Raw genomic sequence first — 56,450 nt, forward strand, 5'->3', positions numbered from 1 at the left:
ATCAGACATGTTTACCGCTCGTTTTTCGAGCCGTGGATCATGCCGCCAACCGGAAATCAATGGGTCCTGAGCCTAACGGAGGCATTGCCGCTCCCGGCGACTGCGCTCTTGCCGCTGGCAGTCGCGCCAATCTCCGGAATCGCCGCGCTCGAGGATACCGCCCGCGCTTACAGCGATCCCCTTGTCATTCTTTTTCTGGGTGGTTTTTTAATCGCCAAGGCTATCGAGAAAACGAACTTGCATTGGCGATTGGCGAACGTGCTGCTCGGGCTTGCCGGAACAAATCCGCGCCGGGTTCTCGCGGCCATCATGATTGCCACGGCGTTTCTCAGCCTGTGGATCAGCAATACAGCCTCTGCCATGGTGATGGCGCCGATAGCGGCGGCGATCGCGAGTACGCAAGGCGGCCAGTCCAATTTCGGCACTCCCCTGATGCTCGGCGTCGCCTTTTCCGCCACGATCGGGGGCATGGGGTCCCTGATCGGAACGCCGCCCAATGCGATATTCGCCTCTTATGTCAGCACGACCTACGGGGTGGAGGTCGGGTTTGCCCAATGGGCGGCGGTTGGTATTCCGGTGGCGCTGGTCTTGTTGCTGCTCACCTGGCTCGTGCTCGTCTGGGTATCTCCGCGGCTCGGGAACGGCGTGCTGGCGCTGCATTATGAGCACCGACAAACCGGGATGCAGACCGCGGAACGCCGCGTCGCAATCGTCGCGGGGGTCACGGCACTGGCCTGGCTCTCAAGCCCTTTGGTTGAATGGCTCATTCCCGCGATCACGCTCACGGACGCGGGAATTGCCATGACAGCCGCACTGGCGCTTTTCGTGCTTTCCGATGGGAAAGGCCAGCGTCTGCTCGATTGGGAAACCGCCGCGAGTCTGCGATGGGACGTGCTGATCCTTTTCGGCGGAGGGTTGGCTCTTGCCAGCATTCTTCAGCAGTCCGGTTTGACGGATTGGATCGGCGGTATCGTTCAATTCGTCGCCCATTGGCCCAGCTTCGCCATTCTTCTCATTCTTGCAGCACTGATCGTTTATGTTGGAGAGTTGGCGAGCAACACGGCGATGGCGGCAATCTTCCTGCCGATTGACGGGGCCGTGGCGACCGGGCTTGATACCGATCCGGTGACATTCATCCTTCCGATCGCGATGGCTGCCTCCATCGGCTTCATGCTTCCGGTCGCCACGCCCCCCAACGCGATCGTATTCGCAAACCCTGCGGTGACCCGTTCCGATATGTTGCGTGCGGGCGCGCTCCTGGACATCGGCGGACTATTCGCGACGGTTTGGGTGGCCGCGTCCCTGGGAAAAGTGATCTTTGGATAAGTCTTGAAAAGGACAATACGCCGCTCTGCCTGCGAACTGACTTTCACAAGAGGCCCACACTTGCCATTCATGCGCCAGACTTGGGATACCCGGCTCCAGACCCTTCGAGAGTGAGGCGGAGCCTTAACTGGCCCCGACGTGAGGGGGAGGAATGGTTGACTGGCACTGGCTCCGTCTCATGACTTGACCGAAACAGGTAGCGCCTGTTGCAAAGCGCTCTCAAGGCACCGCTTGAGTTGGCGCGCAATGTCGCTGAAGTTGTCGGCTGATATTGTTTTTGTCGAGCGGGAATGGTCTGTTCCTTACCAGGCTGAAAAGTGGGTATCAGCCGAAAGGAGAATGGCTCATGGGGACGCCTCGTCTTAGTTTTCACGGTGCTGCTGGTGCTGTCACTGGGTCTTGTTTTCGACTACTCACGCCAGACGGTAATTTTCTGATCGACTGCGGCATGTTCCAAGGCCCGAAATCGGAAAAGGAGTTGAACTACCGCCCTTTCCCGTTCGAACCCGCCGATATCACAGCCGTGATCCTCACCCACGCCCATATCGATCATTCGGGGTTGCTACCGAAACTGGTGCGAGAAGGTTTCAAGGGCCCAATATACGTCACTCCGGCAACCCATGATCTATGCGCGGTGATGCTGCCGGACAGCGCTCATATACAAGAGTTCGAAGTCGAACAGTACAACCGGCGCGCAGGCCAGCGCGGACGGAAACGCGTCAATGCGATCTATGATGCGACGGACGTCAAGAAGACGTTGAAAGCGATGCAAAACCAGGACTACGGAGATTGGTTTGCCTTCGGGAAAGGGGCGCGTGCCCGCTTCTGGAACGCGGGGCACATGCTTGGATCGGCTACAGTCGAGATCGAAATCGTTCAGCCAGAACGCAAGCCGCTTCGCCTCTGTTTCTCCGGCGACATCGGGCCAGACCACAAGCTGCTCCATCCCGACCCGGAAGCACCGAAAGGGATCGACTACCTTGTGTGCGAGTCGACCTATGGCGATACCGACCGAATGGACAAAAGCTCTGAGGAGCGGCGACGACAGCTGTGCGATGAAATACTCGAGGCAATACGACCGAATGGGGCGCTAATCATCCCGTCTTTCGCCGTTGAACGCGCCCAGGAACTGATTTCGGACCTCGGCCAATTGATCACCGAAGGAAAATTACCGCGAATTCCTGTCTACCTGGATAGCCCCCTGGCCATTCGGGCCACCGAGGTTTTCGCCCGCAACAAGGCTGATCTCGAGGGCGGCGCCACATTGGCCCAGAGCCTGCATTCGCCATGGCTGAACTTTTGTCAGACCGCCGAGCAAAGCAAGTCACTCGACCAGAAGCGCGAATTCCATATCGTCATTGCCGCCAGCGGAATGTGCGAGGCCGGCCGCGTGCGTCACCGGCTGAGAAACTGGCTCTGGCGCGAAGAAGCCACCGTGTTGTTGGTCGGCTATCAAGCGACAGGTACGCTGGGGCAACTGTTGCTGAGCGGCCAGCAAACAGTGCGGATCCAAGGCGACGAGATCAAAGTACGGGCGCGTATTCGATCGCTTGATCTATATTCAGGCCATGCCGACGGTCCGGAGCTTGCCCAATGGATTGCAGAGCGTGAACCCGTGTCTGCCGGGGTATTCCTGGTGCATGGGGAGCCGCCAGCCCTTCAGGGGCTGGCTGATCGGATCACTGCGACTGTGCCGCACGAACGCATGGTCATTCCCTCACTGGACGCGACCTTCGAACTGACAGCCCAGGGTCCGGTCCCTGTCGGCGGCGAGACGGTGCCTCGCCTTGATCCGAAACGGATCGCTCGACTGGACTGGCACAATGATGTGTCCCGCCTGCTCCTCGACCTGAGCGACGCTCTTTACGCCATGACGTCCGACAAGGAGCGCGCCATTATGATCCGCAGATTGAGACGTGCACTCAAAGACGGTACGCGGAGCGACGAAAGCTGAACGACGGGGGATCAGACGGAAATGAGCGTGCAACGCGCAACGATCAAGGCGGCAAGACGCTCTCCTCCCGGGTCGGATCCCGGCAAACTTGAGGTTTCGCCATCGGCCGCCAAGCCGGATATCCGGATTATTGCCTTTGGCCCTGACGCATTTGTCGAGCGGCAGGTTGCCGAGGTGGCGGATATCGTCGAGATGCGACATGCCTTTCAAACGATTTGGGTCGATATCGTTCAATTCGGAGATGCAAACATCATTTCCGCGATTGGCGACATATTCGGCCTTCACAAGCTGGCTCTGGAGGATTCGATCAACACGCATCAGCGCCCAAAGGTCGAGGAGTACGACGATCATCTGTTCATCGTTGCGCTCATGTTGGGCGAAAATGGGTCACTTGAGACCGAGCAGGTCGCATTCTTTATGGGCTCGGACTATCTCATCACATTTCAGGAAAAACCCGGGGACTGTTTTCAAAGCGTACGGGATCGCATTCGCAAGGCGAGCGGACGCATTCGAAGCGCAGGCGCGGACTATACCTGCTATGCGCTTCTGGATGCGATCGTTGACAGCTACTTTCCCGCATTGGAACAGGTCGGTGACAGGCTTGAGGCTCTCGAGGATCTGGTCACCAGGTCGCCTGAGATCGGCAACATAGCCGATTTGCACGACATGAAGCGCAAGTTGCTGCTTCTGCGCCGTGCGATTTGGCCCCACCGCGAAGTGTTCAATGCGCTACTTCGGGATGAGCATCCTCTCATTGCTCATGAAACCCGGCCATTTCTCCGCGATTGCTACGATCACACCGCACAACTGATGGATATCGTGGAGACATATCGCGAAATGGCTTCTGGTCTTGTGGATTTACATGTCTCCAGCGTCAGCATGAAGCTGAACGAAGTCATGAAAGTCCTGACCATCGTGGCGACCATTTTCATTCCACTGAGCTTTATCGCAAGCGTGTACGGAATGAACTTTGACCGCGAAAGATCGCCTTGGAACATGCCCGAGCTGGGTTGGTATCTCGGATATCCATTCGCGTTGATGCTAATGTGCGCCTCGGCCGCTGGACTCGTTTGGTACATATGGAAAAAAGGCTGGTTACGTTAGTGGCTGCCGAGCAGCCTTTGTAACGTGATACGGTCATTCCTCCATGCGAAATGAACTCTATCTTCTATCGAGTCGTCCTTGTTTGGAGCATCTCGCTCCCAAGCATGCTCCAAGACGGTCATGGTGGGTTTCGACAGTAAAGTGGAGGGCACGCACGCCTCGTGTGGTCGTTCGCTCCGGGCAGGGAGGCGCCGGTCACTCTGCATCAGGCGCGACCGGCTGCACGTGCGGATTCGCACTCGCGCGGCGCCAACAGCGCCGGTCGCGCAGGCTATGCAAAGCCCGCTAAATGCGCCCGGCGATGGTTCGTGAAGCACGCAGCGAATGACCGCTTCGTTGCTTTCGCCAAGTTCCATTGCCCAAACAACCGAAAGCTTTACAGCTCGATCCCGCTTTACTTCGGGGTCGTGATGTCAGAGATCGCCCTGATCAGCTTCGCGATATCGTTCGGTCCCAGCCGTGCAACGTTCACCCGCCCGCCTTTGACGACGTGGATACCGTGGTCGCGGGTCAGCGCGTCTTCTTGCACTTCGGTCAGAGGGAGCAGTGAAAACATGCCGGATTGCTCTGCAATATAGGCGAGTTTGTCCGTACCCAACAGCGTGCGCTCGGTATTGGCGATCTGTTGACGTACGCCAAAAACGCGCGCCCTCATCTGCTCCAGCTCGTCAAGCCAGAGCCTTTTCAAACCCGCGTCTTGCAGGATTGTTCGCACCACCGATGCCCCGTGATCTGGCGCATGTGAGGCGCCAGAACGAACAATGGCCGAAACCGCGCGATGTACCCTGTCACGTTCCCTTGCTCCGGTTTTCACAAACAGCGCCCCGGCGCGGTCCCGGTAGATGCCAAACGTCTTGGACAGGGTAATGCAAAGAATGCAGACGGGAAAGCGGGCGGCGATCTTGCGGGCCATGGCACAATCCGCGTCCCAGCTTTGGGCGAAACCAAGATAGGCGAGGTCGATCCAGGGGATTATGCCGCGCGCCTCCAGCACATCCAGCACCGCGTCGAACTGCTGGGGTGTCATATCGGCACCCGTGGGGTTGTGGCAGACCCCCTGCATCAAAAAGGCATCGCCCGAATTGGCGGCCTTGAGCCCGTCCAGCATTTGATCGAACGTGATCTCGCGCCGCAGCGGATCGTAATAGGGCAGATGAGCGAACTGTGCCCGCGCAGCCATCAGGATCGGAACGTAGTTGCCATAGGTCGGGGTTTGGAGCCATACCGTGGGCGGCTTGGGCATTTGGGCCAGAAGATCCGACATCACACGCAGGGCCACGGCCCCGCCCGCCGTCTGTGCCGAGACCCAGCTGTCGTCAAAAGCGTCTCCCATGATTTCGTGCCCAAGCACGCGACAATAGTCCGCGTCGCCGGTCAGAGCGAGGTAGGATTTGCTGGTCTGGGTGTCGACCAGCCTTTGCTCGGCCTGTTTCACGGCCTTGAGCACCGGCGTCTGACCGCCTTCGTCCTGATAGACGCCCACGGTCAGGTTGAGCTTGTCTGTGCGGGGATCCTGCGCGAAATACTCTGCTCCGATCATGATGGGATCGACGGGGTAGTCCTCGACCTGTTCGAACATGGCTTTTCCCTTTCCCGCTTGCATGGCGTCGCCGCCGATGAAGGCAGTCTTCCGCATGGCTTAGAACTTGGTGATGACAGTTGCGCCGACGGACTGGAACTTGTCCATGTTCATCAGGGCCTCTGGCGCGGCGTCGAGGCTGATCTTGTCACCGACCAGCCGTGCCGGATCCAGCTTGCCGCTTTCGACCATCTCCAGCATTGCCCCATAGCGATGCGCCTGCATCCCGTGAGAACCCAGCAGCTCAATCTCCTGCCCGACGATCTTGGGCATGGGAACGGCGGGGGCGGCATGATCGCCCAGCATCAATCCCACCTGAACATGCTTGCCGCGCGGACGCAGACCGAGAATCGAATTGGTCATCGTCGTCGGATGCCCCAATGCGTCCAGCGACACATGCGCGCCGCCTTTGGTGATCTCCTGGATAGCGGCGACCACATCGCCCGTGCCCTCAATCGTGACGACCGCGCCCAGATCCTTTGCCAGCGCAAGCTTGACCGGATCGAGATCGACACCGATCACATTGGCCCCTGCGGCGGTGGCAATCATCACTGCAGACAGGCCTACGCCGCCGCACCCATGCACGACAACCCACTGGCCCGCGCTGACCTTGCCCTGGTCGATCACCGCACGGAATGAGGTGGCAAACCGGCACCCAAGGCTGGCTGCCGTTGCGAATTCCATGGTCTCTGGCAAGGCCACCAAATTCAGGTCCGCCTGATGGATCGGCACATATTCGGCAAAGCTTCCCCAGTGGGTGAAGCCGGGCTGCTCTTGATGCAGGCACACCTGTTGATGACCTGCATGGCATTCGCGGCATGCGCCACAGCCGCAGATGAATGGCACCGTGACCCGATCACCCGCTTTCCAGTTGGTGACATCCTTGCCGACCGCCGCGACAACGCCTGCCAGTTCGTGCCCAGGGATATGCGGCAGCTCGATATCGCTGTCATGCCCCATCCATCCGTGCCAATCGCTACGGCAAACACCGGTGGCCTCGACCTTCAGGACGACGCCATGTGGCTCCGGCATGGGGTCTTCAACAGTGACAAGTTTGGGGGCCTCTTGGAACTTTTCGAACAGGACAGCTTTCATGCAGGGATCTTTCGGTGTTGTCCGGAAATTTGCGCGAATATACCACGGCGCGGCGAAACTCCTTTGCTAATCCGCCTTGAATTGGCAATCAATTAGGCGGAAATCTTCCATATTGAAGCGGTTTTGAGGGCATTCCACTCATGACAGATATCGACACCATCAACGCTCAGATTCTCGAACTGCTGCAGGACGATGGGCGCATGACCAATACCAGACTGGCCGAGCACCTGGGCATGAGCGAGACCCCATGCTGGCGGCGGCTCAAGAAACTGGAAGAAAGCGGGATCATCGACGGTTATCAGGCCAATCTGAACCGGCGCAAACTGGGGCTGGGCGTGATGGCCTTTGTGCAGATCAGTTGCTCTGAGCACGGTCAGGCCGCGACCGCAGAGTTTCAGCGGATCATCGAAGTGACTCCAAACATCCTGGCCTGCCACAACACGACCGGTGAAGATGACTTTCTGCTGATCGTCGTCGCCCGCGATCTGGATGACTACAGCGCCTTCGTGGACAGCACTCTGCGGCGTCTGCCTGGGGTAAGCAGCATTCGCTCGAACCTGTCGTTGAAGGAGATGAAGGCGTCGAGCAAATTGCCCATTCGCGTGTCGGGGTGATAAACCGTTGGGTGATCCATGAAGCGGGTGTCAGGGGTTATGATGTGAACTGCCACATTAGGTACGCATAAGAGACTTTGGTCGTGTGCGCAGCGAATGTCAGCTTCCCGCCCATTCCTCAGGAGGCAGCGATCAATACCTGTCACGGAGACCCGGTCCGTCCAATGGCGGAGCACGGCAATTGCAACCCTGCACCCCATGCTTGCGGCTAACTACACCCGAAACAGGTTTCAGTGTGCCTTTCCTACATATTTTCACCACGTCACTGGCACTACACCGTTTGCCAAGCATACGATGGAGGAAAGTCATGCGCAGACTGAGGAAAACGATCATCACCTGTGCCGTGACAGGATCTGTCCATACACCGTCCATGTCACCCGCGTTGCCAGTCACACCCGCACAGATCACCGAGCAGGCTCTGGCCGCTGCGGAAGCCGGTGCGGCGGTTCTGCACATGCACGCCCGAGACCCGCAGGACGGGCGGCCTTCGCCTGACCCGGCCATCTTCGAGCAATTCATTCCGCAGATCGCTGCCCGGACTGACGCCATCATCAACATCACCACCGGCGGCAGCACCCGAATGACGCTGGACGAGAGACTTGCCTACCCATTGCAGGCCCAACCGGAGCTTTGCTCCCTCAACATGGGCTCGATGAACTTTTCCTTTCACAAGGCCGCACAGGGCGTCACCGACTGGCAGCACGACTGGGAAAAGCCTTACGTCGAGGGCAGCGAGGACCTGATCTTTCGCAACACCTTTCGGGACATGAAATCGGTCATCGCACAGTTGGGCAAGGCCCATGGCACGCGTTTCGAATTCGAATGCTACGACGTGGGCCACCTGTACAACCTCGCCTATTTGCGCGACGAAGGCCTGATCGAGGGGCCACTGTTCCTGCAATGCGTGCTGGGCATCCTCGGAGGGCTGAACGCCGACCCCGAGAACCTGTTCCTGATGCGCAGCACCGCCGACCGTTTGTTCGGGCGTGATGGCTATGCCTTTTCCGTGCTCGGCGCGGGGCGCCACCAGATGGGCCTGGTGACCATGGGCGCAATCATGGGGGGGCATGTGCGTGTCGGGCTGGAAGACAGTCTCTATATCGCGCGTGGCAAGCTGGCGCAGTCCTGCGCCGAGCAAGTCACCAAGGTCCGAACTCTGTTGGAGGCCCTGTCACTGGAAATCGCAACGCCGGATGAGGCCCGCAGGATCCTTGCCACCAAGGGCCCTGAAAGGACGGCGCTGGTGGGCTGAGCGACCTGGTGCCTAAACCTCTCCCGGCACGGGAGCCAGCCGGTCCAATCGCAGGGCAATATGCAATTCCAGCGCGGCAATCGGGTCTTCCCAGCCGCCGGTGACATGGCGCAGCGTATCCAGCCGCTGTCGCACGGTGTTGACGTGGACCGACAGGCTGTCGGCCGTACGCGCAATGTTGTGCTGGCAGTCAAAATAGCACAGCAGCGTCGTGGCCAGATGCGCCCGTCCCTTGGGGTCGCGGCTGCGGATCGCTGCCAGCCGCCGCGTCACCAGGTCGCGGATGCGTTCGGGGTCCGCCTGTTCGAACAAGCGGCCAAACAGGCCAATTTCGGCATGGTCGATGAACCTGCTCAGCGGTGCGATGCGCCGTATCGTCCGCAGCGCGCCCGCCATTTCGCGCCAGATGGTCGGGCAATTTTCCAGCGCGGTAATCGGCTGCGACAGCAGCCCGCCCGCCGTCACGGTACGGCGGCGCTGCAGCCGTTCCACCAATTGCGTGATCTCGGACGCGGGGCCCACCGCCAGATAGGCATCGTCGACCAGATCCACCAAGAGGTTAAGTCGCCCTGCCGCCGCGCGGATATGATCGGTCTGCCCCTCGCGGTCCGTTCCCGAAAGGGTGACGAGCAGCATCCGCACCTCCTCCTGCGCCCCGGTGCCCAACCGGTCGCGCACGGAGCCGAGTGTCGAGGCATCGGGCGGGGAGACCAGCACCAGGTGTCGCAACAGGGTTGCGGCGGCGATCAATTGATCGGCCTGGCGCTTTTCGGCCCAGAGCTTGGCAATCGACAACGCAACCGCGCTGCGTTCGAGGTTGCGCAACGGGATGCGACCGATGTCGCCCGTGTGGCAGATCACCAGGCTGTCGCCACGCTGCGCCCCGCCGTGCAGCGACAACACCAGCGCCCGCTCGCCGTCGCGTTCCGCCAGCAGTTCCGACCGGCCGCTGCGACGTGACCGTGCGATCGTGGACAGAAGTGCCGCGTGGTCCAGGCGCCCCTCTCGCATGTCATGCCCCAGTGTGCCTTCGTAACGGCTGTCGGCCACCTCGTCGCGCAGCTGGAACCCAGGATCGAGGTAGAAGATCGCCCCCGACACCTCACTTGCCATCCGCTGCATGAAACTTTGCAGGTCGGCACCGCGCGCCAGCAGGGACATCATCTCGTCATGGCTGCGCGCCGAGGTCTCGACCTCCGCGATATGGCTTTCCAGCGAGGTCCGCACTTGTTCTGCCGTATCCAGCGCCTCGGACAGGCGGGCAAAGCTGCGCGCGTTGTTCATCGCCACCCCGGCATGCTGTGCAAAGGATCCGATGACAGAAATCTCGCGCCCGGAGTACTTGCGGCCGTAGCGGTCGGCCACGAACAGCAGCCCCATGACGCGACCATCGGACAGGATCGGGAAACCCGCCAGCGATGTGATGTTTTCACGCCGGAACTGTTCATCCAGCGCCGGGGAATGGCGGAAACCCTTGTCGTTGAGGTAATCCGAGGTGGTGAAGAAACTCTTGGTCTCCATGATCTGCCCGACCACACCGTGACGGATGTCGGCCTTCATCTCGGCGGTGCCGGGGGTCAGGTTGCCCTCGGTGGCATAGTTGCGGAACAGGCCTTCATCCTCGTCCAGCATGGTCAGCCAGGCGACATGTGATCCGACCAGGTTACGCGCGCGGGTCACGATCTTGCCGAGCAGTTCCTTCAGCGACAGGGTGCTCGACAGGTCATGCGCAGTTTCGATCAGCAGAGTGAGGCCCCGTTCAGTCAGCGCGGTTTCGCCCGGTTGCTGCACCAGCCGGACCAGATTGTCGGCCAGGTCTGCAGCGCCCTGCGCCCGAAGACCGTCAAGCATGGGCTGGATCTCTGCACGATCCTGCCCATCGGCCAAACCGGCAACGATGCGCGAGGCAAGTGTGATGCTGTCGGGGATCATGGGGGCTCCTCGGAATGTGATCGAGACCGCAGGAAGCGGTACTGAACAGGAAATTGGAATGTGCTTTTCGCACACAAAAAACCAACCGGACTGACGTTTAACTACATACCCTGCCGTGGCGCTCCGTGAAAAGTCTTGTGGCGATGAAGATCGAGCGGCCACCAACGCCGCCGTTTCCGGGGAGGAAAGCCATGGCAAAGGTTTACGCGGACGCCGCTTCGGCGCTGGAGGGGCTGCTGAGGGACGACATGCTTATCGCTGTTGGCGGCTTTGGGCTTTGCGGCATTCCGGAACTGCTGATCGCCGCCGTGCAAACCAACGGTGTGCGCGGCTTGGCGGTGGCGTCGAATAACGCCGGGGTCGATGATTTCGGCCTTGGCCCGCTGATGCAGACCCGCCAGATCGCGAAGATGATCTCTTCCTACGTCGGCGAGAACGCCGAGTTCATGCGCCAGTACCTGGCAGGTGAACTGGAGGTCGAATTCACCCCTCAAGGCACGCTGGCGGAACGCATGCGCGCCGGAGGCGCCGGCATCCCCGCCTTCTACACTCGCACGGGTGTCGGAACGCAGGTGGCAGAGGGCAAGCCCCATGCCGAGTTCGACGGGGTGACCTACATCCAGGAACGCGCTTGTGGCCGACCTCGCGATCGTCAAGGCGTGGAAGGCGGACCCGACCGGAAACCTGGTGTTCCGCAAAACCGCGCGCAACTTCAACGTGCCCGCCGCCACCTGCGGCAAGGTCTGTGTCGCCGAGGTCGAGGAGATCGTGCCGGCTGGCAGTCTCGACCCGGACATGATTCACCTGCCTGGTGTCTACGTGCACCGCCTGATCGCGGGCCACCACGAGAAACGTATCGAACAGCGCACCACGCGCGAACGCCGCGTCGCCTGACGCGAGCCAGGGAGGATAGACATGGCCTGGACACGGGACCAGATGGCGGCGCGCGCCGCTCAGGAATTGCAGGACGGCACCTATGTCAACCTCGGCATCGGCATCCCGACGCTGGTGTCGAACCACATCCCCGAGGGGATGACGGTGACGCTGCAGTCGGAAAACGGCATGCTGGGCATGGGGCCCTTCCCGCTGGATGCTGACGTTGACCCCGACCTGATCAACGCCGGGAAACAGACCATCACGGAACTGGCCCACACCGCTTATTTCGACAGCGCCACCAGCTTTGGCATGATCCGGGGTGGCAAGATCGTCCTGGCAATCCTCGGGGCGATGGAGGTCAGCGAGACCGGCGATATCGCCAACTGGATGATCCCCGGCAAGCTGGTGAAGGGCATGGGCGGCGCCATGGACCTGGTGGCGGGCGTCGGCCGCGTGGTGGTGGTGATGGACCACCGCAGCAAGTCAGGCGCGTCGAAACTGCTGCCCGAATGCAGCTTGCCGCTGACTGGCAAGGGCGTGGTGGACCGTATCATCACCGATCTTGGCGTGTTCGACGTGATACCGGGAGGGCTACGCATCGTCGAATGTGCCCCCGGTGTCACTGAGGACGACCTGCGCGAGGCGACCCTGGCAACCATCGTCTGACGCATCCCGAAATCTTTTCCGAACCTGCCCCGTGGCGGCAGGCCCCGGCCGCCTCCGCGCGGGCGGACAGAATAGCCACGTTTTTGGAGGAGGACCCTATGAACAAGACCCTGACCAAGACCCTGACCACGACTGCCCTGGCGGGCTTCGCGGCACTCGGCATGCAGACCGCCGCGACGGCAGAGCCGCTGAAGATCGGCATCATCGAAAGCCTGTCCGGCGCGCAAACCTCGACCGGGCGGCTGTTCGCCTCTGGCGTGCGTTACGGGATCGACCAGATCAACGCCGCGGGCGGCTTCAACGGGGCGCCCATCGAGGTGGTCGAATACGACAACGCGGGCGGCGCCAGCGAAGCCGCAGACAAGTTCCGCCACGCCGCAGCCGACGGCGTTCATATCGTCGTGCAGGGTGCATCGTCCGCCATTGCGGGTCAGATCACCGAAGACGTGCGCAAACACAACCTGCGCAACAAAGGCAACGAGATCGTTTACATGAACGTCGGCGCCGAAGCGATGGAGCTGACCGGCAACATGTGCCACTTCTACCACTTCCGCTTTACCACCACCGCGCCGATGCGGGTGAACGCGCTGACCCGCGCCATGGCCGAGGCAGGCGATCTGGGCACCAAGGTCTATGCCATGAACCAGAACTATTCCTGGGGCCAGGATATGCAGGCCGCCGTCGAAGGCGCCGCCGGCGCGGGCGGCTACGAGGTGGTCGACACCGTGCTGCACGACGTCAACAAGATCCAAGACTTCGCGCCCTTCGTCGCGCGGATCAAGGCCGCCGCGCCCGATACCGTCATCACCGGCAACTGGTCCAACGACCTGCTGTTGCTGATGAAGGCTGCGGGCGACGCCGGGCTCGACGTGCGCTTTGGCACCGCCTTCCTGGATCAGCCGGGCAATATCGCCAATGCGGGCAAAACCGCGCTGGGGCATTACATCGCCAACAACTACGTGAACTCGGCCGGGGATACCGCCTTTGCCGAGGGCTTCAAGGAGGCCACCGGTCATTACCCGACCTTTGTCGAGCCGCAGGCCGCCTTTGCAATGGGAGCCCTGGCCAACGCGCTGGAAACGCTGGATTTCGGTGGCGGTGATATCGTGGTGCAGGACGTGGCACTGGCGCTGGAATCCAGCACCTATGACAGCCCGCTCGGCCCGATCACGGTGCGCGCCGAGGATCACCAGACCATCCGCCCCGTCGTGGTGGCCAAGGTTGTCGAGGGCGCGCAGTACCCCTCTGACGAGACGGCAATGGGCTTTGAGGCGGTCAAGGTCGTTCCGGCCGAAGAGGTCATCTACCCGGTGCAGTCCAGCTGCGACATGAAGCGCCCGGGCTGATCTCCCCCACGCGCTAACCACAGGCCGGGTGCGTGAGCGCCCGGCCTGCATTCCCCGCATCTCCGGATACGCGAGACCCCTATGGAATTCCTGATAATCTCGACGCTCAACGGCGTCATCTACGGGCTGCTGCTCTTCATGGTGTCGGCAGGCCTGACACTGATCTTCGGCATGATGGGCGTGCTGAACTTTGCCCATGCCTCTTTCTACATGCTGGGGGCCTATTTCGCCTACGCGCTGTCGCCGATCATCGGCTTCTGGGGCGGGCTGTTGCTGGCGCCGGTGCTGGTGGGACTGATCGGCATGTGGGTCGAACGGGTGTTGCTGCGCCGCGTGCACGCCCATGGTCACGCGCATGAACTGCTGCTGACCTTCGGTATCGCGTTGATCGTGGTGGAGGCGGTCAAACTGATCTTCGGCGACTTCCCCGTCGCATACCAGGTCCCAACCGAGCTGCGCTTTGCCGCCTTTACCGTCTTTGGCACCGATTACCCGTTCTACCGCATGTTCATCGGCAGCACCGCCGTTGCGATGTTCCTGGCGCTCTGGTTGCTGCTGACGCGTACCCGCGTGGGCATCGTCGTGCGCGCTGCAGAACGTCTGCCGCAGATGGCAGATGCCCTGGGCCACAACATCCCCGTCGTCTTCATGTCGGTCTTCGGTGTGGGGGCCGCGCTGGCCGGGCTGGCCGGAGCCGTGGCAGGAGCCTTTTACCCGACCAATCCGAACATGGCCGCCGAACTGGGCGTGATCGTCTTTGTCGTGGTGGTCGTGGGCGGGCTGGGCTCGCTCAAGGGATCGCTCCTGGCCTCGCTCCTGATCGGGATGTTCTCGTCCTTTGCGGTTGGGCTCGACTGGTCTCTGGCCGGGCTGCTGGGCCTCGTCGGCCTCGGCGACTGGGCCCGGGAAACCGGCGGGCTGCTGACAACGCAGGTGTCCTCGATCTCGGGCACCATTCCCTTTGCCCTCATGTTGCTCGTCCTGCTGGTCCGTCCGGCGGGCCTGATGGGAGACCGTTCCTGATGACCAATTCGATGAAATTGATGCTTGGAGCCTTGCTGCTCGCGGCAGCACTGGGTCTGCCGCCGTTCTTGGGCGCGGCCTGGCAGAACGCGCTGAACACCATGTTGATCGCCAGCCTCTATGCCCTGGCGTTCAACCTGCTGGCAGGGCAAGCGGGACTGTTGTCCTTTGGCCATGCCGCATATTTCGGAGTGGGCTCGTTCGCGGTGCTGCACCTGATGCTGGCGACCGAGGATGGCCTGGCCTTTCCGACGCCGCTTTTGCCCCTGGCAGGTGCAGCGGCGGGGCTGGTTGCGGGCCTGGTGGCTGGCTGGTTCTCGACCATGCGGTCGGGAGTCTATTTCGCGCTGGTGACACTGGCCATCGCCGAGCTGTTCCACAGCTTTGCCCCCCACCTGAAAGAGCTGTTCGGCGGGGAATCCGGTATCTCGGGGATGCGGATGCCCTGGGGCGACGTGATGTTCGGCACGGTGCTCGAAGTCTATTATCTGACGCTGGCCTGGGTTTTGGTCTGCGGGTTGCTGCTGTGGGGCTATACCCGCACGCCTTTTGGGCGGCTGACGCTCGCGATCCGCGACAACGAGCAGCGCGTCCGCTTCATGGGGTATGACGCGCATCTGGCCAAGACGGTGATCTTTGCGGTGTCGGCCATGTTCACCGGTGTCGCCGGTGCGCTGCAGGCCGTGTCGAACGAGACGGCGAACTACGCCGTCTTCGGCGCGCATGTCTCCAGCCAGGTGGTGCTTTTCACCTATGTCGGTGGTGCCACGCTGTTCTTGGGCCCGGTTTTTGGCGCGGTGGCCTTTTCCCTCTTCGCGTTCCTGGTCTCTGATCTCACCCGGTCCTGGCTGTTTTACCAGGGTCTGATCTTCGTGCTGGTGATGCTCTATGCGCCGACCGGCATCGGTGGCGCGGTGACCCAATGGCTGCACCAGCCACGCGCGCGGATCCGCGCTCAGCTGGCAGGCCCTGCGTTATGGGTGGCATTTGGGGGTCTGGGCATCACCTGCGGCGTGGTCTTCCTGACCGAGGCGGTCTCGGTGCTGTTCGGCCTCGACTATGCCAACCTCAAGCGCGGAGCCGAAACCCTGCCGGATTTCGCGCTGATGGGCCTGAACTGGGCACCGCTGTCGCCGCTGACCTGGGGCCTGCCACTGGGGATTTTGGCGGGGGGCATCTTTGCCCTGCGCCGGGGTGTCCGCCGCCTGGCCGACACCGAACCGACCTCCGACACCAACGCCACCAAAGAAGGTCTGACCGCATGACATCCAATAGTGAAACCCCGGCTCTCAGCCTGCGCGGCGTGGTCAAATCCTTTGGCGCCCTGCCAGTCATTCAGGGGGTCACCCTCGACGTAGCAAACGGCCACCGCCACGCCGTGATCGGCCCGAATGGTGCCGGAAAATCCACGTTGTTCAACCTTGTGTCCGGGATGTTTCCCGTCACCGAGGGGGAGATTTTTCTGAACGGCGCGCCCATCACAGGCCTTGCTCCGCATCGCATCAATCGCGCCGGTCTGTCGCGATCGTTCCAGATCACCAACATCTTTCACCGGTTGAGCGTGTTCGAGAACATCCGCATGGGCGTCCTCGCCCGGCACGGGCGGCGGTTCGACCTGTTCTCGGCCATCGCGCGCAGACGGGCGATCAACGACGAAACTGCAGAGATCCTCGACACCGTGGGCCTGACCCGGCGCAGTGACCACTTGGCGGGCGACCTTACCTACTCGGAACAGCGCGCGCTGGAAATCGCCATGACCCTGTCGACGGGGGCCGAGGTCATCCTGCTTGACGAACCGACCGCAGGCATGTCGCGCGAGGAAACCGCACAGGCGGTCGAATTGATCCGCAAGGTCACGGAGGGAAAGACGCTGTTGATGGTCGAACACGACATGAGCGTGGTGTTCCAGCTGTGTGACCAGGTTTCGGTGCTGGTCTATGGGGACATTCTTGCCACTGACACGCCCGAGGCCATCAGCCGAAACGCCGAGGTGCAGAAGGCCTATCTGGGAGAGGAAGCCGCATGACCCTTCTCGATATCAAGGGCTTGCATGCCCATTACGGCAAAAGCCACATCCTGCACGGAGTTGATATGACGGTGCCTGAAGGGGCGATTGTCTCGCTGCTCGGGCGCAACGGCTCAGGGCGGTCGACGCTGATGAAAGCGATCATGGGCATCGTGCCGCCGACCGGGGGCCAGGTCATCCTGGATGGCCGCGACTTGGCGGGTGCCCGCCCCCATGACATCTGCCGCCAGGGTATCGGCTACGTCCCCGAAGAGCGCCTCGTCTTTGCCAATCTCACGGTGGCGGAAAACCTCGCAATGGGGGTGCAAAGGGGTCGGCCCGGAACGCATCAATGGTCGGTCGAGGACATGTATGCCTACTTCCCCCGCCTGCATGAGCGCCGCGACATCAACGCGGGTTACCTGTCGGGCGGGGAACAGCAGATGCTGACCATGTGCCGCTCCCTGCTGGGCAACCCCCGCCTTCTGTTGATCGACGAGCCGACCGAAGGTCTCGCGCCGAAGATCGTGGAAGTGGTGATGGAGGTGATCCTGGATATCGCCCGCCGCGGCGTTTCGGTGCTGCTGGTGGAACAGAAATTGACCATCGCACTGCGCGTCGCGCACGAGGTGCTGGTCATGGGCCATGGCGAACTGGTGTTCCACGGCTCCCCCGATGCGCTGGCCGCGCGGCCTGATGTCCGCCGCAACTGGCTGGAAGTGGCATGACACTCCCCTACAAAGAAATGGAAAAACGATGAGCTATCTTGAACGCATGCGCCCGGTGCCCGGGCTACGTGTCCTTATTACGGCCGGGGCCTCGGGCATTGGTGCCGCGACGGCGCAGGCCTTCCTTGAGGCAGGCGCCCGTGTCGCCATCTGCGATGCCGACGAAACGGCGCTGGCGGCCTTTGCAATCCGACACCCCGAAGTCCTTGCGATCGCGGCGGATGTCTCCGACACCGCTGCTGTCGCGGCGATGATGGACCAAGTGGAGGTACAATTCGGCGCGCTGGACGTGCTGGTAAACAACGCCGGTATCGCAGGCCCGACCGGGCGGGTCGAAGACCTGGAACTCGACGAAATCCGCCAGACACTGGACGTTGACGTCCTTGGCCAGTTCATCGTGTTGCAGCGCGCCATTCCCCTGCTACGCCAGGGAAGGGACGCGGTGATCCTCAACGTGGCTTCTGTTGCAGGGCGCCTTGGATACCCGCTGCGCACGCCATATGCGGCGGCGAAATGGGGCATCGTCGGATTGACCGCCAGCCTGGCCAAGGAGATCGGTCCCGATGGCATCCGCGTCAACGCCATCCTGCCCGGCCCGGTGCGGGGCCCGCGCATGGATCGCGTGATGAAGGACCGTGCCGAGGCAGAGGGGCGGACCTTTGAGGACGTGCACGAGGAATACCTCAACATCATCTCGTTGCGCCGGATGGTCGGGCCGGAGGATATCGCCGACATGGCGTTGTTCCTTGCCTCTCCTGCCGCGAGCGGTATCGCCGGGCAGGCGATCAGCGTCTGCGGCAACGTCGAGACCCTGTGACCATGCCGGGCGCAGGTCATCCGATCCGTAAGGTTACCGTCGTCGGTGCGGGTCTTATCGGCAGCAGCTGGGCCGCGCTGTTCCTGCAGCACGGGTTGGACGTGATCGTGACCGACCTGCGTCCCGAGGCAGAAGCATCCCTGCTACAGTCAGTGGCGGGGATGCTGCACGAACACGCGCTGGCCCCGGAACGCCTGCGTTTCGACACCGACCTCGGGCGGGCCTGTGACGGGGCAGATTTCGTACAGGAATGCGCCATCGAGCGGCGCGAGGCCAAGATCGCTCTGTTTCGCGACCTGGACGCTTATACACGGCCGGGTGTCCTTCTTGCGTCCAGTTCCTCTGCCCTGTCGGTCAGTGAGATGCAAAGCGCCTGCGTCCATCCCGGCCGGGTTGTCCTGGGCCATCCTTTCAACCCGCCTCACCTTGTCCCGCTGGTGGAAATAGGCGGCGGTGCACAGACCGAACCCAACGCGCTACAACGCGCGGAAGCCTTCTATGCATCGCTTGGGAAGGTTCCGGTCCGGATCGACCGCGAGACCTATGGCCATATTGCCAACCGCTTGCAGGCCGCAGTCTTTCGCGAGGCCATCCATCTTCTCGACAGCGGCATCGCCAGCGTCGAGGCCATCGACGCGGCATTGAGTGAGGGGCCGGGTCTGCGCTGGGCCTTCATGGGGCCGTTCCTGGCCTATCACATGGGCGGCGGAACCGGCGGGATCGATGGTTTCTGGAAGATGTTCAAGCCAATGCAGCGCAGGCTTTTCGCCGAACTGGGGCAGCCCGAGCTGGACGATGCGCAGATTGCACGGGTCAGCCGTGCGGTGCAGGATGCCTACGGGCAGGCCCCGCCACATGATCTGCTGGCGGCGCGCGATGCTTTCCTGCACCATATGGTTGCCGTGAAGGCCGCCGGTGGAAAGACCGACACGGCGGGTTGAGTTGGCGTCCGAATTCCCGGGCGCTGATAGTGGATTAAAAAGCCGGGACGTTCCCGTTCGTGCCGCGCGCTTTTACAGGTCACTGCCTGCATCCCGGGAGGTGGCGGCGTCCGCGATCGGGAATCCAACGCAGCCGACACCAAGTGCAGACGCATTGGTTTGACCGGGCGCGCAAAGAAAAACGGTATTCGGGGCAGCCCGGAAAACACCTCCTTCCGCCAAACGGCGGTCTTCCTTCTTCAAGGTAAAACGGGATCATATACACGCGGATCGCCCGTACAGCATTGAAGAATGTGCCATGGGCTCGTTGGTCGGACGACATTGGTCGTCGTGTCCTGCGCATCTCCACCATTGGTTCAACCCGCAGAGAAGATCAACTAACCGCCCAATTCGGAAAACTCCTCCCCTGTTCTGCAACAGCTCCGCGAGTGGACCTTATACGACTTGTCTATGACACTTTTCTATGACGCCCCTACCCGCTTACTGTGCCGAGACTGCCTATTCCGCCGTTAGAATGCCCCTATTTTATTGGTTTGAACCTATCAGATTGAGCCGCAAAAACGGTCTCGAAAACCGTTGTCCCTTCACGGGGACCCAGGGTTCGAATCCCTGTCTCTCCGCCATTATTCCCCTGAGATCGCCATAAAAACCGTCCCAGAACCAGGGGATGACACATCTGTTGTCGTGACTTGCTTTCGGGGTATCCGGGCAATCACCTCAATTCATGGCTGCCAATTTGCCTATCCTGGACTGTCGCCTGCGCTCCCTTGGGACGGCATCCATGCTCTTTACACGGCTGACAACACTCCACAGAACATGAAAAGGGGCCCCGCAATTGTGGGACCCCTTTCCATTTTGGCCCGGCAAATCCGACAGCCATCTGCTTTCGGCATGCATGATAGCAAGCGTGGCTTCCGGTCCGCCCAACGTCACACTGCCATGGAAAGACCGGGGCAATCGCCCCGGTCCTTATCGCTGCATTCAGAAGGCCTTGGTCAGAGAGAAGTTGATCTCTCTTCCACTGCCGTAGGAGCAGACATAGACCGTCTGGCACCCGGTCACATGCCGCGTGTCCGCCAGGTTGGTGATCGCCAGGTTGCCGACAAAACCATCGCCGAACGCATAAGAGGCGCCAATGTCGTACAGCGTGTAGCCCGATACCTTCAACGTGTTCACATCGTCCGCGAAACTTGACCCGCGATGACGGGCGCCCGCCTCGATCCTGACACCGTTTTCAAATTCATAGGCAGCAACCAGGGCGGCCTGGACTGTCGGGGTCAAGGTCGGTGTCTTTCCGATCAGCCCGGCATTTGTATCCGCGGTGACCTCAACATCTGTCCAACTCACCTGGCCTCGCAGCGTGAAACCGTTGCCAAAATCGTAGCCGCCTTCCAGCTCCAGCCCCTGCGAGCGCACTTCTCCCAGTTGCGAGTAGTTGCCCCAGGTGCCCGTTTGAACGTTCTTGCGATCGATCTGGAACAGGGCCGCAGCAAGGTGGAACGGCCCGCCATCCGGCAACCACTTCAGCCCCGCTTCCCATTGATCGCCGCTTTCCGGCTTGGTGATGCCATCGGCGGGCGACAGGATGATCGGATTGAAGAAGCTCGAATAGGTCAGGTAGGGCGTCAGGCCGTTGTCGAATTCATATGCAATCGCCGCCCGCCCAGAGGTTTCGCTGTCTTCCCGGGTGAACGCGCCGGTGCCGACGCGCTCGGTCTCGACCCAATCATGACGCAGGTTGAAGGTGGTGATGAAACCGCCGCCGAACTTGATCTGATCCTGAAAATAGAGACCCAGCTGGTTCTGCGTCGTCTCTGCATCCTGATATGGCACCCCCAGGACCGGCGTGCCGGGCGCGGTCGGGTTGACCACGGTGTTTGACCCGAAGCCTGACTGCTGGATCTCGTCGATCACGTAGCGCCGCGTATCAAGGCCAAAGAGCAGATCGTGAGACGCCCCAGCGGCCTCGACCGTGCCGTAATAGCGCAGATCGGCCTGGGCGGTTTTGGTTTCGGTTTCATGGTGGAAGGCAATCAGACTCAGCGTGCCTGCCGCATCCTGCGGAACGGTGGCGTAGCCCGTGTAACCGAAGGGGTAGTAGTAGCTTTCCTCAAGATCGGCACGTCCCACCCGGCCGATCCCGGTGAAGGTGAAGCCATTGTCGAACTGATGCTCCACGATTGCCGAAACGGTTCCCTGCTTGCGCTCGTAACTGTCCCAATCGGGATCCGAGAAGTTGGCATCGGGATCGATGAAGCCGAATTCCACCGTCTGCTGCACCGTGCCGTAGTAGGGCAGGAAGGTCGATCCGTTGTGCTTTTCGCTGGCGCGATGGAAGTTGCCCAGAAGCGTGATTTCCGTGCCGCCATCGGTGGTGAACTTGTAAGACGGCGCCAGGGTGCCACGCAGGCCTTGGTTCAGGTCGTCGTACTTGTCTCCGCCCTCAATCAGACCGGTCACCCGGTAGGCACTGCTCTCGCCAACGTCTTCGCCAAAGTCGAAGGCCACCCAACCGGCCCCCGCATCGTTCAGACCAAAGGTCAGCTCGCCCACATGGCCGCCGGGCCGCTTGGACACATAGTTCACCAGACCGCCGGGGTTGGATCCCCCATATAGCGCCGAGGCCGCGCCCCGCAGCACCTCAACCCGCTCCAGCGTATACGGATCGATGTAGAAAGACCCGAATGCAAAGGACAGGTTCTGCGCGTTGTCGATATAGGTTCCGGTCTGATCCGCCTGGAAACCACGGATGCGCAGCCAGTCGTAATCATTGTCGCTGCCATAGACATCCGTGGTCACGCCCGCGGTATAGCGCAGCGCCTCGGATACACTCTGGGCGCCAAAGGCTTCGATCTGTTCGCGCCTAAGGACCGAAACCGCCTGCGGAACTTCGTTCAATTGCAGCGGCACCTTGGAACCGGTGGCGGTCGGCGGGTTGGTCTCACCCTCGGCGACAGGCCCGTTCGAATCCTCGAAGCTTTCCAGCGTCAGCGTGCCGAGGTCGACGGTCTGCGCCCATCCCGGCAAGGCCGTCCCGCACATCAACACCGCCGTGGTGGTCAGCGTCTTCCACCGAGTTTCCCTTGTTCGTTTTCGCAAAGCCATTGTCGCGCCTTTCCTCATCAGTCCAACCCCGAGCAGCCAAACAAAGGCCCCTCAGGGGAGCCGCCCGGATCATTCTCCAGTCCGATAAAAAAAGTCAGGTATTCTTGTCTTGGATCTTCGTTCCCAGAAGTCCCGTCCGCTGTTCGATCATCCAATGACTCGGCGACAGCCCGGTCACCGATTTGAACACGCGGTTGAAATGCGGCTGATCCGAAAACCCACAGACCACGGCCACTTCGGCAAAGGGCAGTCCCTGCCGCATCATCCGCTCGGCCTGATCGCAGCGCAGTTCCAGCACCCAGGCATAGGGCGCCTTGCCCATTTCGGCCCGAAAGTGCCGGTTGAAACTGGTGCGCGACATGCCTGCGACCTCGGCCAGATCATCTACGGATAGACGGTCGCGCAGGTTCTCCGCGGCATGACGCTGCACGGCCTCCAGCCACCTGATCCCTGTCGCTGCAGTGTCGGCGCCGGGGTCGGCGTGATGCAAGAGCTCCAACAGGATCAGCTGTGCCAGCCTTTCGGCATGCCCCGGGGCCCGGTTCGGCTCCCGGCATTCGCGGGCCAGGATTTCACCCAAGGCCGCCAGGGGCCCCAGTTCGGGCAACAGGATCGGCTTTGTGATCGCCCCGGCCTGCGCTGACAAGGCGAGCAACTGCGCCCGACTGAGGTGGATATCCAGATGCGTCATGTCACCCGGGGTAGCCACATGGGACCAGATCTGCACCCCAGCCGGGATGAAACAGGCGGCACACAGTGGCCCCACGGCATCCTTGCGATCCGACAGTGCCAACCGGACGCCATCCAGCAACAGCACCACGCGCGGGTGCATCGAGACATAGCGCCCCTTCGCCCCGGCCCGCGCCGATACCCGCCACAGGTCGACGGTCATCCGGTCGAACCCGAGGTTGGAGAGCGGATCGACCAGGTCGAATCCTTCAACGGAAGCATACATGCGCGGGTGAAACCCCATAACAACAGTTACCTTTTTGCGGTTGGATGATCGGACCAGATGGGTGGGTCAGTTCTTGACCGGCCTGCTCGTGGATGAGAATTCCCCCGAGCGTTTTACTCGGGAATACGGGTCCCGGTGTCAGGAGTCGATATGTTGCGTGCCATCTTGGTCTTTTTCCTGTGCCTTTGCGGTGGATTTTCCACAGCGGCGCCTTTGCGGGACGCGGTCGGTCAGGAAGCCAGCGCCCGCCTGCCGCAGATGCGAAGCCCGACGGTGCTACCGGAATGATCCGCATGTCTCCCGACCGGCGCGTGATTGCAGCAGGGCTGGCCTCCCTGTCGCTGGGCAATGCTGTGCTTCTGCCGGTGCTTGTACCGCTGACCCTGGCGATCGGCCTGTCCGAAACAGAGGCAGGCTTGGTCCTGTCCCTCTCGGCCCTGGTCGTGCTCTTCGCAGCCCCCTTTTGGGGGGCGCGCGTCGATCGCATCGGGGCGCGTCCGGTCTTCCTGATGGGCGTGGCAGGCGGCGCAGTGTCGTTTTTTGGCGTCGGCCTTGCCCTTTATCTGGGCCAGATGCGCGTGCTGGCGCCACAGGGCACCTTTGCCCTGCTTCTGTGCGCGCGGATGATCTATGGCGCCTGCGCCTGCGCCGCGCTCCCGGCTGCGGTCAGCCACCTGGCTGCAACCAGCAGCAGCGAGACCCGCACCAACGCCCTTGCACTCCCTGGAAGCGCCTTCACGCTCGGCTCGCTCGGAGGGGCGGCGCTGGTTCTGCCGGTCACCTATCTGGCTGGGCCGATTGCCCCGCTTTTCCTTGCGGGCGGGTTGGGGGTGGCCGTGTTATTGACACGGGGCGCCCTGCCGGCGTCTCCGCCCGCGACCGCGGCTTTACCCGAAGAGCCAGCCAAGCGGTTTGACCCCGAGCTTCTGCCCCTGCTCGCAGCCACCCTATGCGGGCTTGGCGCCGCCAGTGCCGTCTACAGCATGCTGCCACTGCTGCTGCAAACGCGGGGAGAACTGTCAACCGAAGCCGCCGTGCAGGCCGCCGCTCTGTCAGGTGCGCTTTGCACCACCGCCTCGCTTCTTGGAATTCGCTTGGCCGCGCGGGCGCGTCTCGGCCCATCAACACTGACCCGGAGTGGAGCGCTTCTTGCCGCTGTCGGCACCCTCGCCGCCTTCTGGTCCGCCACACTCGTTTTGACCTGTGCTGCCATGGCGCTTCTTTCCCTCGGGCTGGGCCTGATCACCCCCAGCCTACAGGCCATGGTATCGCTCCGGGCCAAACAGCAGGGGCGTTCTGCGGGACAACTCTCAGCCGCGACGGGCGCCGCCTGGGTCATCGGCCCTGCCTTAGGGCTGGCAGGCTATCAGGCGCTCGAAGCGGACATCCTTCCACTGCTCACGATCGGATTCTTGCCCCTCGTGGCCCTGCCGCTTGCGCAGCGCAAGGGACAGGCAACCAAGGCATGCAGCCCGAAATAGACTGTGTTTGTGATATGGCTTGTGACCAAAGACCTGCTGTCGGACCGATCCGATTGTGCTGCCCGCCTTACTTGACAAAAACAATCAATCAAAATAGCCCTCTCCAAGCGTTCCCCGGAGCGTCATCCAGCAAGACGCGCAAAGCCGGAGAGTTATTTCGGCCACCGCCCAGCCAAACCCGCAGACCCACAGAGATTGCCTGCCCTTGGCATGCAGATGGCTGGAGATGATCGTGACGCAGGCGCCGCTGGCAAGACAGGCCCTCATTCCTGGGGCCGACCGGACCTCATCCCTCATCGCTCAGAGGCTGCACGCGGCTCTGATGTTGGCGGTCGCGCTTCTTGTGCTCTGGCCCCCTATGGCCCGTACGGATCCCTTCCCGGTAGAAATCACGCATCGTTTCGGGACCGCCAGCATTCCCGCAAAACCCCGGCGCATCGTCTCGCTCAGCTATATCGGACACGATTTCCTGCTTGCCCTGGGAGAAACGCCCTATGCGCTGCGCAAATGGTACGGCAATGACCCCTATGGCGTCTGGCCCTGGGGACATGCGGCCCTGGGAGATGCCCGGCCGGTGGTGATGCAGGGCCAGATCGACATCGAACGGATCGCGGCGATGGAGCCGGATCTGATCACCGCGCAATGGTCCGGCATCACCAAGCGGGAATATGCGCTGTTGTCGCGTATCGCGCCCACGATCGCGCCACGCGCCGAATACGGCGATTTCGGCAGCCCCTGGCCCGAAATGCTGCGCACCCTTGGCCGCGCCACCGGAACCCTTGCCAAGGCCGAAAGCATTATCACCCGGATCGAAACCCGCTTTGCCAAGATCCGCGCGGCACATCCCGCGTGGTCCGGGGCCACCGGCGTCATGGTCTGGATCGGTGAGATCGGCGCGTGCAGAGAGAGCGATATCCGTGGCCAGTTCATGCAGGCGCTCGGGTTTCACGCCCCGGAGGCGCTCGATCGCATTGCCGGGACGCCGATCTACGCGCGGGTGCCCGGCGAGGATCTTGCCGCCATCGATGTGGATGCGCTGATTTGGCTCGATAGCGCCACATCTGTCGACACGCTGGCCCGGATACCACTGCGCCACACGCTGCGCGCCCATCAGCAGGGGCGTGAAATCTATGCAGATCAGATGCTTGCCTCGGCACTCTCACACTCCAGCCCGCTGAGCCTCGACTATGCGCTGGACCGGCTTGTCCCGGAGCTGGAAGCGGCGATGGACGGCACGCCTGCGACCCCGGTTCCAAGCCTCGCCCGGATCGGCCAATTGCCGGGAGGGCATTAAGATGACCCGCGCGACCCCCGGTGCCGTGGCGGCTGTACAGCCTGCTACGGATCTCCCTCCCCTTTCACGCCCCCATCCACGATCTCATCCACGATCCTTGTGGTTTGCCGGGTCCATTCTGCTGGTGATCGCTCTGGCGGTGATGTCGCTGCGTTTTGGCATCCGGGCGACCCACTGGTCGGAGATCTGGATGGCTCTGACCGCATATGACGGCGATATTGCAGAGCATATCGTGGTGCAGACCATGCGGCTCCCCCGGCTCTGCGCCGCCCTGCTGACCGGCGCCGCGCTGGGCACCGCCGGAGCCTTGATCCAGGCGCTCAGCCGTAATCCCCTGGCCGACCCCGGGCTTCTTGGCGTCAACGGAGGCGCGGCCCTGGGGGTTGTTCTCTGTATTCTTGTTCTCAACACGAGCGATCCCGCCGATTTCATCTGGGCGGCCCTGGCGGGCGGGTTCATCGCAGCCGGTCTGGTCTATTTCGTGGGGGGCGGCAGCCGCGCCAGCGTCCTGCGCCTGATCCTTGCAGGGGCCGCGGTCAGCGCGCTGTTCATGGCACTGACCCGCGGGCTGCTTCTGGCCAGCCAGCAGGCGCTTGACGTCTATCGGTTCTGGGTGCTTGGCGGTTTCGACGGCATTCAGGCAGAGATGATTTACCCGCTACTGCCCTTCCTGGGCCTTGGCGCGGTGCTGGCGGCTGCGGCCACATATGGTCTCAATGCGCTCAGCCTTGGTGAGGAGATTGCCAGGGGGCTGGGTGTGCGCACCGGGCTTGCCCGCCTGATCGCCGGACTGGCCATCGTGGTGTTGTGCGGCGCATCGGTTGCCCTGGCCGGCCCGATTGCATTTGTCGGCTTGATCGTCCCGCATCTGGCGCGCTGGATCGCCGGTCCCGGCCTCGGGTGGACGGTGTTGTTTTCCAGCTCATTGGGCGCCTGCCTGCTGCTGGCTGCGGATCTGCTGGGTCGTTTGCCTCTTTTTGGCGGCAATATGCAGGCAGGGGTGATGACTGCATTGATCGGCGGCCCGATGCTGATCTGGCTGGTGCGCCGCCATGGGGTCGGCACGCTATGATCTGGACTCTCCGCATCTCTTCGCTGTCGCTGCGCATCTCGCGCCGGGCCGGATGGATCGGCCTCGGCCTGTTTGCCTTGCTGGCAACCTTCAGCATCCTGGCCTTGAACCTCGGCAGCTATCCTTTGACCATGGCAGAGGCGCTGCGGGTGCTGACCGGAGGTGGCAGTGATTTGCAGCGCCTGATCCTGCTGGAAAACCGCCTGCCACGGGTGGTGACAGCCCTGGGTGTGGGCATGGCCTTTGGCCTGTCCGGCGCCATCTTCCAGGCAATGATGCGCAACCCGCTGGCGTCTCCGGATGTGATCGGCTTCACCGCAGGCGCCGGGTTCGGAGCGCTTTCGGCCATGGTGCTGACCGGGGCCATGATCCTGCCGGGCGCCATTATCGGAGCCTTGCTGGCCGCGATCCTGGTGACGGCGCTGGCCTGGAAGAACGGCCTGTCGCCCGCCCGACTGATCCTGACCGGCATTGGCGCCAGCCTGGCACTGAGCGCCGGAACCGATCTGCTGATGAGCCGCATGGAGATCCAGAACGCCGCCGCCATGTCGCAATGGCTGACCGGATCGCTCAATGCACGCGATTGGAGCGATGCCGCATGGGTCTGGGGCGGCCTGGCGCTCTTGGCACCGATGCTGTTCTGGCTGCACCTGCCGCTGCAACGGATGGCGATGGAGGATGCCATCGCCCAGGGCCTCGGGCTTGCCCTGACCCCGCTACGCCTGGCCCTGACCGCAGTTGGGCTGTTGCTGGCCGCCCTGGCCGTGAGCTGCGCGGGCCCCCTGCCCTTTGTCGCCTTTGCCGCAGGCCCCATCGCCCGGCGCATGGTCGCGGATGGCAGGCCCGCCCTGCTGGGAGCCGCTGCCACGGGGGCGCTGATCACGCTCCTTGCCGATACCGCCGCGCGCCTGGTGCCGGTGATCCAACTGCCAACCGGTGTCTTCACCGCCCTGATCGGAGCCCTGGTGCTGATCTGGTTACTGCTGGCCCAATTCCGCAAAGGACAGTTTTGATGCCTGATACCGCCCCCGCCCTGGCCGCGGCCCGCCTGCAGGCCAAGGATCTGAGTGCCAGCTATTCAAGCCGCGCCCCGATCCTGGAAGATCTCAGCGTGGCCATTCCCGACCGGGAGCTGACGGTGATCGTCGGCCCCAATGCCTGCGGTAAATCCACCCTGCTAAAAACCCTTGCCCGCCTGCAGCCTGCGACCAGGGGTCAGGTGGTGCTGGATGGCAAGGCGATCCACCGCCAGCCCAGCCGATCCGTTGCCAGGCGCCTGGCGATCCTGCCGCAAACCGCCACCGCGCCCGAGGGGCTGACGGTGCGCGATCTGGTGGCACGGGGCCGCACCCCCTATCAGTCGGCCCTGCGCCAATGGTCCCATCAGGATGCAACGGCCGTGGCCGAGGCGCTTGAGCTGACCGATATGACCCAGCACGCAGAACGGCCGCTGGACACGCTCTCTGGGGGGCAACGACAGCGCGCTTGGATCGCCATGGCACTGGCGCAGGACACCGATATCCTGCTGCTGGACGAACCCACCACCTATCTGGACCTGCCACATCAGATCGAGCTTCTGAAACTGATCGCGCGGTTGAACCGGGACACCGGTCGCACCGTGGCCATGGTCCTGCATGATATCAACCTGGCGGCCCGCTTTGCCACTTGCGTCATCGCGCTGAAGGACGGCAAGGTCCACCGTCAGGGCTCCGCACAAGAGGTGATCACCGAGGATATCATGCGATCCGTCTTTGGACTGGCCTGCCGGATCATTCCCGATCCCGTCCATGGCACGCCACATGTGATCCCCGAATAGCGAGGCATAAATGACCATCAGCGAACCCTACCCGATCTCTGCCCAGGCCGAGATTTCAGATCTGGCCTTTGCCGGGCTGCGCGATGCGCTGATTTCCATGGCGCAGGATCATGGCCTTCCGACCCAAACCAGCGGCGACGATGCGCTCACGGTTGAGGTCCCGGCCTTCGGGGAATACCGGTTTTCCGCCAGGGCGCGCGGTGTTGCAATCCAGGTGACTGCGGCCCTGCCGGATCGGCTTCACATGCTGAAGGAAGGGATTACCGAGCACCTGAAAGAGGTGGACGCTGCGGCCGCCCAGGCGCTCCGCTGGTCGGATGCGGGCAGCAGCGGCGTGCTGCCGCCCAACGTGCATTTCACCACCGTCGAATCCATCACACCCCTGGGCACCGATTACCTGCGGGTCCGGGTCCGGACGAAAGGCCTCAAAAGCTTTCAGGACGATGCCATCCATTTTCGCCTGTTGCTGCCTCCGGCAGGTTGCACGGAACCGGACTGGCCCAGGGTGGATGAAAACGGCGCAACCATATGGCCAAAGGGCGAGAAGGCGCTGCACCGGCCGGTCTATACGACCCGACGGATCGATCACCACACGGGCATCATGGAGTTCGACATCTTCCTGCACGAAGGCGGGCGCGCCACGGCCTGGGCGCAACAGGCCAACCCGGGCGACAGACTGGCGATCGCCGGACCAGGCGGCGGCGGTATTCCCGACACCTCGAACATCCTGATGTTTGCCGATGAGACCGCCCTGCCCGCCGTGGCGCGGATCCTGGAAACCCTGCCGCAGCACAGCCAGGGTCAGGTCACCTTATTGACCAAAGGCGGCGATCGGGGCTATCCGATCAGCGCACCTCAGGGGATTTCGCTCAGCTGGATCGACCGGGGGGACGAACAGGGCCTCATGGCACGGGCCCTATCGGCGCATCGGAGCAACCCTGAGAGCTATTTGTGGTTTGCCTGTGAAAAGTCGGAGGTGCAGAAACTGCGGGCTGCATTGAGCGACAGCAAGCCTGCACCCGGAACGAGCTATATCGCAGCATATTGGAGCACATCATGAGCGCGCATTTTTCGGTTGGCTCGATCCTCTTGCCCCTCCTTGCCCTGACAGCTCCCTGCGCCCTGGCACAGGGTGCGCCATCGGCACCGGTGCCTGAGATTGCCACCACAGCCCCCGGTTCAGCTCAGCCTGACGCCACCACAACCGTCGCTCCAACCACCGTGACCGCCGCCCCCGCTGCACCGCAGACGACCGCGCCGATTCCTGCAGCTTCAGAGCACGAGGCCCTTGACCCGCTTGAGGAGCCTAGTGCCGAACCTCAGCGGATCCCGGCGGATTGGCCGTTGCCGGAGCGGCTGCGTGATGCCAGCGAAGCGGCACTGAAATTCCTCCATGATGGCGGCCCGTCGATCTGGGCCATCGCCGCCCTGTCGGTGATGACCTTGGCGCTGATCCTGTGGAAGTTCTGGCGCCTGGCCCTGATCGGCGCCTGGTCCCGCGGCAAGGCCATCCAAGCAATCGTCGCATATGAACAGGGACACGCCGACAGGGCGCTCACCATCGTCCAGGGGCGCATGGGGATCCGCTCGAAGGTGGTCACGGCGGCGCTGGAAGCCCTGGACCGCCTGCCCGAGGATCGCGCCCGCGAGGAAACCGCTCGGGTCGCCAAACTGCACCTTGGCAGCGCGGCAACCGGGTTGGGCGCGCTGGAACTGATCGCCACCATCGCGCCGCTTCTGGGTCTTCTTGGCACCGTGCTTGGCATGATCGCGGCCTTTCAGGCGCTGCAGGCGGCAGGATCCAAGGCGGATCCCGCCCTGCTGGCCGGGGGCATCTGGGAGGCCCTGCTGACCACGGCGGCCGGCATGGCGGTGGCGATCCCGGCCTCTGCCGCCCTGACCTGGTTCGAAGCAGTCATCGGGCGCATGCGCCGCGATATCGAGGACAGCGCCACCCGCCTGTTCATCGCAGCTTCTCCGGATAAACCGACCCAGGCCGCCGAGTAACCCGATGGCGTTCACCGATCCTCCACGCCCCCGGCGCAAGCCAAGCCTCACGCCGATGATCGACGTGGTCTTTCTGCTGCTGGTCTTCTTCATGCTGGCCTCGCGCTTTGGCGTGGACGCGGTCATCGACCTGCCGCTGGCGGGCGCGGGCGGGAGCTACTCCGGCCCGCCGCGGCTGATCGGGATCGGCCCTGACAGCCTGGATATCAACGGCGTGCCGGTCGCAGATGACAGGCTGACCTCGGCCATCGCTCCGCTGATGACCAAACCTGACGACCTGTTGATCCTGCGGGGCCGGGATGGCGCCGATGTTCAGCGCATCACCGATATCACCCGGCTGCTGTCGCAGGCTGGCCATACCGCCTTTGTACTGGTGGAATAGGAGGCGTCAATGGATCTGAGTGAACCGCCACGCCGCCCAGCCCGGGAATCCATCGTTCCAATGATCAACGTGGTGTTCCTGCTGTTGATCTTCTTCCTGATGACCTCCCGGCTGGCCGATCCCGAACCCTTTGACGTGACTCCGCCCGAGGCGGATTTGGAGACCGAAGCACAAGCCGAGCCGGTGCTGTTTGTCGATGCCACGGGGCGCATGCATTTTGATGGCCACGAAGGCCCTGACGCGCTTGCACATCTTGCCAGCCTCAGCGCGGATGCGCCCATCATTCAGCTGCGCGCCGATGCCAAGCTGGAGGCAAAGGCGCTGGCCGTCATCCTGCGTAACCTGGCGGAGGCTGGCCTCAGCCGCGCCGAGATGGTGGTCGGTGCGCCGTGAAACGCACAGGCGAATTCATCGCATTCGGCGGGATTGCCGCACTGCTGCATGTGGCGTTCTTTGCAATCGCGCCCCGCTCCGGGTCTCAATCCAGCGGTGCGGGCGGGGATGCGATGGTGACACTCCAGGCCGCAGATCCAACCATTGCCGACCTGGTGGAAACTTGGCAGCGCCCGGTTCAGGCCAGGCCCCAGCTGGACACGCGGCTTGAAGACCCCACCGCGGCAGCATTGGCGCCGACCGTGCCCCAGTTCGAACTGGCAACGGCACCGCGGGCGGCCATTGAAACCCGGCTGCGCGAGCCTGAGACAGACGAATCCCTGGCCGTGGATACATCCACAGCCCCGCCCCCACCCGAGCCAGAGCCAGAGCCCGCCCCCGAGCCAAAACCAGAACCAGAACCAGAACCAGAGCCAGAGCCGGTACCAGACCCGGCACCAGAACCCGAGCCTGTTCCGGAACCGCAGCCCGCACCCGAACCGACCCCCGCCAAGCCTGCAAAACCTGCGCCCAAACCCGAGCCCGCGCCCGCAGATGCGCGTAAGGCGGAACAGAACTCTGCCGGGGTCGCGGGGCAGCGCGCGGCAGGCTCGGGCGCCTCCGCTCAGGCGGGCCGCTCCGGTGGATCCGACGTCGCAACGGGCAACGCCGGTCAAAGCGCAAAGCTGAAATCGATCTGGGGCGCCAAGATCCGCGCGCGCATCGAGCGGCGCAAGCGATACCCCGCAGGCGCCCGTGGTCAGGGTCGTGTGGTCGTTCAGCTGGTGGTGTCCCGAACCGGCCAGTTGATCAGCCACAGAGTCACAAAATCCTCCGGAACGCCCGCTTTCGACAAGGCGGCCCTGCAGGCCATCACCCGCGCAGGCAAGTTTCCCAGCGCACCGAAAAAGCTGCAGGTGTCGCAGATGACCTTCAATCTGCAGATGACCTTCTCGAAATAGGCTTCGGCTTTGGCCCCTACGGCGCGCGTCTCTCCGCACCCAAAATCGACAATATATCAACGGTTATTCATCAGGTTGGATTAGACCTGCGCTGATCTCCCGGTGCCGAACAACCCTAGCCCGCCGCTAGATCGATCGCCCACTTCTCGCTGACCGGGCAGATCAGGCCCACTGCCCAACAGGTGGTCAAAAGACTGCCCCCGCACCGGGATCTGTAGCGCAAGACACGCGCAGCACTGGATCAGGCTTGATCCGTTCCACGATTGGCGCCAACATGGTTCACCATGAAGCCCTCTGAAAGGATAGCGTCACGTTCCAATGTCTGAGCTCACCACCGGGACAGGTCGGGAGCTTGTTTTTAAACAGGGAGAAAATAATGCACTTCAAAAAAATGTTTACGGTCTCGCTGCTGGCGATGGCCGCTGCCAGCCCGGCGCTGGCGGAAAACGTCCTGCGTTGGACCAGCCAGGGCGACGCCCTGACCATGGATCCCCATTCGCAGAACGAAGGCCCGACCATCGCAATGAACGGTCAGATCTATGAATCGCTCGTCACCCGCGATGCGGCGATGAACCTGCAGCCGGAACTGGCCGAAAGCTGGGAAGCCGGAGCCGATGGCTGGACCTTCAAGCTGCGCCAGGGCGTCAAGTTCCATGATGGTGCGGATTTCACCGCCGAGGACGTGGTGTTTTCCTTCGAGCGCGCCAAGCACGAGGCCTCCGACTACAAGGAGCAGGCCAAGAACGTGACCGCGGTCGAGGTGATTGACGATTACACCGTCAAGCTGACCACCGACGGGCCGAACCCGATCCTGCCCAACCAGCTGACCTCCATCTACATGATGGACAAGGGCTGGGCCGAGGCGAACAACGTGACCGCCCCGCAGGACTTCAAGGCCAAGGAAGAAACCTATGCGGTGCGCAATGCCAATGGCACCGGTCCCTTCACCCTGGTGAGCCGCGCGCCCGATGAGTTGACGGTGCTGGCCCGCAATGGCGACTGGTGGGGCGAAGGCCTGTTCCCCGGCAATATCGACAAGATCGAATACCGCCCGATTGCAAACGCCGCCACCCGCGTTGCCGCGCTTCTGTCGGGTGAAGTCGACTTTGTTCTGGACCCGCCACTGCAGGATCTGAAACGGATCGAGGCAGCTGACGGTCTGGGTGTCTCCACCGTGGCGCAGATCCGTTCGATCTTCTTTGGCATGGATCAGGGCGTGGACCAGCTGCGCAGCTCCAACGTCGAAGGAAATCCGTTCAAGGACAAGCGGGTACGCGAAGCCTTTAACCTGGCAATCGACAAGGCCGCAATCCAGCGCGTGGTGATGGAGGGGCTCTCCTTCCCGACCGGCATGATCACCCCACCGGGTGTTCTGGGCAACACCCCGGACAACGATGCCTCCTATGGGTTTGATCCCGAAAAGGCGAAATCGCTGCTGGCCGAAGCGGGCTATCCCGATGGGTTCTCGATCCAGCTTGACTGCCCGAACAACCGCTACAACAACGACGAGAAGATCTGTCAGGCCGCGGTTGCCATGCTGGCCAAGGTTGGCGTCAAGGTGAACCTGGACGCGATCCCGAAGGCGCAGCACTTCCCGAAGATCCAGAAGCGTGAATCCGATTTCTACATGCTGGGATGGGGCGTGCCGACGCTGGACAGCCACTATGTCTTCTCCTACCTCTTGGACGGCAAGGGATCCTGGAACGCAACCGGCTACAACAATGCCCGCGTGAACGAGATCACCAGCGCCATCACCACCGAGATCGACATCGACAAGCGCACCGCGCTGATCGGTGAGGCCTGGGATCTGGTGAAGGCCGACATTCCTTACGTTCCGATCCATCACCAGGTTCTGGCCTGGGGCATCTCCGACAAGGTCGAAATCCCGATCTCGGCGGATGATGCCTTCCGCCCGCGCTTTGCCGTGATGAAGTAACTTGAGCCTTGGGGCGGGCATCCTGTCCGCCCCAGATGCTCTGGGGGATCAATGACCACTTTCATTCTCAAACGTCTGGCCCAGTCATTGCTTGTCATGGCTGTGGTTTCGGCCATCAGTTTTTCCTTGTTCAACTTCGTCGGCGATCCGGTCAACAACATGGTTGGCCAGGACGCGACACGTGAACAGCGGATCGAAATCCGCCAGCAACTGGGATTGGATGATCCGATCCTGACCCAGTACACCCGCTTCATGGGCAATATCCTGAGCGGCGATTTCGGCCTCAGCTACCGGATCAAGCGCCCGGTGGACGAGCTGATCCTGGAACGCCTTCCCGCCACGCTTGAACTGGTTTTTGTCAGCGCAATCATAGCCTTGGCCGTTGGTATTACACTGGGCGTCTATACCGGGATCCGGCGCAAATCCTGGGTCAGCCGGGTGATCCTGTCCACCTCTCTCATCGGGGTGAGCCTGCCGACCTTCATCATCGGTATCGCGCTGATCTATGTCTTTGCGGTGCACCTGCGCTGGCTGCCGTCCTCAGGGCGCAGCGGCACGGTTGATCTGGGTTGGTGGAAAACCTCGCTGCTGACCGTCGATGGCTGGCGGGCGATCCTTTTGCCCGCGATCACCCTGTCGCTGTTCCAGCTGACGCTGATCCTGCGTCTGGTGCGGGCCGAGATGATGGAGGTGATGCGCACCGATTTCATCAAATTCGCACGCGCCCGCGGCCTGGCCGAACGCGCGATCAACTTCCGCCACGCCCTACGCAACACGCTGGTGCCGGTGATCACCATCATCGGTCTCAACATCGGTGGGCTGATCGCCTTTTCCGTGATCACCGAAACCGTCTTCCAATGGCCCGGCACCGGGTTGATGTTCATCCAGGCCGTTGATTTCGTGGATGTTCCGATCATGGCCGCCTATCTGGTCTTTGTCGCGCTGCTCTTTGTTCTGATCAATCTGATCGTCGATATCCTCTATTTCGTCGTCGATCCTCGAATTCGCCTGGGGTCCTGATGAGCCTTCCAACCGACCGCCCGGCCACGCGCTGGGAACGCTTCAAGGACAATGACATCGTCTGGTCCTTTTTCCATTCGCCCGGAGCGGTGATCGCAGCCATTGTCACCCTCCTGATGATCCTGGCCTGCGTCTTTGCCCCGCTGCTTGCGCCGTTTGACCCGTTCGATCCGGCCCAGATCTCGCTCTGGGATGGCAAGCTTCCCCCGGCCTGGGTCGAGGGCGGGCAGCCCCAGTACCTCTTGGGCACCGACAACCAGGGCCGCGACATGCTGTCGACCATTCTCTACGGTGGCCGCCTGTCGATCATCGTGGGCCTGGCTGCGGTGTGCCTTGGCATGGTTCTCGGCGTCACGCTTGGGGTCGTCTCGGGCTATGTCGGCGGCATGACCGATGCCATCATCATGCGCATCGCGGACGTTCAACTGACCATCCCGGGTATCCTATTGGCCATTCTGATCAACGGGATAGGCCGCGCAGTTCTACCACTGGAACTACGAGACGATTTCGCCATCTACGTGGTGATCGTCGCCATTGGCCTGACCGACTGGCCGCAGTTTGCCCGTGTGGCGCGCGGAGCCACGCTGGTCGAGGCGAACAAGGAATATGTGCAGGCGGCACGTATCATCGGCCTGCCCCGCTGGCTGATCATGATCCGCCACATCTTCCCCAACACATTGCGCCCCGTCCTGGTGATTGCCACCATCGGCCTTGCGCTGGCGATCATTTCCGAGGCAACCCTGTCCTTCCTCGGCCAGGGCATTCCGCCAACCACCCCGTCGCTTGGCACGCTGATCCGGGTGGGCAATGAATACCTCTTCTCAGGCCTCTGGTGGATCACCTTCTTCCCTGCAATCGCACTTGTTGTCCTGGTCTTCGCAGTGAACCTGCTGGGAGACTGGATGCGGGATGCCCTCAATCCGAAGCTACGATGACTGAACTGTTGAAAATCGAAGGGCTCGATGTCGAGTTCCCCACCCGTCGCGGCACGGTCAAAGCGGCGCGCAATGTGTCGCTGACCGTGAACCCGGGCGAAGTTGTCGGTCTGGTCGGCGAATCCGGGGCCGGGAAATCCACCATCGGCAATGCCATCATCGACCTTTTGGAAACGCCGGGACGCGTTGCCGGGGGCTCGATCCTATTCCAGGGCGAAGAGCTGCGCGGGCGTGACGAGGATGAGATGCGCACGATCCGGGGCGACCGGATCGGCATGATCTTTCAGGATCCGCAAACCTCGCTCAACCCGCTGATGACCATCGGCGCGCAGCTGGTTGAAACCATTGAAAAAACCACTGGCCTGACAGGTGCAGATGCCGAAGCCCGTGCCGAAGAACTGCTGGCTCAGGTTGGTATCACCGAGGCCAAGGCGCGGCTCAAGGCCTATCCGCACCAATTCTCGGGCGGCATGCGCCAAAGGGTGGTGATTGCCTTGGCGCTGGCTGGTGACCCCGATCTGATCATCGCGGATGAACCGACCACGGCGCTGGATGTTTCGATCCAGGCGCAGATCCTGGATCTCTTGAAACGCCTATGCCGTGAGCGAAACCTCGGGGTCATAATTGTCACCCATGACATTGGCGTTATTGCAAATATCGCGGATCGCGTGGTGGTGATGTACCGCGGTGAAGTGGTGGAAACCGGCGATGTGGCGCAGATCCTCGGCGCCCCCAATCACGAATATACCAAGTCGCTGATTGCCGCCGTGCCCCGCGCGGATCGCAAGCTGGAGCGCTTTACCTCGGTCGATTACATCGAAGGCGACGCCAAGCCCTTTAGCCGTATCGACGTGCAGAACCACTGGCTGGGCCAGGCCCGCAGTGACCGCCAGGCAAAGGCAGCCGTTGAGGTCGACAACCTCAACCTCTCCTTCGTGCTGCAAAAGTCACTGCTCAAACGCAATCGGCGTATGTTGCAGGCGGTGGATGATGCCACGTTTTCGGTGGCTGCAGGCGAAACCTTTGGGATCGTTGGCGAATCCGGATCAGGAAAATCCACCATCGCGCGGATGATCGCGGGGCTGTACCAGCCGGATTCCGGGCAGATCCGAGTCTTTGGCGAGGATGTCAGCACCCGCCCCGCCAGCGCCACGGCCCGGCAGGCACGCCGCGCCTTGCAGATGATTTTCCAGGACCCATATTCCTCGCTCAATGCGCGGATGCGGGTGATGGACATCGTGGCAGAGCCGATCCGCTATCATCGCCTGACGGGCAGTGAAAGCGAAACACGCCAAGTGGTCAGTGACCTTTTGGATCACGTGGGCCTCGGCGCGGCAGCAGGGTTGAAGTATCCGCATGAATTCTCGGGCGGTCAGCGGCAGCGGATTTCGATTGCCCGCGCGCTAGCCTCTCGGCCGCGCATCCTGATCTGTGACGAGCCGACATCGGCGCTGGATGTCTCGGTTCAGGCAACAATCCTAAACCTTTTGAAGGACTTGCAGGAAGAACTGGGGCTCACGATGATCTTCATCAGCCACGATCTGCCGGTGATCCGTCAGATGTGCGACCGTATCGCCGTTATGCGCCACGGCCAGATCTGCGAGATTGCCGAGGCCGAGACCCTGTTCGAGGCGCCAACCCATGACTATTCGCGTCACCTGCTGGATCTGATGCCGCGCATGGATCTGCTTGGCACCGATCGTGCGGTGCCCGCCTGACAGAAGGCGGAACTGGCCTCAGGCAAACAGCTCGTGGGCCAGTTCCAATGCGTCGATCAGCGTGTCGACCTCTTCCTTGGTGTTGTAGAGGCCAAAGGACGCCCGGCAGGTTGCGGCCACACCAAGATGATCCATCAACGGGGCGGCACAGTGCTGACCGGCCCGCACCGCGACGCCTTTCTTGTCAAGAATGGTCGAAATATCATGGGCATGGGCGGCACTGTTCATGGTGAAGCTGAAGATCGCCGCACGATCCGGGGCGTGACCTTGAATGTTGAGCCAATTCAACCCCTTGAAACGCTCCATCGCATATTGGCACAGGCTGCGCTCATGCGCGGCGATATTCTCCATGCCGATATCCATCATGTATTCCAGCGCCACGCCAAGACCGATGGTCTGCACGATCCCCGGCGTTCCGGCTTCGAATTTCATCGGCGGATCATTGTAGATCACCGTGTCGCGCGTGACTTCCTTGATCATGTCACCGCCACCAATGAAGGGGCGCATCTCGGCCATGCGTTCAGGTTTGATATAGATCGCGCCCGATCCCGAGGGGCCATATAGCTTGTGGCCGGTAATGGCGTAGAAATCGCAGCCAATATCCTGCACATCCACCGGCATATGCACCGCACCTTGCGAGCCATCCACCAGCACCGGCACCCCCTTGGCATGCGCCCCCCTGGTGATTGCCTTTACATCAACAATCGTCCCCAGAACATTGGAACATTGGGTGACTGCAACCAGCTTGGTCTTGGGACCGATGGCATCGATCACCGCCTGCGGATCAAGGCTGCCATCGGGCGCCGTCTCCACCCATTTCAGCACCGCCCCCTGCCGTTCGCGCAGGAAATGCCAGGGTACGATATTGGCGTGGTGCTCCATCACCGAGAGCACGATTTCGTCCCCCGGTTCGAACCGCGGCATGGCCCAGCTATAGGCCACCAGGTTGATCCCCTCGGTGGTGCCCGAATTCAGGACAATCGTGTCTTCGTCGCCCGCGTTCAGAAACCGCGCGATCACGCCCCGCACAGATTCATATTTCTCGGTCGCAAGGTTCGAAAGGTAGTGCAACCCCCTGTGAACATTTGCATATTCCTCGGAATAGGCACGCGTGATGGCGTCAATCACCACCGCAGGCTTTTGCGCCGAAGCGCCATTGTCCAGATAGGTCAGCGGCTTGCCGTTCACCTGCCGCGACAGGATCGGGAATTCGGAGCGGATCTTTTCGACATCATACATATGCGGGCAGTCCCAGGTTTTCCGGGCCAAAGAGACCCAAAACAAATGTCAGTGTAAAGAGGGCCAGAAGGCTTGCCATCAAAAGCACCCCAAAGGCTCGCCAAAGTGAGTTGAAACGATGTGCGGCGTTCACGAAATGGAGCAGCACAAAAAACAGGTACAGGTTCACAACAAGGCTGAACAGGCCGCCCAGCCCCGGTGACAGGATCGTGACCAGGATCAAGCCCGCCTGAATGCCGACGCGCACGATCTGCAACCAGATCATCACAGCCAGGACATCGGCAAAGGCACCCTTCCCGCCAATGAACCGCCCGCAAACCGTAACGGCAACGGACACGCCCAGGATAAGCCCCGCCGACAGCGCCACATAGGTCACCGAAGACAGGCGCATCATCGCGAATTCCGGCGGCAAGGGAAACAGCACGGTCATCAGCCCGTAAGCGAGCGCATTCAGAACCGCTGCCAGGAAAAGTCCGGTCCAGATCGCCTCTCGCGGCCAGGCGCGCGACAGCAACAGATGCGCGGCCTGGGCCGGGCTGCGCAGTGTCAACAGGCCAAGGCTTAGCACGCTGTTCATATGCGCGCCCAGTAGGCCGCGACCATGCCGGACAACCAGAACCACAGGACAACCGCAAGCCAGACAATCCCGACACTGGTGAGCGCAGGACCCGGACCGATGAAACCGGCCACCAATCCGTGCAACAGCAACAGCGGGCTGGAGGCCAGAAGCGTCCAGAACAGGACCAGCCGCGCCCGGTAGGACTCTCCGGTGCCGCCAAACAGCCGCGCAAGCAGGTGTGTGCCCCAGGACAGCACATATAGCGCCAGCGGCGCGATGAAGATCAGCCCCAAAAGCGCACCACCCAGCAGCATGTTCAGCTCCTGGCCAGTCAGATGCGCCTCACGCGACAGGCGCGGCATCTGCGCGATAAAGGCGATCGCACAGCCGAACATCAGGAAGGCCAGCAGACGATCCTCGCGCGGCCCCATGGACAGGAGCCGCGCAATCACCCGGCGCGGCCCCCTGTAGGTCGCCACGATATCGGTGGTCACCGCCATCAGCGACGCCGGGCCAGCCAGCCTTCAAGGCGCGTGACGATGGCGGCAGCGATCTCTTCATCCTCGATCTCTTCCACCGCTTCAGCAAGGAAGGCCAGGGTCAGAAGATCGGTCGCATCGCCTTCCGGCACCCCGCGCGAGCGCAGGTAGAACAGCGCATCCTCGTCGATCGCACCGGAGGTGGAGCCATGCGAGCAGGCGACGTCATCAGCGTAGATTTCCAGTTCCGGCTTGGCCAGGAACTGGCTGTCATCGTCCAGCAGCAGAGACTGGGAAATCTGATATCCGTCCGTCTTTTGCGCGCCTTCCTTCACCAGGATCTTGCCCTGGAAAACGCCGGTGGCGCCATTGCGCAGCACCTTCTTGAAGACCTGACGACTTTCGCAGTTCACCGCATCATGGGTGACAAAGACCGTATCATCATGGTGGAAGTCACCATCGCCAGCACAGGCGCCCGCGATATGGGCAATCGCATCATCGCCGGTCAGCTCGATCACGGCCTCGTTGCGAGTCAGAACCCCATTCACCGTCAGGGTGAAGCTTTTGAACTCGGACTCTGTGCCAAGGCGCGCAAACAGATGCGTCGCCGCGCGGCGCTCATGATCCCGCCCCTGCGCCCGCACCAGATGCAGCTTGCCGGTGTCGGCAATGTCGATCTCCATGCATTTGTTGAAGCGCGACGCCGCAGGACCGTTTTCCAGAATGGTGGCCTCCGCCCCTGCGTCCACACGGATCACATGGTGCAGAATGGCATCCGAGCCTTCATCGGAATGACGGTAGATCATGTTGATCGGCTTCGACGGTTTGCCGGTCACATGGATCGCCAGCCCATCCTGGGCAAAAGCGGTGTTGAGTGCCGCCAGCGGACGCGCCACGGGGGACTGACCGCGCGCTTCAAGAACGCCATACAAGTCCTTGGCCCAATGGATGTCCTTGTCGCAGATATCGGCGATCCGCTCGATGGAAACCCCTTCAAGCGCCAGATCGTCGGACTCTTCGGGCGAAAAGACACCATCGACAAAAACCACCTTCAGACGGTCGAACTCGTCGAACATCGGTGCTTCGTCGGTGTCAAAGATCGCAGCCTTCGGGGCCTCAACCTGGGTCAGGGTATCGGGGCGGGTGTATTTCCAATACTCGTCCCGCCGCCCCGGCAGGCCCAGGGTCTGCACGCGCGACAGGGCCGCCCGGCGCGCATCCTCAAGACAGCCGCCCGTGGGCAGGGTCAGCGCGGCCAGCCGCGCGTCGGTCGCGGTTTGCTTTACCTCCGGAAGCGCCATTTACGCCACCTCGGCCAGGATGTCGGCATAGCCGTTGTTTTCCACCTCAAGCGCCAGCTCGGGGCCGCCGGTTTTCACGATGCGGCCATTGGCCATGATGTGCACCACGTCCGGTTTGATGTGGTCCAGCAGGCGCTGGTAGTGGGTGATCACCAGGAAACCGCGGCCTTCGTCGCGCAGGGCGTTGACGCCTTCGGCCACCAGTTTCATCGCATCCACGTCCAGGCCCGAGTCGGTCTCGTCCAGGATGCACATCTTCGGCTCCAGCATCGCCATCTGCAGGATTTCGTTGCGCTTTTTCTCGCCGCCCGAGAAGCCGACGTTCACGGGGCGCTTCAGCATGTCGGCGTCGATCTTCAGGGTCTTGGCCTTAGCGCGCACCACTTTCAGGAAGTCAGCGGCCGACAGTTCCTCTTCGCCACGGGCCTTGCGCTGCGCGTTCACGGCGGTGCGCAGGAAGGTCATATTGCCGACGCCGGGGATTTCCACCGGGTATTGGAAGGCGAGGAACATGCCAGCGGCGGCGCGCTCTTCCGGCTCCAGATCCAAGAGATCCTCACCATCCAGCGTCGCGGTGCCATCGGTCACCTCATAGCCGTCCTTGCCGGACAGAACATAGGAGAGGGTCGATTTGCCCGACCCGTTCGGCCCCATGATCGCATGCACCTTGCCGGCCTCAACCGTCAGATCCACACCTTTGAGGATCTGCTTGTCCTCTTCTTCAAGTTTCACGTGCAGGTTTTTGATTTCCAGCATGATTTCCTCGTTTCAATCTTATTGGGACAGCCTGTGTCCCGTTGTTCCAAGCCGGGCGATCCCGGAAAATTCATATCCTTGCCGGGTGCCTCCACTGGCTGTGGAGGCACCCGGCATCAGTCAGGCGATTAGCCCACGGAGCCTTCAAGCGAGATCGCAACCAGCTGCTGCGCTTCCATGGCGAATTCCATTGGCAGGGCCTGCAGCACGTCCTTGCAGAAACCATTCACCACCAGGGCAACCGCCTCTTCCTCGTCCATGCCGCGCTGGCGGCAGTAGAACAGCTGATCGTCGTCCACCTTGGATGTGGTCGCCTCATGCTCAACCCGCGAGGAATTGTTCTTCACTTCGATGTAAGGCACCGTGTGGGCGCCGCATTTGTCACCGATCAGCAGGCTGTCACATTGGGTGTAGTTGCGCGAATTCTTGGCCTTGGGGTGCATCGACACCAGGCCGCGATAGGTGTTCTGCGCCTTGCCGGCCGAGATCCCCTTGGAGACGATCCGCGACTTTGTGTTCTTGCCCAGGTGCACCATCTTGGTGCCGGTGTCGGCCTGCTGCATGTTGTTGGCGATGGCGATCGAGTAGAACTCGCCCTGGCTTTCCTCGCCGCGCAGGATGCAGGACGGGTATTTCCAGGTTACGGCAGAGCCTGTTTCAACCTGGGTCCACATCACCTTGGCGCGGTCACCACGACAATCGGCGCGTTTGGTAACGAAGTTATAGATGCCGCCCTTGCCTTCCTCATCGCCCGGATACCAGTTTTGCACGGTGGAGTATTTCACCTCCGCGTCTTCTTCGATGATGATTTCGACCACGGCGGCATGCAGCTGCGCGACATCGCGCTGCGGAGCCGTACAGCCCTCCAAGTAGCTGACGTAGCTTCCTTTATCGGCAATGATCAGGGTGCGTTCGAACTGGCCGGTGTTCTCCGCATTGATGCGGAAATAGGTGCTGAGCTCCATCGGGCAGCGCACGCCGGGCGGCACGTAGACAAAGGAGCCGTCAGAGAACACGGCGGAGTTCAGCGTGGCATAGAAGTTGTCGGAGACCGGCACAACCGAGCCCAGGTATTTCTTCACGAGTTCGGGGTGTTCGCGGATTGCTTCAGAGATGGAACAGAAGATGACGCCTGCTTCCTGCAGTTCCTTCTGGAAGGTGGTGCCGACGGAAACGGAGTCGAAGACCGCATCCACGGCCACCTTGCGGCCTTCGACGGGGGCGTTCTCAGCACCCTCGACGCCTGCCAGAATCATCTGCTCTTTCAGGGGGATACCCAGCTTCTCGTATGTCGCCAGCAGCTTGGGGTCGACCTCATCCAGGGATTTCGGCTTCACCTCCATCGATTTGGGGCGGGCATAGTAATACTGATCCTGGAAGTCGATCTTGGGATAGCTGACCATGGCCCAGTTGGGCTCTTCCATCTGCTGCCAGCGTTCGAATGCGGCCAGACGCCATTCGGTCATCCATTCCGGCTCTTCGTTCTTTTCCGAGATCAGCCGAACGATATCCGGGTTCACGCCCTTGGGGGCATATTCCATCTCGATATCGGTTTCCCAGCCGTATTTATATGTACTGACCTCCGCCACCGCATCCACGGTTTCCTGGTCAACACCTTCCTTGACTTGGGTCTGGTCCAAAGCGGCCATGATCTTCTCCTGCAGTCACGCCGCGCGGGCGCGATGTTTCTCGTGTTTTTGCAGCCACGCCTCGGCAAAGCGCAGCACATCGTCTTCGGTTGTCTCCAGCCCCAGCGACACGCGAATGGCGCCCTGGGCGGTTGTCTCGTCATATCCCATTGCGGTCAGCACCGCGCTGGCGCGCACCTTGCCGCTGGAACAGGCGCTGCCTGCACTGATGGCAAATCCAGCCAGATCCATCTGCATCACCTGCGTTTCGCCCTTCCAGCCCGGCGTGGCAAAACAAGAGGTATTGGGCAGGCGGTTCGCGTCCTTCCCGACAAAAATAGTTTCCGGAGCGCCGGCTGCAAGCGCATTTTCTAGAATATTTCTAAGTTCTGCGACCCGGTCCCATTTTCCATCCGCCAAATCCCGCTGCGCCGCCGTGGCCGCCGCCGCGAATCCGGCAATGCCAATGACATTTTCGGTGCCGGAGCGGCGGCCCATTTCCTGCCCGCCGCCCTTGATCTGCGCCGCCAGATCGGTGCCGCGCTTCAGAACGACCGCCCCGCAGCCCTTGGGGCCACCCAGCTTATGCGCCGAGATCAGCGCCATTTCGGCGCCCAGCCAGTTGAAGGCCACCGGCAGCTTGCCAAATCCCTGCGTCGCATCGGTCACTGCCAGCCCCTCTGGCAGGCTTTGCACCACGCCGGTTTCGGAATTGGCCAGTTGCAGGGTTGTTTGCCCAGGCTCAGAAACCGCTACCTCCCCATCGGCCGAAACCGAAAGATCTTCTTTAATCCAAGCCCTTACCGCATCATGCTCAACCGCAGCGCCATGCAGGTCGCGCCCCGCCAACGCAAGCGAGGCCCCCTCGGTCGAGCCGGAGGTAAAAACGATATCGGCGCCATCGGCCCCAAAGGCTTCGGCGATCTGTGCCCGGCTGCGTTCGATCAGGGATTTTGCCGCGCGCCCCTCTGCATGGACAGAGGACGGATTGCCACAAAGATCCATCGCCGCGATCATCGCCTCCCGCGCCTCGGCGCGCAGCGGAGTGGTCGCGTTATGATCCAGATAAACCCGTTTCATAGACTCATGTTTTCCCATCGATCACTAGAAATACCCGCTGCAGCCCGTGGCCGTGCACCTGGGCAGGGCGTCACGCCTCTGCCCGCTGGTCCCCTTCGGCGTCCACCACCGCAAACAGATTCGGCACCGCCGGACAGGGCGCCAGCTCGTTTGCGATCACATCCGACAGCCGCGTCTGATGCAGGAATACATAGACCTGCGCGCTGAGGCTCTGCCACAGGCGATTGGTCAGCGATTGCGCCCTTGAGCCCGAGGCGGCACCGGAAGCGCCTGCCCCCTTGTGCATGGCATCCACGGTCTCATCCACCGCCGACAGCACATCGACCACCCGGATTTCCGAGGTCGGCTTGGCCAGGCGATAGCCCCCACCCGGCCCGCGCACCGAAGACACCAGCTCGGCCCGGCGCAGTTTGACAAACAGCTGTTCAAGATAGGGAAGCGAGATATCCTGACGTTTGGAAATATCGCTCAGCACCACCAGCGAACCCTCTGGCTGCAAGGCAATATCCGCTAGGGCCACCATGGCGTATCGCCCCTTGGTCGATAGCTTCATCTTCTTTTACCCCAATTGGCCGTGAAAACGGCGAAAACATTGACCTTGACAGCTGCAACGCATATCTGGGCTGGACAGCGCGCGTGGCACAGGCCACCGCAGCAATTAGAACAGTTCTAAGGTGCCCAAGGGATTTCGTCAAGTTTCCCGATCCGGCTCCCACGGAATAAGAGTAGGAACGAACCGCACATGCCCGAGGTCATTTTTCCCGGACCCGAAGGCCGCCTGGAAGGCCGCTATCACCCGCAGAAAGAAAAAGACGCCCCGATCGCGATCGTCCTTCATCCTCATCCGCAGTTCGGCGGCACGATGAACAACAAGGTTGTCTATAACCTGCACTACGCCTTTTACAACATGGGCTTTACCGTTTTGCGGTTCAACTTCCGTGGGGTCGGCCGCAGCCAGGGCGAATATGATCAGGGTGTCGGAGAGCTGTCGGATGCGGCCTCGGCGCTGGATTACCTGCAGTCGATGAACAACAACTCCAAGCATTGCTGGGTCGCGGGCTTTTCCTTTGGCGCCTGGATCGGCATGCAGCTGCTGATGCGGCGTCCGGAAATCACCGGCTTCATCTCGGTGGCGCCGCCTGCCAACATGTATGATTTCTCCTTCCTGGCGCCCTGCCCCTCTTCGGGGCTGATCATCAACGGCACCGCCGACCGCGTGGCACCGCCCGCCGATACGGTCAACCTGGTGAACAAGCTGCATGAACAAAAGGGCATCACCATCACCCATACCGAGGTGGAAGGTGCGGATCACTTCTTCCAGGAACCGCATATGGACACGCTGATCGGCAATGTGAACGACTACGTCAAGCGCCGCCTGACCGAGAACACCCGCTGATGAGCACGATCGAGACGCTGGCGCAGAAACTGGCCATCGACACCCTCAAGATCCAGGATGCGATCGACGAGGACAGGCTTTATGTCGAAGTCGGTCAGGTGCTGGGTGCAGCGTCTCAATCGCTGGAAGAGGCCTATCTGACAGAGGTGCGCGTGCGCCTGGCAGAACGCAAGGCGCGCGATTTCCTGAACCAGAAGATCGCGGCCCTCCAGGCGGAGGCCGAAGCCCGGCACTCCACAACGGGCGGCGGTCAGTGACCGCACGGCTGGACGCCCAGTTCGCCTTTCTGCGCGAGGCCGAAAAGCTGCGCCGGATCGAACGGCAAAACCTGATCCTGGATGGAACGCGCCCGGAGAATTCAGCCGAACACAGTTGGCACCTGGCGCTCTATGCCTTGACCCTGGCGCCGCTTGCCGATCCGGCCGTGAATGTCGACCGGGTCATCCAGATGCTTCTGCTGCACGATCTGGTCGAGATCGATGTCGGCGACCACCCGATTGCAGGTGATGTCGACTGGAAAGCCGTCACGGCAGCCGAAGACACCGCAGCCAGACGGCTGTTTGCCCTGTTGCCAAGCGATCAGGGCACCGCGCTACTTGACCTGTGGCGGGAGTTCGAGGCCGGCGAAACACTTGATGCCCGCTTTGCCAAACATCTGGACCATTGCCAGCCGATCTTTCAGACGCTGCACTGTCGGCAGGTGCCGGAGTTCCACCTCGACATTGTCCGCGACAACCTGGAAACCGGCCGCGCGACCGGCTTGAAGACGGGATTTCCGAAAGCCTACCACCATGCCCAGAGCCTGCTGGGACAGGCCGGGAGCGAGAGTTGCCCGAGCTTCACGCAGAGGCTTGGGTTCCTGAACGAAGCGGATGCGCTCAAGCAGGTGCTGCGGGCATCGCGGCTGGGCGATGGCAGCCGCCGGGAGAACTCCGCCGAACACAGTTGGCATATCATGCTGCACGGCTGGATCCTGGCCGAACATGCCTCGCATGATATCGATCTGTCGCGGGTCATGCGCATGCTGCTCCTGCATGATCTCGTGGAAATCGACGCAGGCGACACGCCCATTCATGGCACGCAGGATCCTGCCACCCTTGCCGCGCTGGCCGACCGGGAAGCCGCTGCCGCCCGGCGTCTGTTTCACCTGCTGCCGCAACCGCAAGCCGGGGACTTCCACGCCCTGTGGACGGAGTTCGAAGAGGCCGCCAGCCCGGATGCCATCTTTGCCAAGTCCATCGACCGCGTGCAGCCGCTGTTTCTGAACCTGTTGAACGGCGGGGGCACCTGGGTGGAATATGACGTGAACTTCGGCCAGCTTGAACAGCGTGTGGGCGTCAAGATTGCGCGCGGTGCCGCCGATGTCTGGACCCATGTGCGCGGCCACGTCCTGCCCTGGTTTGAAACCGCCGGGCGCATCTGAGCCCCCCACCCCGAACACCGAACCCGGCCCAAACGAAAAGAGGCGCCGCCTGTCGCGCCGCCTCTGCCGGAGAAGTCAAGTCTCGCTTCGGGTCCGGATCACCCCGCCAGCCGGAGATGGTCGCCATCCTCATGGCCGAATCCGTCGGAAGAGCCCTGACCGTCCAGCTGGAACTGAGACAGGGTACCTGCCAATTCGCGCGCCTTGCTGTCCATGGTCATGCTCATGGCGGTCATTTCCTCGACCATCGCCGCATTGGTCTGGGTCGCCCCATCCAGCGTGCTGAGCGCGGTTGCCATTTCCGACAGGGCCGAGGCCTGATCGGCGGAGGTTCCGGAGATTTCCTCGATCAGCTTGCTGGTCTCGGAAACCTGCGCCACGATGTCCTGCAGCGCGCCACCGGCACGGTTCACCAGCTGCGATCCCTCTTTCACCTGCACCGCGCTGGTGCCGATCAGGGACTTCACCTCGTTGGCCGCATCCGCAGTGCGCTGCGCCAGCGCGCGCACCTCGGCGGCCACCACGGCAAAACCACGACCGCTTTCACCGGCCCGGGCCGCTTCGACCCCGGCGTTCAGCGCCAAGAGGTTGGTCTGGAACGAGATGTCCTCGATGACGTTGATGATGGTCGAAATCTCGTTGGAGGATTTCTCGATATGGCCCATCGCCTCCACTGCGGCGCTCATCAGATCGCCATTTTCAACCGCGCCGTTGTAGGCACCACGGGCGTTCTCGGCAGCCTTGTTGGAATCGGTTGCGCTTTTCTTCACGGATTCGCTCAATTCCTGCAGGGCCGAGGTGGTTTCCGTCAGGGTTGCAGCCTGGGATTCGGTCCGTGCCGACAGGCTTTGCACCGCTTCCGAAACCGACTGTGCGTTTTCGCGGAACTCTCTGGAGATCGACATGGCGGTGCCCAGACCTGCATTCAGGCTATCGGCAAGCGCGTTGAAATTCGTGCGCATCGTTTCGTATTCCTGCGGGAAGTCGCTGGTGATGCGGCTGCTGAGGTTGCCCGAGGCCATGGTCTGCAGGCTGGTGTCGAACACATGCACGATCGTTTCGGTATCCCGCTTGCTGCGCATGGCTTCTTCCTGCGCCTCTTCGGCCTTGGCCGCCTCTTGCTGCAGCGCCTCTTGCTGCGCTACGAGCGCCAGATCCGCCTGTTTGCGCTGATAGATGCTGAGAAGCAGGATGCCCGCCTCGACCAGCACGATCACCGCATGCATCACGGTCCGCGACAGGCTCTCGATCACACCACCGCCGGGATAGACCAGGCTGGGCATCAACAGGCTGAAAGACAGGTGATGCACCGCGATCAAAGCGGTGGCGAACAGCACCGCCCCCATGTTGTGCAGCGTGGCGACAACCGCCAGCAAGGCAAAGAACAGCATATGGCTGTCCAGCTGCCATGGATGGCCGCTGAAGGCCGTCGTGAACAGCACGCTGTGCCCGATCAGGCAGAAGGCGATGATGTAATCCCGAGAGCTCTCCGGAAGCTGCTTGGAGGCAAAGGAGAGCACCCCAAGAACCGCGCTCAGCGCCGCAATCATCCACCAGGACACCGCCCCATCGACAAAATATGCCACCAACGCCGGAACCGGCACCAGAGCCATACTGGTCAATCGTTGAAATTGTCGCCCGGCCCCTTCAATGATGGTGGGACCATCGGATCTTGACAGTTTATCTTTCAATGTCCGCATGCCACTGCGTCCTCTCGCTTTACACAACTATCCCGCGCAGATCTGCGCGATCATCTTTCCATCCAGCACCAACCAGGCGCCATTTGATTTCAGCCGCAGCGCATCTGCGGTATCATTCAGGACTGTCAGCGCGCCAAAAGGTGCCCGTTCCGGGGATATCTCCCGCAATCCGCTGCGGGAAATGACCTCTGCGGCCGCGACGGTCCAAGGGGGAGAAATCACCAGAACTGGTTCTCCGACCCGCAGGTCCTGGGGACTAGCCAGAACCAGGAGCGGCGATAGCCCGACCGCAACAAACGCGATCATTCCAAAAAACACCTGACGCATGACCGACCCTTTCAATGGTGTCATACGTCATGAGCTGTTCATATTCGGTTACCGATTTCGCTAAACTTGTACGCAGGCGAAGAAAAACCACTTGGCGCAGAGACGACCGCCACGCATTTCGCCTGTTGTCGGCGATCGCCACAGGTATTTCACCGGGCCTTGGGCCCGGGCGTTTTCATTTCGCGCTGGTCGATGCCTTGCTACTCGGCTAGGCAAACATCACGAGATATTCCACGTCATCCCTTTGCAACCCGGAGGCTCAGAATGCAGCTTCACTATATCTACCTGATCGTTGCCGTCGCTGCAGAGACCATTGGCACCACGGCGCTGCAGGCCAGCCAGCAGTTCAGCCGGTTGGTGCCCTCGCTCATCGTGCTGGTGGCCTATGGGTTTTCCTTTTACATGCTGGGTCTTACCCTCAAGGTCATGCCGGTCGGTATCGTCTATGCGATCTGGTCGGGCCTTGGCATCGTGCTTATCGCGGTGATTGGCCTCGTGGTCTTCGGGCAAAGACTGGATCTGCCCGCCATTCTGGGCATGGCGCTGATCCTGATCGGCATTATGGTCATTCATCTTTACTCGAAATCCTCCGGCCACTGAGCCCCCCCAAATGCAGGGGGGCGCTGCATTGCAGCGCCGATTGCACCGGGGAGGCCGATTTTTGCTGGCCTTCCTGCCAGTATCGGGCTAAGCGCTGCGCAACTTCCTTACAAAGGCTGACGTCATGGACCTGCGCAACATTGCGATCATTGCACACGTGGACCACGGGAAAACGACCCTGGTGGACGAGCTGCTCAAACAATCCGGCGCCTTCCGCGAAAACCAGGCTGTGGCGGAACGCGCCATGGACAGCAACGATCTGGAACGCGAACGGGGCATCACCATCTTTGCCAAACCGACCTCGGTCGAATGGAAAGGCACCCGGATCAATATCGTCGACACCCCCGGCCACGCCGATTTCGGCGGCGAGGTAGAGCGGATCCTGTCGATGGTCGACGGTGTTGTCCTGCTGGTGGATGCCGCCGAAGGCCCGATGCCGCAGACCAAATTCGTGACCTCCAAGGCGCTGGCCCTGGGTCTGCGCCCCATCGTGGTGCTGAACAAGGTGGACAAGCCCGACGCCGAGCCTGACCGCGCGCTGGACGAATGTTTCGACCTCTTTGCCTCGCTGGATGCGACCGAGGATCAGCTCGACTTCCCGCATATGTATGCCTCGGGCCGCAATGGCTGGGCCGACGCCGAACTGGACGGTCCCCGCAAGGATCTGCACGCGCTGTTCAATCTGATCGTGAACCACGTGCCCGAGCCTGCCCAGATCAAGCGTCAGGGCGAAGATTTCCGCATGCTGGCCACCACCCTAGGCTCTGACCCCTTCGTCGGGCGCCTGCTGACCGGCCGCGTCGAATCCGGCACCTTGAAGGTGGGCGCCACCGTGCAGGCGCTGACCCGCGTGGGCCAGAAGATCGAACAATTCCGCGTCACCCGCATCCAGGCCTTCCGTGGCCTGGCCCAGCAGGACATCGACGAAGCCCAGGCGGGCGACATCGTTTCCATCGCGGGCATGGCCAAGGCCACCGTGGCCGATACCATCTGTGCCCTCGCCGTGGATGAGCCGCTGGATGCCCAGCCCATCGATCCGCCGACCATCACCGTGACCTTCGGCATCAACGACAGCCCGCTGGCAGGCCGTGACGGCAAGAAGGTGCAGTCGCGCGTGATCCGTGACCGGTTGATGAAAGAGGCCGAAAGCAACGTCGCCATCAAGATCGCCGACACTCCCGGCGGTGAGGCCTTCGAGGTCTCGGGCCGTGGCGAACTACAGATGGGCGTGTTGATCGAGAACATGCGCCGCGAAGGGTTCGAGCTGTCGATCTCCCGCCCGCAGGTGATCATGCGCGAAGAAGACGGCCAGAAGATGGAGCCCATCGAGGAAGCCACCATCGATGTGGATGACGAATACTCTGGCGCCGTGATCGAGAAACTGACCGGTGCCCGCAAGGGTGAGCTGGTCGAGATGAAACCGGCCGGTGCCGGCAAGACCCGGATCATAGCCCATGTGCCCTCGCGCGGGCTCATCGGCTATCACGGCGAATTCCTGACCGACACCCGCGGTACCGGCGTGCTGAACCGCGTCTTCCACGGCTGGGCGCCGCACAAGGGTCCGATCCCGGGCCGCCGCGCCGGTGTTCTGATCTCGATGGAGAACGGCCAATCCGTGGCCTACGCCCTGTGGAACCTCGAAGATCGCGGCAAGATGTTCATCGGCGCCCAGGTCGATGTCTATACCGGCATGATCATCGGTGAGCATTCCCGCGACAACGACCTGGAAGTGAACCCGCTGAAGGGCAAGAAGCTGACCAACGTGCGTGCCTCCGGCACCGACGAAGCCGTGCGCCTAACCACGCCGGTGACGCTGTCGCTGGAAGAAGCCATCGCCTATATCAACGACGACGAGCTGGTGGAAGTGACGCCGAACTCGATCCGCCTGCGCAAGCGCTACCTCGACCCGCACGAGCGCAAGCGGATGTCGAAGGCCAATGGCTGATCCTGACAGATCATCACATTCACGAGGCCGCCCCCTGGGGCGGCCTTTTTCTATTGCCCATCCATGTTAGGGTCTCCTTCAAACGAAAGGAGACACGGCATGCGCAAGATCCAGGTCCAGGGCGTTCATCACATCACGCTGACCGGTGCCGACAGGCAGACATCCATCGATTTCTGGGAAGGGCTTTTGGGCATGCCCTTTGTGTTTGACCAGCCTAATCTGGACAACCCGGACGAAGGCCACCTTTACTTCGATCCGGGCGACGGGCGGCTGATCACCGTCTTCACCAATGAGACCCGCATCCCCGACCGGCGCCGCACGCCCACAGAACCCGGCTGCGTGCATCACCTGGCCTTCAACGTCAGCAAGGCGACCTTTTCCCAGATCGAAAACCGCCTGACGGAACGTGGGATCGGTCATTCCGGCAACAAGGACCGGGGCTTCATGGATTCGATTTATTTCAAGGATCCGATGGGGCTGCTGATCGAGCTGGCCTGCTACAAGTTCGAACCGCCCGTGGGCTGCACCCATGCGGATGTGATGATCGAAGCCCACAAACTGCGCGTCGCGCGCGGCGACTACAACATCCAGGAGGTCCATCTGGCGGACGCGATCGAGCTGCTGGTGGAGCGGCGTCAAAACAGCCTGTCGGAAGACAGAAGCCCCCGCAACCCATACTGATCAAAAGAAAAAGAGCGCGAGGCTGCCCCCGCGCTCTTTTATCTGCATCTTGTGACCGGCGCGTTACTCGGAGGTCTCAACCACCATCAGCTCGCGCTCGGAGGCGCCACGGGCGTGATCCAGCGCCTCCTGGTATTCAGGGCTGTTGTAGCAGTCCACGGCAGCCTCAACGCTGGGGAATTTCGCGACCACGTTGCGCGGGCGTTCCTTGCCTTCCAGCTGCACGAACTTGCCGCCACGGGCGATGAACTCGCCGCCGTGTTTGGCGATCGCAGGCCCCGCCAGTTCAGCGTATTTGCCATAGGCCTCCGCATCGGTGACCGTGACGTGAGCAATCCAGAGTGCGCCCATGATTATCCCTCCAACAGTTTTTCTGCCGCCGCGATGGCCGCTTCGGCCCCGGCGAAATCCTTGCCACCGCCCTGCGCCATGTCGGGACGGCCTCCACCACCCTTGCCACCCACGGCTGGCACTGCAGCCTTCAACACGTCCACAGCAGAGATCTGACCGGTCAGATCATCGGTAACACCAGCCGCCACAGCCACCTTGCCATCATCGTTGGCAATCAGCAGGATCACGCCCGAGCCCAGTTTCTGCTTATGTGCATCGATCAACCCGCGCAGGTCCTTGCCGGAAACACCTTCCAGCGCCTGGCCCAGGAAGGTCTTGCCGCCGATTTCCTTGGTTTCGACGCCGCCCGCAGCACCGCCCCCCATGGCAACCTGCTGTTTCAACTGCGAGATTTCATTCTGCAGCGTCTTGCGCTCATCCATCAGCGCCTTGATGCGATCCATCACATCGACAGGCTGCGCCTTCAGCATGGCGGCAACCTCGGCCATGCGCCCGGCCTCGGCCTCAAGGTATTCAGAGGCCGCGGCGCCCGTCAGCGCCTCGATCCGGCGCACACCGGCCGAGGACGCGCTGTCGCCAAGGATCACGAAGGTGCCGATATCGCCGGTCTGCTTCACATGCGTGCCACCGCAGAGCTCGATCGAGTAAGTTTCCTTGTCGTGGCCCTTGCCGGTTGCGGCGCGGCCCATGGAGACCACACGGACCTCATCGCCATACTTCTCACCGAACAGCGCCTGGGCACCAAGGGCACGAGCATCGTCCGGAGTCATGATCCGGGTCTCGACCGGCGTGTTCTGGCGGATGAAGGCATTCACATCGGCGGAGACCTTCGTGAGTTCCTCGGTGCTCAGTGCCTTGCCGTGGCTGAAGTCGAACCGCAGGCGATCTTCGGCATTGAGCGACCCGCGCTGCGCCACGTGATCGCCAAGTGCTTCGCGCAGGGCCTCGTGCAAGAGGTGCGTGGCCGAGTGGTTGGCACGGATGGCGCTGCGGCGGGAATGATCCACCTCCAGCTGGGCCGGCGCATTCACCGTCACGATGCCGTCAACAACTTCGGCAAAGTGGATGAAGACATCGGCAGCCTTCTTGGTATCGGTAACGCGCAGGCGCCCGCCTTCGACACGGATTTCGCCGCTGTCGCCGACCTGGCCACCGGATTCGGCGTAGAACGGGGTCTGGTTCAGAACCACTTGAACCGTGTCCCCCTTGCCCGCCTCGCGCACGATGGCCCCATCCTTGACGATGGCAACGATCTGGCCTTCGGCGCTCTCAGTTTCATAGCCCAGGAACTCGCTCGTGCCATGCTCATCGGCGATATCGAACCACAGAGTGCTGTCGGCGCTTTCGCCCGAGCCGGACCAAGCCGCGCGTGCCTTGGCCTTTTGCTCTGCCATGGCGGCATCAAAGCCGTCGGTGTCCACCTCGCGGCCCTTTTCGCGCAGGGCGTCCTGGGTCAGATCCAACGGGAAGCCGTAGGTGTCATAGAGTTTGAAAGCTGCGGCCCCTGGCAGAGCTGCACCCTCGTCCAGATCCGCCAGTTCCTCATCCAGCAGCTTGAGGCCGCGATCCAGGGTCTGCTTGAAGCGGTTTTCTTCCAGGTGCAGCGTTTCCTGGATCAGCGCCTGCGCGCGGCCAAGTTCGGGATAGGCCGCGCCCATCTGCTGGACCAGCGCGGGCACCAGCTGGTGCATCACCGGATCCTTGGCCCCCAGAAGATGCGCATGGCGCATGGCGCGGCGCATGATGCGGCGCAGCACGTAGCCACGGCCGTCATTTGAGGGCATCACGCCATCGGCAATCAGGAAGGAGGTGGAGCGCAGATGGTCGGCGATCACCCGGTGATGGACGTTCTGATCGCCGTAGGGATCGACGTTGGTCACATCCGCCGAGGCCTCGATCAGCGCCTTGAAGAGATCCGTATCGTAGTTGTCATGGCTGCCCTGCAAGAGCGCACCGATCCGTTCCAGCCCCATGCCGGTGTCGATGGACTGCATGTCCAGCGCCTTCATCGAACCGTCCTCGAACTGCTCGTTCTGCATGAAGACGACGTTCCATATCTCGATGAAGCGGTCGCCATCCTCATCGGCGCTGCCCGGAGGGCCACCCCAGATGTGATCGCCGTGATCATAGAAAATCTCGGTGCAGGGGCCGCAGGGGCCAGTCGGCCCCATCTGCCAGAAGTTGTCGGAGGTATCGATGCGGATGATCCGATCCTCGGGCACGCCGACCTTCTTCCAGATCTCGAATGCCTCGTCATCGGTGTGATAGACAGTGGTCAGAAGACGGCTCTTGTCGATGCCGAATTCCTTGGTGATCAGCTCCCAGGCAAAGGGGATCGCCTCGGTCTTGAAGTAATCGCCAAAGGAGAAGTTCCCCAGCATTTCAAAGAAGGTATGGTGGCGCGCGGTATAACCAACATTGTCGAGGTCATTGTGCTTGCCGCCGGCCCGCACGCATTTCTGCGCTGTGGTGGCGCGTTTGTAGTCGCGGTGCTCCAGCCCGGTGAAGAGGTTCTTGAACTGAACCATGCCTGAGTTGGTGAACATCAGGGTGGGATCGTTGCGCGGCACCAGCGGGCTGGAGGACACGATCTCGTGGCCCTGCTTGGCAAAGTAGTTCAGGAATGTGGATCGGATGTCGTTCAGCGTCGCCATATGCGGGATCCCTTTTCG

51 protein-coding genes and 1 pseudogene are annotated in these 56,450 nt (G+C 61.9%); 35 read left to right on the top strand and 17 right to left on the bottom strand.

The window, feature by feature from the left end:
* From PXK01_RS00005 to corA, 3 genes are all read left to right on the top strand, one after another.
* On the top strand, nucleotides 1-1,326 hold a 1,326-nt coding region (locus PXK01_RS00005; RefSeq protein WP_274858347.1), incomplete at its 5' end, for an SLC13 family permease.
* Nucleotides 1,327-1,672: 346 nt separating this feature from the next.
* A complete protein-coding gene (locus tag PXK01_RS00010; RefSeq protein ID WP_274858349.1) occupies nucleotides 1,673-3,280 on the top strand; it encodes an MBL fold metallo-hydrolase RNA specificity domain-containing protein in 1,608 nt (535 codons plus the stop codon).
* Between the two features lie 21 nt (nucleotides 3,281-3,301).
* Complete coding sequence (corA, locus tag PXK01_RS00015; RefSeq protein ID WP_274858350.1) at nucleotides 3,302-4,384, top strand: magnesium/cobalt transporter CorA; 1,083 nt, start codon at nucleotides 3,302-3,304, stop codon at nucleotides 4,382-4,384.
* 394 nt (nucleotides 4,385-4,778) lie between these two features.
* Here the strand turns inward: corA and PXK01_RS00020 are convergent, their stop codons facing one another.
* Entirely contained in the window at nucleotides 4,779-6,020 is a 1,242-nt protein-coding gene (locus PXK01_RS00020) for an aromatic amino acid transaminase (RefSeq protein ID WP_274858351.1), read from the bottom strand.
* A 3-nt stretch (nucleotides 6,021-6,023) separates the two neighbouring features.
* Complete coding sequence (locus PXK01_RS00025; protein WP_274858352.1) at nucleotides 6,024-7,058, bottom strand: zinc-dependent alcohol dehydrogenase family protein; 1,035 nt, start codon at nucleotides 7,056-7,058, stop codon at nucleotides 6,024-6,026.
* Nucleotides 7,059-7,198: 140 nt separating this feature from the next.
* Here PXK01_RS00025 and PXK01_RS00030 point away from each other — a divergent pair, with 140 nt between their 5' ends.
* On the top strand, nucleotides 7,199-7,672 hold the full coding sequence (locus PXK01_RS00030; protein ID WP_274858353.1) for an Lrp/AsnC family transcriptional regulator: 474 nt from the start codon (nucleotides 7,199-7,201) through the stop codon (nucleotides 7,670-7,672).
* A gap of 316 nt (nucleotides 7,673-7,988) precedes the next feature.
* On the top strand, nucleotides 7,989-8,924 hold the full coding sequence (locus PXK01_RS00035; protein ID WP_274858615.1) for a 3-keto-5-aminohexanoate cleavage protein: 936 nt from the start codon (nucleotides 7,989-7,991) through the stop codon (nucleotides 8,922-8,924).
* 12 nt (nucleotides 8,925-8,936) lie between these two features.
* On the opposite strand, the gene PXK01_RS00040 is transcribed toward PXK01_RS00035, so the two are convergent.
* Nucleotides 8,937-10,856 carry a helix-turn-helix domain-containing protein gene (locus PXK01_RS00040; RefSeq protein ID WP_274858354.1) on the bottom strand — a complete coding sequence of 640 codons (1,920 nt, stop codon included), beginning with the start codon at nucleotides 10,854-10,856 and terminating at the stop codon, nucleotides 8,937-8,939.
* A gap of 191 nt (nucleotides 10,857-11,047) precedes the next feature.
* On the opposite strand from PXK01_RS00040, the pseudogene PXK01_RS00045 reads away from it, so the two are divergent.
* The 9 genes and pseudogenes from PXK01_RS00045 (at nucleotide 11,048) to PXK01_RS00085 (ending at nucleotide 19,258) form a co-directional block, all read left to right on the top strand.
* Nucleotides 11,048-11,750: pseudogene (locus PXK01_RS00045) on the top strand (CoA transferase subunit A).
* A 21-nt stretch (nucleotides 11,751-11,771) separates the two neighbouring features.
* On the top strand, nucleotides 11,772-12,398 hold the full coding sequence (locus PXK01_RS00050; protein WP_274858356.1) for a 3-oxoacid CoA-transferase subunit B: 627 nt from the start codon (nucleotides 11,772-11,774) through the stop codon (nucleotides 12,396-12,398).
* Nucleotides 12,399-12,496: 98 nt separating this feature from the next.
* Nucleotides 12,497-13,744 (top strand): branched-chain amino acid ABC transporter substrate-binding protein, encoded by a 1,248-nt coding sequence (locus PXK01_RS00055; RefSeq protein ID WP_274858357.1) that lies wholly within the window; start codon nucleotides 12,497-12,499, stop codon nucleotides 13,742-13,744.
* Between the two features lie 81 nt (nucleotides 13,745-13,825).
* The gene (locus PXK01_RS00060; protein WP_274858358.1) at nucleotides 13,826-14,767 is read left to right on the top strand and encodes a branched-chain amino acid ABC transporter permease; all 942 of its coding nucleotides are present in this window, start codon (nucleotides 13,826-13,828) and stop codon (nucleotides 14,765-14,767) included.
* Nucleotides 14,768-14,778: 11 nt separating this feature from the next.
* Nucleotides 14,779-16,032 carry a branched-chain amino acid ABC transporter permease gene (locus tag PXK01_RS00065; RefSeq protein WP_274858359.1) on the top strand — a complete coding sequence of 418 codons (1,254 nt, stop codon included), beginning with the start codon at nucleotides 14,779-14,781 and terminating at the stop codon, nucleotides 16,030-16,032.
* Nucleotides 16,029-16,793 carry an ABC transporter ATP-binding protein gene (locus tag PXK01_RS00070; RefSeq protein WP_274858360.1) on the top strand — a complete coding sequence of 255 codons (765 nt, stop codon included), beginning with the start codon at nucleotides 16,029-16,031 and terminating at the stop codon, nucleotides 16,791-16,793. Before PXK01_RS00065 ends, PXK01_RS00070 begins: the two co-directional genes overlap by 4 nt.
* Nucleotides 16,790-17,500, top strand: coding sequence for an ABC transporter ATP-binding protein (locus PXK01_RS00075; protein ID WP_274858362.1), 711 nt, complete (start codon nucleotides 16,790-16,792; stop codon nucleotides 17,498-17,500). The genes PXK01_RS00070 and PXK01_RS00075 overlap by 4 nt, the downstream gene beginning before the upstream one ends.
* 28 nt (nucleotides 17,501-17,528) lie before the next feature.
* Nucleotides 17,529-18,317, top strand: a complete 789-nt coding sequence (locus PXK01_RS00080; RefSeq protein ID WP_274858364.1) for an SDR family oxidoreductase — start codon at nucleotides 17,529-17,531, stop codon at nucleotides 18,315-18,317.
* A gap of 2 nt (nucleotides 18,318-18,319) precedes the next feature.
* The gene (locus PXK01_RS00085) at nucleotides 18,320-19,258 is read left to right on the top strand and encodes a 3-hydroxyacyl-CoA dehydrogenase NAD-binding domain-containing protein (protein WP_274858365.1); all 939 of its coding nucleotides are present in this window, start codon (nucleotides 18,320-18,322) and stop codon (nucleotides 19,256-19,258) included.
* Nucleotides 19,259-20,239: 981 nt separating this feature from the next.
* Here PXK01_RS00085 and PXK01_RS00090 read toward each other — a convergent pair.
* Together PXK01_RS00090 and PXK01_RS00095 are read right to left on the bottom strand one after the other, a co-directional pair.
* Nucleotides 20,240-22,363, bottom strand: coding sequence for a TonB-dependent siderophore receptor (locus PXK01_RS00090; RefSeq protein WP_274858366.1), 2,124 nt, complete (start codon nucleotides 22,361-22,363; stop codon nucleotides 20,240-20,242).
* Between the two features lie 94 nt (nucleotides 22,364-22,457).
* Nucleotides 22,458-23,318 (bottom strand): helix-turn-helix domain-containing protein, encoded by an 861-nt coding sequence (locus tag PXK01_RS00095; protein ID WP_274858367.1) that lies wholly within the window; start codon nucleotides 23,316-23,318, stop codon nucleotides 22,458-22,460.
* A gap of 150 nt (nucleotides 23,319-23,468) precedes the next feature.
* Between PXK01_RS00095 and PXK01_RS00100 the strand changes: the two genes are divergently transcribed.
* The 15 genes from PXK01_RS00100 (at nucleotide 23,469) to PXK01_RS00170 (ending at nucleotide 38,313) form a co-directional block, all read left to right on the top strand.
* Nucleotides 23,469-23,606: a hypothetical protein gene (locus PXK01_RS00100; protein ID WP_274858368.1), complete on the top strand. Its 138-nt coding sequence runs from the start codon at nucleotides 23,469-23,471 to the stop codon at nucleotides 23,604-23,606.
* Nucleotides 23,603-24,799, top strand: a complete 1,197-nt coding sequence (locus PXK01_RS00105; protein WP_274858369.1) for an MFS transporter — start codon at nucleotides 23,603-23,605, stop codon at nucleotides 24,797-24,799. Before PXK01_RS00100 ends, PXK01_RS00105 begins: the two co-directional genes overlap by 4 nt.
* Nucleotides 24,800-25,157: 358 nt before the next feature.
* Nucleotides 25,158-26,093 carry an ABC transporter substrate-binding protein gene (locus PXK01_RS00110; RefSeq protein WP_274858370.1) on the top strand — a complete coding sequence of 312 codons (936 nt, stop codon included), beginning with the start codon at nucleotides 25,158-25,160 and terminating at the stop codon, nucleotides 26,091-26,093.
* A 1-nt stretch (nucleotide 26,094) separates the two neighbouring features.
* A complete protein-coding gene (locus PXK01_RS00115; protein WP_446728408.1) occupies nucleotides 26,095-27,165 on the top strand; it encodes a FecCD family ABC transporter permease in 1,071 nt (356 codons plus the stop codon).
* Complete coding sequence (locus tag PXK01_RS00120) at nucleotides 27,162-28,178, top strand: FecCD family ABC transporter permease (protein ID WP_274858372.1); 1,017 nt, start codon at nucleotides 27,162-27,164, stop codon at nucleotides 28,176-28,178. Before PXK01_RS00115 ends, PXK01_RS00120 begins: the two co-directional genes overlap by 4 nt.
* Complete coding sequence (locus tag PXK01_RS00125; RefSeq protein WP_274858373.1) at nucleotides 28,178-28,981, top strand: ABC transporter ATP-binding protein; 804 nt, start codon at nucleotides 28,178-28,180, stop codon at nucleotides 28,979-28,981. The genes PXK01_RS00120 and PXK01_RS00125 overlap by 1 nt, the downstream gene beginning before the upstream one ends.
* Nucleotides 28,982-28,991: 10 nt before the next feature.
* Nucleotides 28,992-30,041, top strand: a complete 1,050-nt coding sequence (locus PXK01_RS00130) for a siderophore-interacting protein (protein WP_274858374.1) — start codon at nucleotides 28,992-28,994, stop codon at nucleotides 30,039-30,041.
* On the top strand, nucleotides 30,038-30,988 hold the full coding sequence (locus tag PXK01_RS00135) for a MotA/TolQ/ExbB proton channel family protein (protein WP_274858375.1): 951 nt from the start codon (nucleotides 30,038-30,040) through the stop codon (nucleotides 30,986-30,988). Before PXK01_RS00130 ends, PXK01_RS00135 begins: the two co-directional genes overlap by 4 nt.
* 4 nt (nucleotides 30,989-30,992) lie before the next feature.
* A complete protein-coding gene (locus PXK01_RS00140; protein ID WP_274858376.1) occupies nucleotides 30,993-31,370 on the top strand; it encodes an ExbD/TolR family protein in 378 nt (125 codons plus the stop codon).
* Between the two features lie 9 nt (nucleotides 31,371-31,379).
* Nucleotides 31,380-31,763 (top strand): ExbD/TolR family protein, encoded by a 384-nt coding sequence (locus tag PXK01_RS00145; RefSeq protein WP_274858377.1) that lies wholly within the window; start codon nucleotides 31,380-31,382, stop codon nucleotides 31,761-31,763.
* On the top strand, nucleotides 31,760-32,704 hold the full coding sequence (locus tag PXK01_RS00150; protein WP_274858378.1) for an energy transducer TonB: 945 nt from the start codon (nucleotides 31,760-31,762) through the stop codon (nucleotides 32,702-32,704). Before PXK01_RS00145 ends, PXK01_RS00150 begins: the two co-directional genes overlap by 4 nt.
* Before the next feature lie 376 nt (nucleotides 32,705-33,080).
* Nucleotides 33,081-34,640 (top strand): ABC transporter substrate-binding protein, encoded by a 1,560-nt coding sequence (locus PXK01_RS00155; protein WP_274858379.1) that lies wholly within the window; start codon nucleotides 33,081-33,083, stop codon nucleotides 34,638-34,640.
* 51 nt (nucleotides 34,641-34,691) lie between these two features.
* Nucleotides 34,692-35,660: an ABC transporter permease gene (locus tag PXK01_RS00160; protein WP_274846847.1), complete on the top strand. Its 969-nt coding sequence runs from the start codon at nucleotides 34,692-34,694 to the stop codon at nucleotides 35,658-35,660.
* Nucleotides 35,660-36,595 carry an ABC transporter permease gene (locus tag PXK01_RS00165; RefSeq protein ID WP_274858380.1) on the top strand — a complete coding sequence of 312 codons (936 nt, stop codon included), beginning with the start codon at nucleotides 35,660-35,662 and terminating at the stop codon, nucleotides 36,593-36,595. Before PXK01_RS00160 ends, PXK01_RS00165 begins: the two co-directional genes overlap by 1 nt.
* Nucleotides 36,592-38,313, top strand: a complete 1,722-nt coding sequence (locus PXK01_RS00170) for an ABC transporter ATP-binding protein (RefSeq protein ID WP_274846845.1) — start codon at nucleotides 36,592-36,594, stop codon at nucleotides 38,311-38,313. Before PXK01_RS00165 ends, PXK01_RS00170 begins: the two co-directional genes overlap by 4 nt.
* A gap of 18 nt (nucleotides 38,314-38,331) precedes the next feature.
* Here the strand turns inward: PXK01_RS00170 and PXK01_RS00175 are convergent, their stop codons facing one another.
* The 8 genes from PXK01_RS00175 to PXK01_RS00210 form a co-directional block, all read right to left on the bottom strand.
* The gene (locus tag PXK01_RS00175) at nucleotides 38,332-39,552 is read right to left on the bottom strand and encodes a cysteine desulfurase (protein WP_274858381.1); all 1,221 of its coding nucleotides are present in this window, start codon (nucleotides 39,550-39,552) and stop codon (nucleotides 38,332-38,334) included.
* Entirely contained in the window at nucleotides 39,545-40,129 is a 585-nt protein-coding gene (locus PXK01_RS00180) for a YIP1 family protein (RefSeq protein ID WP_274858382.1), read from the bottom strand. Before PXK01_RS00180 ends, PXK01_RS00175 begins: the two co-directional genes overlap by 8 nt.
* The gene (locus PXK01_RS00185) at nucleotides 40,126-40,611 is read right to left on the bottom strand and encodes a YIP1 family protein (RefSeq protein ID WP_274858383.1); all 486 of its coding nucleotides are present in this window, start codon (nucleotides 40,609-40,611) and stop codon (nucleotides 40,126-40,128) included. Before PXK01_RS00185 ends, PXK01_RS00180 begins: the two co-directional genes overlap by 4 nt.
* A complete protein-coding gene (locus PXK01_RS00190) occupies nucleotides 40,611-41,891 on the bottom strand; it encodes a SufB/SufD family protein (protein ID WP_274858384.1) in 1,281 nt (426 codons plus the stop codon). Before PXK01_RS00190 ends, PXK01_RS00185 begins: the two co-directional genes overlap by 1 nt.
* Nucleotides 41,892-42,647 carry a Fe-S cluster assembly ATPase SufC gene (sufC, locus tag PXK01_RS00195; RefSeq protein ID WP_274846840.1) on the bottom strand — a complete coding sequence of 252 codons (756 nt, stop codon included), beginning with the start codon at nucleotides 42,645-42,647 and terminating at the stop codon, nucleotides 41,892-41,894. It lies immediately after the preceding gene.
* Between the two features lie 128 nt (nucleotides 42,648-42,775).
* On the bottom strand, nucleotides 42,776-44,296 hold the full coding sequence (gene sufB / locus PXK01_RS00200; RefSeq protein WP_274846839.1) for a Fe-S cluster assembly protein SufB: 1,521 nt from the start codon (nucleotides 44,294-44,296) through the stop codon (nucleotides 42,776-42,778).
* Between the two features lie 15 nt (nucleotides 44,297-44,311).
* Nucleotides 44,312-45,355, bottom strand: a complete 1,044-nt coding sequence (locus tag PXK01_RS00205) for a cysteine desulfurase family protein (RefSeq protein WP_274858385.1) — start codon at nucleotides 45,353-45,355, stop codon at nucleotides 44,312-44,314.
* Between the two features lie 70 nt (nucleotides 45,356-45,425).
* On the bottom strand, nucleotides 45,426-45,908 hold the full coding sequence (locus PXK01_RS00210) for an Rrf2 family transcriptional regulator (RefSeq protein WP_274846837.1): 483 nt from the start codon (nucleotides 45,906-45,908) through the stop codon (nucleotides 45,426-45,428).
* A gap of 189 nt (nucleotides 45,909-46,097) precedes the next feature.
* Here PXK01_RS00210 and PXK01_RS00215 point away from each other — a divergent pair, with 189 nt between their 5' ends.
* Genes PXK01_RS00215 through PXK01_RS00225 form a run of 3 tightly spaced genes read left to right on the top strand, consistent with a single transcriptional unit; the run spans nucleotide 46,098 to nucleotide 48,174 of the window.
* Nucleotides 46,098-46,751 (top strand): alpha/beta hydrolase, encoded by a 654-nt coding sequence (locus PXK01_RS00215; RefSeq protein ID WP_274846836.1) that lies wholly within the window; start codon nucleotides 46,098-46,100, stop codon nucleotides 46,749-46,751.
* A complete protein-coding gene (locus PXK01_RS00220) occupies nucleotides 46,751-47,008 on the top strand; it encodes a hypothetical protein (RefSeq protein WP_274846835.1) in 258 nt (85 codons plus the stop codon). Before PXK01_RS00215 ends, PXK01_RS00220 begins: the two co-directional genes overlap by 1 nt.
* On the top strand, nucleotides 47,005-48,174 hold the full coding sequence (locus PXK01_RS00225) for an HD domain-containing protein (protein WP_274858387.1): 1,170 nt from the start codon (nucleotides 47,005-47,007) through the stop codon (nucleotides 48,172-48,174). Before PXK01_RS00220 ends, PXK01_RS00225 begins: the two co-directional genes overlap by 4 nt.
* 98 nt (nucleotides 48,175-48,272) lie before the next feature.
* Here the strand turns inward: PXK01_RS00225 and PXK01_RS00230 are convergent, their stop codons facing one another.
* Both PXK01_RS00230 and PXK01_RS00235 read right to left on the bottom strand, forming a co-directional pair.
* On the bottom strand, nucleotides 48,273-49,787 hold the full coding sequence (locus PXK01_RS00230) for a methyl-accepting chemotaxis protein (RefSeq protein ID WP_274858388.1): 1,515 nt from the start codon (nucleotides 49,785-49,787) through the stop codon (nucleotides 48,273-48,275).
* A 114-nt stretch (nucleotides 49,788-49,901) separates the two neighbouring features.
* Nucleotides 49,902-50,180, bottom strand: a complete 279-nt coding sequence (locus tag PXK01_RS00235) for a hypothetical protein (RefSeq protein WP_274858389.1) — start codon at nucleotides 50,178-50,180, stop codon at nucleotides 49,902-49,904.
* A 285-nt stretch (nucleotides 50,181-50,465) separates the two neighbouring features.
* On the opposite strand from PXK01_RS00235, the gene PXK01_RS00240 reads away from it, so the two are divergent.
* From PXK01_RS00240 to PXK01_RS00250, 3 genes are all read left to right on the top strand, one after another.
* Entirely contained in the window at nucleotides 50,466-50,801 is a 336-nt protein-coding gene (locus PXK01_RS00240; RefSeq protein ID WP_274858390.1) for a DMT family transporter, read from the top strand.
* Between the two features lie 124 nt (nucleotides 50,802-50,925).
* Nucleotides 50,926-52,746 (top strand): translational GTPase TypA, encoded by a 1,821-nt coding sequence (typA, locus tag PXK01_RS00245; RefSeq protein WP_274846830.1) that lies wholly within the window; start codon nucleotides 50,926-50,928, stop codon nucleotides 52,744-52,746.
* A gap of 99 nt (nucleotides 52,747-52,845) precedes the next feature.
* Complete coding sequence (locus PXK01_RS00250) at nucleotides 52,846-53,427, top strand: VOC family protein (protein ID WP_274858391.1); 582 nt, start codon at nucleotides 52,846-52,848, stop codon at nucleotides 53,425-53,427.
* A gap of 63 nt (nucleotides 53,428-53,490) precedes the next feature.
* On the opposite strand, the gene PXK01_RS00255 is transcribed toward PXK01_RS00250, so the two are convergent.
* Nucleotides 53,491-53,778: a DUF1330 domain-containing protein gene (locus tag PXK01_RS00255; protein WP_274846828.1), complete on the bottom strand. Its 288-nt coding sequence runs from the start codon at nucleotides 53,776-53,778 to the stop codon at nucleotides 53,491-53,493.
* A 2-nt stretch (nucleotides 53,779-53,780) separates the two neighbouring features.
* The gene (gene alaS, locus PXK01_RS00260) at nucleotides 53,781-56,432 is read right to left on the bottom strand and encodes an alanine--tRNA ligase (RefSeq protein WP_274858392.1); all 2,652 of its coding nucleotides are present in this window, start codon (nucleotides 56,430-56,432) and stop codon (nucleotides 53,781-53,783) included.
* Nucleotides 56,433-56,450: the final 18 nt, after the last annotated feature.

Origin of the sequence: Phaeobacter sp. PT47_59, from assembly GCF_028890025.1 — a bacterium.
Taxonomy (GTDB): Bacteria; Pseudomonadota; Alphaproteobacteria; order Rhodobacterales; family Rhodobacteraceae; genus Phycobacter.

What these genes read in the sequence shown, in the direction of transcription:
- PXK01_RS00010 (WP_274858349.1), top strand. Translation starts at nt 1,673, where the DNA reads ATGGGGACGCCTCGTCTTAGTTTTCACGGTGCTGCTGGTGCTGTCACT.
- corA (WP_274858350.1), top strand. Translation starts at nt 3,302, where the DNA reads ATGAGCGTGCAACGCGCAACGATCAAGGCGGCAAGACGCTCTCCTCCC.
- PXK01_RS00020 (WP_274858351.1), bottom strand. Translation starts at nt 6,020, where the DNA reads ATGCGGAAGACTGCCTTCATCGGCGGCGACGCCATGCAAGCGGGAAAG.
- PXK01_RS00025 (WP_274858352.1), bottom strand. Translation starts at nt 7,058, where the DNA reads ATGAAAGCTGTCCTGTTCGAAAAGTTCCAAGAGGCCCCCAAACTTGTC.
- PXK01_RS00030 (WP_274858353.1), top strand. Translation starts at nt 7,199, where the DNA reads ATGACAGATATCGACACCATCAACGCTCAGATTCTCGAACTGCTGCAG.
- PXK01_RS00040 (WP_274858354.1), bottom strand. Translation starts at nt 10,856, where the DNA reads ATGATCCCCGACAGCATCACACTTGCCTCGCGCATCGTTGCCGGTTTG.
- PXK01_RS00050 (WP_274858356.1), top strand. Translation starts at nt 11,772, where the DNA reads ATGGCCTGGACACGGGACCAGATGGCGGCGCGCGCCGCTCAGGAATTG.
- PXK01_RS00055 (WP_274858357.1), top strand. Translation starts at nt 12,497, where the DNA reads ATGAACAAGACCCTGACCAAGACCCTGACCACGACTGCCCTGGCGGGC.
- PXK01_RS00060 (WP_274858358.1), top strand. Translation starts at nt 13,826, where the DNA reads ATGGAATTCCTGATAATCTCGACGCTCAACGGCGTCATCTACGGGCTG.
- PXK01_RS00065 (WP_274858359.1), top strand. Translation starts at nt 14,779, where the DNA reads ATGAAATTGATGCTTGGAGCCTTGCTGCTCGCGGCAGCACTGGGTCTG.
- PXK01_RS00070 (WP_274858360.1), top strand. Translation starts at nt 16,029, where the DNA reads ATGACATCCAATAGTGAAACCCCGGCTCTCAGCCTGCGCGGCGTGGTC.
- PXK01_RS00075 (WP_274858362.1), top strand. Translation starts at nt 16,790, where the DNA reads ATGACCCTTCTCGATATCAAGGGCTTGCATGCCCATTACGGCAAAAGC.
- PXK01_RS00080 (WP_274858364.1), top strand. Translation starts at nt 17,529, where the DNA reads ATGAGCTATCTTGAACGCATGCGCCCGGTGCCCGGGCTACGTGTCCTT.
- PXK01_RS00085 (WP_274858365.1), top strand. Translation starts at nt 18,320, where the DNA reads ATGCCGGGCGCAGGTCATCCGATCCGTAAGGTTACCGTCGTCGGTGCG.
- PXK01_RS00090 (WP_274858366.1), bottom strand. Translation starts at nt 22,363, where the DNA reads ATGGCTTTGCGAAAACGAACAAGGGAAACTCGGTGGAAGACGCTGACC.
- PXK01_RS00095 (WP_274858367.1), bottom strand. Translation starts at nt 23,318, where the DNA reads ATGTATGCTTCCGTTGAAGGATTCGACCTGGTCGATCCGCTCTCCAAC.
- PXK01_RS00100 (WP_274858368.1), top strand. Translation starts at nt 23,469, where the DNA reads ATGTTGCGTGCCATCTTGGTCTTTTTCCTGTGCCTTTGCGGTGGATTT.
- PXK01_RS00105 (WP_274858369.1), top strand. Translation starts at nt 23,603, where the DNA reads ATGATCCGCATGTCTCCCGACCGGCGCGTGATTGCAGCAGGGCTGGCC.
- PXK01_RS00110 (WP_274858370.1), top strand. Translation starts at nt 25,158, where the DNA reads ATGGCCCGTACGGATCCCTTCCCGGTAGAAATCACGCATCGTTTCGGG.
- PXK01_RS00115 (WP_446728408.1), top strand. Translation starts at nt 26,095, where the DNA reads ATGACCCGCGCGACCCCCGGTGCCGTGGCGGCTGTACAGCCTGCTACG.
- PXK01_RS00120 (WP_274858372.1), top strand. Translation starts at nt 27,162, where the DNA reads ATGATCTGGACTCTCCGCATCTCTTCGCTGTCGCTGCGCATCTCGCGC.
- PXK01_RS00125 (WP_274858373.1), top strand. Translation starts at nt 28,178, where the DNA reads ATGCCTGATACCGCCCCCGCCCTGGCCGCGGCCCGCCTGCAGGCCAAG.
- PXK01_RS00130 (WP_274858374.1), top strand. Translation starts at nt 28,992, where the DNA reads ATGACCATCAGCGAACCCTACCCGATCTCTGCCCAGGCCGAGATTTCA.
- PXK01_RS00135 (WP_274858375.1), top strand. Translation starts at nt 30,038, where the DNA reads ATGAGCGCGCATTTTTCGGTTGGCTCGATCCTCTTGCCCCTCCTTGCC.
- PXK01_RS00140 (WP_274858376.1), top strand. Translation starts at nt 30,993, where the DNA reads ATGGCGTTCACCGATCCTCCACGCCCCCGGCGCAAGCCAAGCCTCACG.
- PXK01_RS00145 (WP_274858377.1), top strand. Translation starts at nt 31,380, where the DNA reads ATGGATCTGAGTGAACCGCCACGCCGCCCAGCCCGGGAATCCATCGTT.
- PXK01_RS00155 (WP_274858379.1), top strand. Translation starts at nt 33,081, where the DNA reads ATGCACTTCAAAAAAATGTTTACGGTCTCGCTGCTGGCGATGGCCGCT.
- PXK01_RS00160 (WP_274846847.1), top strand. Translation starts at nt 34,692, where the DNA reads ATGACCACTTTCATTCTCAAACGTCTGGCCCAGTCATTGCTTGTCATG.
- PXK01_RS00165 (WP_274858380.1), top strand. Translation starts at nt 35,660, where the DNA reads ATGAGCCTTCCAACCGACCGCCCGGCCACGCGCTGGGAACGCTTCAAG.
- PXK01_RS00170 (WP_274846845.1), top strand. Translation starts at nt 36,592, where the DNA reads ATGACTGAACTGTTGAAAATCGAAGGGCTCGATGTCGAGTTCCCCACC.
- PXK01_RS00175 (WP_274858381.1), bottom strand. Translation starts at nt 39,552, where the DNA reads ATGTATGATGTCGAAAAGATCCGCTCCGAATTCCCGATCCTGTCGCGG.
- PXK01_RS00180 (WP_274858382.1), bottom strand. Translation starts at nt 40,129, where the DNA reads ATGAACAGCGTGCTAAGCCTTGGCCTGTTGACACTGCGCAGCCCGGCC.
- PXK01_RS00185 (WP_274858383.1), bottom strand. Translation starts at nt 40,611, where the DNA reads ATGGCGGTGACCACCGATATCGTGGCGACCTACAGGGGGCCGCGCCGG.
- PXK01_RS00190 (WP_274858384.1), bottom strand. Translation starts at nt 41,891, where the DNA reads ATGGCGCTTCCGGAGGTAAAGCAAACCGCGACCGACGCGCGGCTGGCC.
- sufC (WP_274846840.1), bottom strand. Translation starts at nt 42,647, where the DNA reads ATGCTGGAAATCAAAAACCTGCACGTGAAACTTGAAGAAGAGGACAAG.
- sufB (WP_274846839.1), bottom strand. Translation starts at nt 44,296, where the DNA reads ATGGCCGCTTTGGACCAGACCCAAGTCAAGGAAGGTGTTGACCAGGAA.
- PXK01_RS00205 (WP_274858385.1), bottom strand. Translation starts at nt 45,355, where the DNA reads ATGAAACGGGTTTATCTGGATCATAACGCGACCACTCCGCTGCGCGCC.
- PXK01_RS00210 (WP_274846837.1), bottom strand. Translation starts at nt 45,908, where the DNA reads ATGAAGCTATCGACCAAGGGGCGATACGCCATGGTGGCCCTAGCGGAT.
- PXK01_RS00215 (WP_274846836.1), top strand. Translation starts at nt 46,098, where the DNA reads ATGCCCGAGGTCATTTTTCCCGGACCCGAAGGCCGCCTGGAAGGCCGC.
- PXK01_RS00220 (WP_274846835.1), top strand. Translation starts at nt 46,751, where the DNA reads ATGAGCACGATCGAGACGCTGGCGCAGAAACTGGCCATCGACACCCTC.
- PXK01_RS00230 (WP_274858388.1), bottom strand. Translation starts at nt 49,787, where the DNA reads ATGGCTCTGGTGCCGGTTCCGGCGTTGGTGGCATATTTTGTCGATGGG.
- PXK01_RS00235 (WP_274858389.1), bottom strand. Translation starts at nt 50,180, where the DNA reads ATGATCGCGTTTGTTGCGGTCGGGCTATCGCCGCTCCTGGTTCTGGCT.
- PXK01_RS00240 (WP_274858390.1), top strand. Translation starts at nt 50,466, where the DNA reads ATGCAGCTTCACTATATCTACCTGATCGTTGCCGTCGCTGCAGAGACC.
- typA (WP_274846830.1), top strand. Translation starts at nt 50,926, where the DNA reads ATGGACCTGCGCAACATTGCGATCATTGCACACGTGGACCACGGGAAA.
- PXK01_RS00250 (WP_274858391.1), top strand. Translation starts at nt 52,846, where the DNA reads ATGCGCAAGATCCAGGTCCAGGGCGTTCATCACATCACGCTGACCGGT.
- PXK01_RS00255 (WP_274846828.1), bottom strand. Translation starts at nt 53,778, where the DNA reads ATGGGCGCACTCTGGATTGCTCACGTCACGGTCACCGATGCGGAGGCC.
- alaS (WP_274858392.1), bottom strand. Translation starts at nt 56,432, where the DNA reads ATGGCGACGCTGAACGACATCCGATCCACATTCCTGAACTACTTTGCC.